This is a genomic window from Streptomyces maremycinicus, from assembly GCF_001184025.1.
GTDB classification, from domain to species: Bacteria; Actinomycetota; Actinomycetes; order Streptomycetales; family Streptomycetaceae; genus Streptomyces; species Streptomyces maremycinicus.
The window spans coordinates 282,289-339,578 of sequence record NZ_BBYG01000014.1; the positions used below are offsets into that span (position 1 = coordinate 282,289).

At 73.5% G+C, this 57,290-nt stretch carries 48 protein-coding genes and 2 pseudogenes (3 of these 50 cut by a window edge); 33 read left to right on the forward strand and 17 right to left on the reverse strand.

Annotated elements, in window-relative coordinates; all coding sequences use genetic code 11:
* On the forward strand, positions 1–31 hold the final stretch of the coding sequence (locus AOQ37_RS19505) for a DUF742 domain-containing protein (protein ID WP_062645841.1). 335 nt of this gene lie to the left of the window's left edge; the window shows 31 of its 366 coding nt (coding positions 336–366); its start codon lies beyond the left edge, outside the window; it ends in the stop codon at positions 29–31.
* Positions 1–626, forward strand: partial view of a GTP-binding protein gene (locus AOQ37_RS19510; RefSeq protein ID WP_062645842.1) — the 3' portion only. It extends 1 nt beyond the left edge of the window; 626 of the gene's 627 nt are visible here — the last part of the coding sequence; the start codon is cut by the window's left edge — 2 of its three bases fall inside, at positions 1–2; its stop codon occupies positions 624–626. Before AOQ37_RS19505 ends, AOQ37_RS19510 begins: the two co-directional genes overlap by 32 nt.
* Positions 623–1,867 carry a cytochrome P450 family protein gene (locus AOQ37_RS19515; protein ID WP_062645843.1) on the forward strand — a complete coding sequence of 415 codons (1,245 nt, stop codon included), beginning with the start codon at positions 623–625 and terminating at the stop codon, positions 1,865–1,867. Before AOQ37_RS19510 ends, AOQ37_RS19515 begins: the two co-directional genes overlap by 4 nt.
* Complete coding sequence (locus AOQ37_RS19520; protein WP_062645844.1) at positions 1,864–3,087, forward strand: cytochrome P450 family protein; 1,224 nt, start codon at positions 1,864–1,866, stop codon at positions 3,085–3,087. Before AOQ37_RS19515 ends, AOQ37_RS19520 begins: the two co-directional genes overlap by 4 nt.
* Positions 3,088–3,208: 121 nt before the next feature.
* Here AOQ37_RS19520 and AOQ37_RS19525 read toward each other — a convergent pair whose 3' ends face one another.
* From AOQ37_RS19525 to AOQ37_RS19535, 3 genes and pseudogenes are all read right to left on the reverse strand, one after another.
* Positions 3,209–4,744: a helix-turn-helix domain-containing protein gene (locus AOQ37_RS19525; protein WP_062645845.1), complete on the reverse strand. Its 1,536-nt coding sequence runs from the start codon at positions 4,742–4,744 to the stop codon at positions 3,209–3,211.
* Positions 4,745–4,871: 127 nt separating this feature from the next.
* Positions 4,872–6,379 (reverse strand): annotated as a pseudogene (locus AOQ37_RS19530) (MFS transporter).
* 379 nt (positions 6,380–6,758) lie between these two features.
* Complete coding sequence (locus AOQ37_RS19535; RefSeq protein ID WP_062645846.1) at positions 6,759–7,232, reverse strand: MarR family winged helix-turn-helix transcriptional regulator; 474 nt, start codon at positions 7,230–7,232, stop codon at positions 6,759–6,761.
* Between the two features lie 261 nt (positions 7,233–7,493).
* Between AOQ37_RS19535 and AOQ37_RS19540 the strand changes: the two genes are divergently transcribed.
* From AOQ37_RS19540 to AOQ37_RS19550, 3 genes are all read left to right on the forward strand, one after another.
* Positions 7,494–8,114: an L-threonylcarbamoyladenylate synthase gene (locus AOQ37_RS19540; RefSeq protein ID WP_062645847.1), complete on the forward strand. Its 621-nt coding sequence runs from the start codon at positions 7,494–7,496 to the stop codon at positions 8,112–8,114.
* Positions 8,115–8,266: 152 nt separating this feature from the next.
* A complete protein-coding gene (locus tag AOQ37_RS19545; protein ID WP_062645848.1) occupies positions 8,267–9,022 on the forward strand; it encodes a dienelactone hydrolase family protein in 756 nt (251 codons plus the stop codon).
* A gap of 151 nt (positions 9,023–9,173) precedes the next feature.
* The gene (locus tag AOQ37_RS19550; RefSeq protein WP_062645849.1) at positions 9,174–10,412 is read left to right on the forward strand and encodes a glycoside hydrolase family 64 protein; all 1,239 of its coding nucleotides are present in this window, start codon (positions 9,174–9,176) and stop codon (positions 10,410–10,412) included.
* A 116-nt stretch (positions 10,413–10,528) separates the two neighbouring features.
* Here AOQ37_RS19550 and AOQ37_RS19555 read toward each other — a convergent pair whose 3' ends face one another.
* Positions 10,529–12,934 carry a M4 family metallopeptidase gene (locus AOQ37_RS19555; protein WP_062645850.1) on the reverse strand — a complete coding sequence of 802 codons (2,406 nt, stop codon included), beginning with the start codon at positions 12,932–12,934 and terminating at the stop codon, positions 10,529–10,531.
* Between the two features lie 370 nt (positions 12,935–13,304).
* Between AOQ37_RS19555 and AOQ37_RS19560 the strand changes: the two genes are divergently transcribed.
* The 5 genes from AOQ37_RS19560 (at position 13,305) to AOQ37_RS19580 (ending at position 18,244) form a co-directional block, all read left to right on the forward strand.
* Positions 13,305–14,159: a class I SAM-dependent methyltransferase gene (locus AOQ37_RS19560; protein WP_062645851.1), complete on the forward strand. Its 855-nt coding sequence runs from the start codon at positions 13,305–13,307 to the stop codon at positions 14,157–14,159.
* Positions 14,160–14,377: 218 nt separating this feature from the next.
* Positions 14,378–14,782, forward strand: coding sequence for a putative type II toxin-antitoxin system PemK/MazF family toxin (locus tag AOQ37_RS19565; RefSeq protein ID WP_062645852.1), 405 nt, complete (start codon positions 14,378–14,380; stop codon positions 14,780–14,782).
* A gap of 364 nt (positions 14,783–15,146) precedes the next feature.
* Entirely contained in the window at positions 15,147–16,376 is a 1,230-nt protein-coding gene (locus AOQ37_RS19570) for an NAD(P)/FAD-dependent oxidoreductase (protein ID WP_062645853.1), read from the forward strand.
* Positions 16,377–16,393: 17 nt separating this feature from the next.
* Positions 16,394–17,290 carry an RNA polymerase sigma-70 factor gene (locus AOQ37_RS19575; protein ID WP_062645854.1) on the forward strand — a complete coding sequence of 299 codons (897 nt, stop codon included), beginning with the start codon at positions 16,394–16,396 and terminating at the stop codon, positions 17,288–17,290.
* Positions 17,291–17,416: 126 nt separating this feature from the next.
* Positions 17,417–18,244 carry an MHYT domain-containing protein gene (locus tag AOQ37_RS19580; protein ID WP_062645855.1) on the forward strand — a complete coding sequence of 276 codons (828 nt, stop codon included), beginning with the start codon at positions 17,417–17,419 and terminating at the stop codon, positions 18,242–18,244.
* Here AOQ37_RS19580 and AOQ37_RS19585 read toward each other — a convergent pair.
* Genes AOQ37_RS19585 through AOQ37_RS42145 form a run of 3 tightly spaced genes read right to left on the reverse strand, consistent with a single transcriptional unit; the run spans position 18,204 to position 20,882 of the window.
* The gene (locus AOQ37_RS19585) at positions 18,204–19,604 is read right to left on the reverse strand and encodes an NtaA/DmoA family FMN-dependent monooxygenase (RefSeq protein WP_062645856.1); all 1,401 of its coding nucleotides are present in this window, start codon (positions 19,602–19,604) and stop codon (positions 18,204–18,206) included. The two genes, AOQ37_RS19580 and AOQ37_RS19585, sit on opposite strands and share 41 nt — an antisense overlap.
* Positions 19,601–20,710, reverse strand: coding sequence for an LLM class flavin-dependent oxidoreductase (locus AOQ37_RS19590; protein ID WP_062645857.1), 1,110 nt, complete (start codon positions 20,708–20,710; stop codon positions 19,601–19,603). The genes AOQ37_RS19585 and AOQ37_RS19590 overlap by 4 nt, the downstream gene beginning before the upstream one ends.
* Before the next feature lie 55 nt (positions 20,711–20,765).
* On the reverse strand, positions 20,766–20,882 hold the full coding sequence (locus tag AOQ37_RS42145; RefSeq protein WP_374701517.1) for a putative leader peptide: 117 nt from the start codon (positions 20,880–20,882) through the stop codon (positions 20,766–20,768).
* 138 nt (positions 20,883–21,020) lie between these two features.
* On the opposite strand from AOQ37_RS42145, the gene AOQ37_RS19595 reads away from it, so the two are divergent.
* Positions 21,021–22,526 carry a metallophosphoesterase family protein gene (locus tag AOQ37_RS19595; RefSeq protein WP_062645858.1) on the forward strand — a complete coding sequence of 502 codons (1,506 nt, stop codon included), beginning with the start codon at positions 21,021–21,023 and terminating at the stop codon, positions 22,524–22,526.
* Between the two features lie 74 nt (positions 22,527–22,600).
* Positions 22,601–23,635: an LLM class flavin-dependent oxidoreductase gene (locus AOQ37_RS19600; RefSeq protein WP_062646070.1), complete on the forward strand. Its 1,035-nt coding sequence runs from the start codon at positions 22,601–22,603 to the stop codon at positions 23,633–23,635.
* A 6-nt stretch (positions 23,636–23,641) separates the two neighbouring features.
* Here AOQ37_RS19600 and AOQ37_RS19605 read toward each other — a convergent pair whose 3' ends face one another.
* Positions 23,642–24,637: a TauD/TfdA dioxygenase family protein gene (locus AOQ37_RS19605; protein ID WP_062645859.1), complete on the reverse strand. Its 996-nt coding sequence runs from the start codon at positions 24,635–24,637 to the stop codon at positions 23,642–23,644.
* A gap of 203 nt (positions 24,638–24,840) precedes the next feature.
* Here AOQ37_RS19605 and AOQ37_RS19610 point away from each other — a divergent pair, with 203 nt between their 5' ends.
* The gene (locus tag AOQ37_RS19610; RefSeq protein ID WP_062645860.1) at positions 24,841–25,671 is read left to right on the forward strand and encodes an aldo/keto reductase; all 831 of its coding nucleotides are present in this window, start codon (positions 24,841–24,843) and stop codon (positions 25,669–25,671) included.
* Between the two features lie 17 nt (positions 25,672–25,688).
* Here the strand turns inward: AOQ37_RS19610 and AOQ37_RS19615 are convergent, their stop codons facing one another.
* From AOQ37_RS19615 to AOQ37_RS19625, 3 genes are all read right to left on the reverse strand, one after another.
* Positions 25,689–28,031 carry an ATP-binding SpoIIE family protein phosphatase gene (locus AOQ37_RS19615; protein WP_062645861.1) on the reverse strand — a complete coding sequence of 781 codons (2,343 nt, stop codon included), beginning with the start codon at positions 28,029–28,031 and terminating at the stop codon, positions 25,689–25,691.
* A gap of 100 nt (positions 28,032–28,131) precedes the next feature.
* Entirely contained in the window at positions 28,132–28,599 is a 468-nt protein-coding gene (locus AOQ37_RS19620; protein WP_062645862.1) for a peroxiredoxin, read from the reverse strand.
* A complete protein-coding gene (locus tag AOQ37_RS19625; RefSeq protein WP_062645863.1) occupies positions 28,596–28,994 on the reverse strand; it encodes a DoxX family protein in 399 nt (132 codons plus the stop codon). The genes AOQ37_RS19620 and AOQ37_RS19625 overlap by 4 nt, the downstream gene beginning before the upstream one ends.
* A 151-nt stretch (positions 28,995–29,145) precedes the next feature.
* Between AOQ37_RS19625 and AOQ37_RS41830 the strand changes: the two genes are divergently transcribed.
* Positions 29,146–29,418 (forward strand): DUF7336 domain-containing protein, encoded by a 273-nt coding sequence (locus tag AOQ37_RS41830; RefSeq protein WP_062645864.1) that lies wholly within the window; start codon positions 29,146–29,148, stop codon positions 29,416–29,418.
* A gap of 464 nt (positions 29,419–29,882) precedes the next feature.
* Here AOQ37_RS41830 and AOQ37_RS41835 read toward each other — a convergent pair whose 3' ends face one another.
* The 3 genes from AOQ37_RS41835 to AOQ37_RS19645 all read right to left on the reverse strand — a co-directional run bounded on the left by AOQ37_RS41835 (position 29,883) and on the right by AOQ37_RS19645 (position 32,721).
* On the reverse strand, positions 29,883–30,398 hold the full coding sequence (locus AOQ37_RS41835; RefSeq protein ID WP_062645865.1) for a MarR family winged helix-turn-helix transcriptional regulator: 516 nt from the start codon (positions 30,396–30,398) through the stop codon (positions 29,883–29,885).
* A 224-nt stretch (positions 30,399–30,622) separates the two neighbouring features.
* Positions 30,623–31,594, reverse strand: a complete 972-nt coding sequence (locus tag AOQ37_RS19640) for a FecCD family ABC transporter permease (RefSeq protein ID WP_078890289.1) — start codon at positions 31,592–31,594, stop codon at positions 30,623–30,625.
* 101 nt (positions 31,595–31,695) lie between these two features.
* Complete coding sequence (locus AOQ37_RS19645; protein WP_062645866.1) at positions 31,696–32,721, reverse strand: FecCD family ABC transporter permease; 1,026 nt, start codon at positions 32,719–32,721, stop codon at positions 31,696–31,698.
* Positions 32,722–32,863: 142 nt separating this feature from the next.
* On the opposite strand from AOQ37_RS19645, the gene fes (AOQ37_RS19650) reads away from it, so the two are divergent.
* The 8 genes and pseudogenes from fes (AOQ37_RS19650) (at position 32,864) to AOQ37_RS19680 (ending at position 43,657) form a co-directional block, all read left to right on the forward strand.
* Positions 32,864–34,207, forward strand: a complete 1,344-nt coding sequence (gene fes, locus AOQ37_RS19650) for an enterochelin esterase (protein WP_062645867.1) — start codon at positions 32,864–32,866, stop codon at positions 34,205–34,207.
* 59 nt (positions 34,208–34,266) lie between these two features.
* Positions 34,267–35,244, forward strand: coding sequence for an ABC transporter substrate-binding protein (locus AOQ37_RS19655; RefSeq protein WP_062645868.1), 978 nt, complete (start codon positions 34,267–34,269; stop codon positions 35,242–35,244).
* The gene (locus tag AOQ37_RS19660) at positions 35,241–36,023 is read left to right on the forward strand and encodes a 2,3-dihydro-2,3-dihydroxybenzoate dehydrogenase (protein WP_062645869.1); all 783 of its coding nucleotides are present in this window, start codon (positions 35,241–35,243) and stop codon (positions 36,021–36,023) included. Before AOQ37_RS19655 ends, AOQ37_RS19660 begins: the two co-directional genes overlap by 4 nt.
* A 34-nt stretch (positions 36,024–36,057) precedes the next feature.
* A complete protein-coding gene (locus AOQ37_RS19665; protein WP_062645870.1) occupies positions 36,058–37,254 on the forward strand; it encodes an isochorismate synthase in 1,197 nt (398 codons plus the stop codon).
* Positions 37,251–38,879: a (2,3-dihydroxybenzoyl)adenylate synthase gene (locus tag AOQ37_RS19670; protein WP_062645871.1), complete on the forward strand. Its 1,629-nt coding sequence runs from the start codon at positions 37,251–37,253 to the stop codon at positions 38,877–38,879. The genes AOQ37_RS19665 and AOQ37_RS19670 overlap by 4 nt, the downstream gene beginning before the upstream one ends.
* A gap of 15 nt (positions 38,880–38,894) precedes the next feature.
* A pseudogene (locus AOQ37_RS19675) lies at positions 38,895–39,524 on the forward strand (isochorismatase family protein); the annotation flags it as partial.
* Between the two features lie 66 nt (positions 39,525–39,590).
* Entirely contained in the window at positions 39,591–39,761 is a 171-nt protein-coding gene (locus tag AOQ37_RS41415; protein WP_234436963.1) for a phosphopantetheine-binding protein, read from the forward strand.
* Positions 39,758–43,657: a non-ribosomal peptide synthetase gene (locus tag AOQ37_RS19680; protein WP_062646072.1), complete on the forward strand. Its 3,900-nt coding sequence runs from the start codon at positions 39,758–39,760 to the stop codon at positions 43,655–43,657. The genes AOQ37_RS41415 and AOQ37_RS19680 overlap by 4 nt, the downstream gene beginning before the upstream one ends.
* Here the strand turns inward: AOQ37_RS19680 and fes (AOQ37_RS19685) are convergent.
* Positions 43,590–44,918, reverse strand: a complete 1,329-nt coding sequence (gene fes, locus AOQ37_RS19685) for an enterochelin esterase (RefSeq protein WP_062645873.1) — start codon at positions 44,916–44,918, stop codon at positions 43,590–43,592. The genes AOQ37_RS19680 and fes (AOQ37_RS19685) overlap by 68 nt on opposite strands.
* Before the next feature lie 96 nt (positions 44,919–45,014).
* Between fes (AOQ37_RS19685) and AOQ37_RS19690 the strand changes: the two genes are divergently transcribed.
* The 3 genes from AOQ37_RS19690 to AOQ37_RS19700 all read left to right on the forward strand — a co-directional run bounded on the left by AOQ37_RS19690 (position 45,015) and on the right by AOQ37_RS19700 (position 49,422).
* Positions 45,015–46,775, forward strand: a complete 1,761-nt coding sequence (locus AOQ37_RS19690; RefSeq protein WP_062645874.1) for a hypothetical protein — start codon at positions 45,015–45,017, stop codon at positions 46,773–46,775.
* A 179-nt stretch (positions 46,776–46,954) separates the two neighbouring features.
* A complete protein-coding gene (locus AOQ37_RS19695; RefSeq protein WP_062645875.1) occupies positions 46,955–48,004 on the forward strand; it encodes a YncE family protein in 1,050 nt (349 codons plus the stop codon).
* A 377-nt stretch (positions 48,005–48,381) separates the two neighbouring features.
* Positions 48,382–49,422 (forward strand): zinc-dependent alcohol dehydrogenase, encoded by a 1,041-nt coding sequence (locus AOQ37_RS19700; protein ID WP_062645876.1) that lies wholly within the window; start codon positions 48,382–48,384, stop codon positions 49,420–49,422.
* A gap of 293 nt (positions 49,423–49,715) precedes the next feature.
* Here the strand turns inward: AOQ37_RS19700 and AOQ37_RS19705 are convergent, their stop codons facing one another.
* Positions 49,716–50,387 carry a DUF4232 domain-containing protein gene (locus AOQ37_RS19705; RefSeq protein ID WP_062645877.1) on the reverse strand — a complete coding sequence of 224 codons (672 nt, stop codon included), beginning with the start codon at positions 50,385–50,387 and terminating at the stop codon, positions 49,716–49,718.
* Between the two features lie 251 nt (positions 50,388–50,638).
* Between AOQ37_RS19705 and AOQ37_RS19710 the strand changes: the two genes are divergently transcribed.
* Positions 50,639–52,945, forward strand: a complete 2,307-nt coding sequence (locus AOQ37_RS19710; protein WP_078890270.1) for an ATP-binding protein — start codon at positions 50,639–50,641, stop codon at positions 52,943–52,945.
* 228 nt (positions 52,946–53,173) lie between these two features.
* Here AOQ37_RS19710 and AOQ37_RS19715 read toward each other — a convergent pair whose 3' ends face one another.
* The gene (locus AOQ37_RS19715) at positions 53,174–53,530 is read right to left on the reverse strand and encodes a DUF6415 family natural product biosynthesis protein (RefSeq protein WP_159401360.1); all 357 of its coding nucleotides are present in this window, start codon (positions 53,528–53,530) and stop codon (positions 53,174–53,176) included.
* A gap of 365 nt (positions 53,531–53,895) precedes the next feature.
* On the opposite strand from AOQ37_RS19715, the gene AOQ37_RS19725 reads away from it, so the two are divergent.
* The 5 genes from AOQ37_RS19725 to hemC form a co-directional block, all read left to right on the forward strand.
* Positions 53,896–54,876 carry an ATP-dependent DNA ligase gene (locus tag AOQ37_RS19725; RefSeq protein ID WP_062645880.1) on the forward strand — a complete coding sequence of 327 codons (981 nt, stop codon included), beginning with the start codon at positions 53,896–53,898 and terminating at the stop codon, positions 54,874–54,876.
* A 154-nt stretch (positions 54,877–55,030) separates the two neighbouring features.
* Positions 55,031–55,807, forward strand: coding sequence for an NPP1 family protein (locus AOQ37_RS19730; protein WP_062645881.1), 777 nt, complete (start codon positions 55,031–55,033; stop codon positions 55,805–55,807).
* A gap of 80 nt (positions 55,808–55,887) precedes the next feature.
* Entirely contained in the window at positions 55,888–56,082 is a 195-nt protein-coding gene (locus AOQ37_RS19735; protein ID WP_062645882.1) for a hypothetical protein, read from the forward strand.
* The gene (locus AOQ37_RS19740) at positions 56,079–56,546 is read left to right on the forward strand and encodes a GNAT family N-acetyltransferase (protein WP_062645883.1); all 468 of its coding nucleotides are present in this window, start codon (positions 56,079–56,081) and stop codon (positions 56,544–56,546) included. Before AOQ37_RS19735 ends, AOQ37_RS19740 begins: the two co-directional genes overlap by 4 nt.
* 136 nt (positions 56,547–56,682) lie before the next feature.
* Positions 56,683–57,290, forward strand: partial view of a hydroxymethylbilane synthase gene (gene hemC, locus AOQ37_RS19745; RefSeq protein ID WP_062645884.1) — the 5' portion only. 328 nt of this gene lie beyond the right edge of the window; 608 of the gene's 936 nt are visible here — the first part of the coding sequence; its start codon is at positions 56,683–56,685; its stop codon lies off the right edge, out of view.

Sequence of the window (57,290 nt, forward strand, 5' to 3'; positions counted from 1 at the left end):
TGGCCTCCGCGCCCTCAAACACCACCCCTAGCGCCGGCGCGCCCGGCGCCGTCCACCAGCCCGACACCGCCCGCGACCTGGTGAAGATCCTGGTCGCGGGGCCGTTCGGAGTGGGCAAGACGACCCTGATCGACTCGGTGTCCGAGATCCGGCCGCTGCACACCGAGGAACACCTCTCCGAGGCGTCCGCCGAGGTCGACGACCTGGCCGGGGTGCGGGAGAAGTCGACGACGACCGTCGCCATCGACTTCGGCCGGATCAGCCTGCCCGGCGATGTCGTGCTGTACCTGTTCGGCACGCCCGGACAGGAGCGCTTCCGCGCGCTGTGGGACGACATCGCCTACGGGGCGCTGGGCGCGCTCGTCCTCGTCGACAGCCGCCGCCTCGACGCGTCGTTCGACGTGCTGGGGCTGGTGGAGGAGAGCGGACTGCCGTACGCGGTGGCCCTCAACACCTTTCCCGACGCGCCACGCCACCACGGCGCGGAACGGCTGCGGCAGGCGCTGGACCTGGAGCCCGGGACGCCGATGGTGACCTGCGACGCGCGGGACCCCGACTCCTCGATCGACGCGCTGCTCGCGCTCGTCGACCATCTGATCGGACGTGACCCCGTGGAGGCACGGTGACCATCCATCCCCCGGAGCGACGCGACTTCGCGCGCTCCGCGCCCGTGCGGCTGTGGGACGAGAGCTTCGCGGCCGACCCGCTCCGCCACTACCAGGCACTGCGCGATCAGGGGCCGGTCGGCTGGGGCGAGTTGGCGCCCGGAGTACCGGCGTACGTGATCACCGACCGGCGCGCCGCGCTGGACGTGCTGCACGACCAGGAGACCTTCTCGCACGACCCGCGCGCGTGGGAGTCGACCGTCCCCGACGACTCTCCGGTGCTCGGCATGATGCGGTGGCGGCCCAACGCCCTGTTCGCCGACGGGGCCGCGCACGTCCGCTACCGCACCACCCTCATCGACGTGTTCGACCTGGTGGAGCCGCACGACCTGCGGGGTCGGGTGCACCGGGCGGTGCGGCTGCTGGTGGGCCGGATCGGGCCGAGGGGCGAGGCCGACCTGGTCGGGGATTTCGCCGAGCCGCTGATGGCGCTGGTCTTCAACGACCTGTTCGGCCTGCCCGAGAGCCAGGGCGACCGGCTGCACTCGGGCGTGGGCAAGATGATGGAGGGCGGCGACCGCGCGACCGTGGGCGAGGCGGAGTACGCCCAGTACGTCCTGGACCTCATCGCCGCCAAGACCGAGCGGCGCGGCGACGACCTGCCGAGCCGGCTCCTCGACCACCCGGCCGGGCTGACCCGGGAGGAGGTCACCTGGCAGGTGTTCCTCACCCTCGGCGCCGGTTACGGGCCCACCGCGAACCTGCTGTCCAACACGCTGTCGCGGATCCTCGGCAACCCGCTCTACTACTCGACCCTCACCGACGGCGCCCGGCCCGTCATGGACGCGGTCGTCGAGGTGCTGCACCACGAGACGCCGCTCGCGAACTACGGCATCTACTACGTCCGCCGGCCCGTGGCCTTCCACGGTGTGTGGCTGCGCGACGCGGTTCCGGTGGTGGTGTCGTACGGGGCGCTCGGGATCCTCGCCGAGCGCGACGCCGGCGGGAGCCGGCTCCCGAACGACGCCTCGCATCTGTCGTGGGGAGCGGGAGCGCACGCCTGTCCGGTGAAGCAGCACACGCTGCTGCTGGTCACCGAGGCGATCGAACGGCTCACCCAGTGGCTGCCCGACCTCGATCCCGTGGTGCCCCGCGACCGGCTGACCTGGCGGCCCGGCCCGTTCCACCGCTCGCTGACCGCGCTGCCCGTCCGCTTCAGCCCCCGCTCCCCCGCCGCCGAACCCTCAGGAGTCCGTTCGTGACCGTGACCGACCGCATCGTCCTCGACCCGTTCGGCACCGATGTGCACGCCGAGAGCGCCCGGCTGCGCGCCCTCGGGCCGCTGGTGCCCGTGGAGCTGCCCGGCGGCATTCCGGCCTGGGCGCCCACCGGGTACGACACCCTGAAGGCGCTGATCCTGGACCCCCGGGTCAGCAAGGATCCCCGGCGGCACTGGCGGCAGTGGGCGGAGATCGGCGAACACCCCTCCTGGGGCTGGATCCTGGGCTGGGTGGGCGTGATCAACATGCTCTCCACCTACGGCACCGACCACGCCCGGCTGCGCAAGCTGGTGGCGCCGAGCTTCACCCACCGGCGCACCGAGGCGCTGCGCACCCGGGTGGAGGCGATCACCACCGAGCTGCTGGACGCGCTGGAGAAGGGCGACGACACGGCCGACCTGAAGGCGACGTTCGCGCATCCGCTGCCGATGCAGATCGTCTGTGAACTGTTCGGGGTGCCGGACGAGTTGCGCGAGGCCCAGGTCCGGCTGGTCGCGGCCATCATGGACACCACCGACCCGACGCCGGAGCACGCCGCGTACGTCCAGGAGCAGATCGGCACGGTGCTGGGCGGCCTGATCGCGTACAAGCGCGAGCACCCGGGCGACGACATGACGACCGAGCTGATCCGCGTGCGCGACGAGGAGGGCGACCGGCTCGGCGACGAGGAGCTGCTGTACACGCTGCTGCTGGTCATCGGCGCCGGTTTCGAGACGACGGTGAACCTCATAGGGAACGCGGCGGTGGCGCTGCTGCGGCGGCCCGAGCAGCTGGCGGCGGTCCGCCGGGGCGACATCGGCTGGGAGGCGGTCGTCGAGGAGACGCTGCGCCTGTACCCGCCGATCGCCACGCTGCCGCTGCGGTTCGCCGTCGAGGACATCGCGGTGGGAGAGGTGACGATCCCGGCCGGGGACGCCGTCATCACGACGTACGCTGCGGCGAACGTGGACCCGGCGCACTACGGGGCGGACGCGGACGTGTTCGACGCGGCCCGGGCGGCGGACGACCATCTGGCCTTCGGGATCGGGGTGCACCGGTGCATCGGGGCGCCGCTGGCCCGGATGGAGGCGCTGACGGCGCTGCCCGCGTTGTTCGACAGGTTCCCCGGTCTGCGGCTGGACTCCGGGGCCCCGGAGCTGCGGCAGGTGCCCTCGTTCATCGCGAGCGGCTGGCAGGAGATCCCGATCCGGCTGCGGGACTGAGGACGGAGCGCGGGGGTGCGACCGGTCCCCCGTTCCGGTCGTACCCCCGCCGCTCCTCGAAAGTACGTGCCCGGCGAGCGGCTGGGAATCGTGTCGATGCCCGCTCCGGCCGACGGAGGGCTCACCTGTGCACAGGTGCGTCCGGATGGCCCGATTCCGTCCGCTGGGCCGGTTCGTGCAGGTCGGGCTGGTCCAGGTCGCCCGCCGCCACATGGGCCAGGACGACCTCGTACAGGTCGCTGCCGGCCGCGAGAAGCTGGCGTTCGAGGACGGGTTCGGCGCTGCGCACGTGTTCGCGGACGGTCTGCGCGTGCACACCGAGCAGGTGGGCGGCGCGTTCGGCGTTGCCGCCGGCCACTATCCAGGCGCGCAGCGTGCCGCGCAGGTCCCGGCCGTCGGAGTCGAGGCGGGCCAGCAGTTCCCGCGCCCAGACGCGCAGGGCGGGGCCGCCGAGCAGCTCGCCGAGCCGGGCGGGGGCCTCCGCGCTTGCCGTCCGGTTCCCGGCGATGGCCACCTGGGTGTGGAGCGCGAGGTGGACGGCGGCCCGGACGGTGAGGTCGGAGAAGTCGGCGCGCAGCAGGTTCTCGACGCGCTCCATGCGGGCGCGGACGGTGTTGCGGCTGACGCCGAGGACCTTCGCCGCGTTGACGGCGGTGAACTCCAGGCCGAGCCGGGTGGTGGCGAGGAGTTCGGCGCGGGTGTGGTGCGGGAGGGTGTCGAGGGGGCGCAGCAGCCGGGTCGTCCAGGTACGCAGGACCTCGGGGTCCATCAGGCGTTCGGGGTGGGTGCGTTCGGCGTAGAGGGCGGTCTTGTCGGGCCGGAAGCGGGCCACGGCGAGGGCGCTGACGGCCTGTCCGTAGGCGGTGGCGGTGCGGGCGAGGCTCTGGCGGGCGCTGCCGCCGAGGAAGGCTCCGGCGTAGCGGTCGCACAGGGCACGCAGCGCCCGGCCCGCGCTGTCGTCCGGTACGACGACGATGACGTGGCCGTCCATGGCGGGGCAGCGCACGACGAGGGCCTCGTCGTGGGTCGCCGCCACACAGGCCGCGGCGAGCCGGTCGCGTTCCTCGGGGCTGGTCTCGACCACGTAGACGCAGGCGGTGTCGGTGTCGAGCAGTCCTGGCCACAGGCCCGCGGCGACGCGGCGGGCGGCGACGGTGTCCTCGACCATGAGCAGCTGGAGGATGGCCAGCCGCAGGTCGGCGGTGGCTCGGGCCAGCCGGTGTCCGGTCGCGGCCGTCTCCTGGGCGCGCAGCAGGAGTCCGAGGACACCCACGGTGTGCGTGACGATGGCGGCGGCGCGCCGGTCGAAGGGGCTGGTCCGGGTCACGGCGAGCACGCCCGACGTGGCGGGCCGCGGGAGTTCGACCCTGATCAGACGGACGAACCTGCCCTCGCCCTCCCAGGCGGCGGAGGCCAGCCGGCCGCCGGTGACGGCGGCGACCAGGGTCTCGTCCAGCGGGGTGAGCGGTCCGGCGAGCGAGGCGCCCGTGTCGTCGCGCAGGGAGACGTCCGCGTCGAGCGTGTCCGCCAGCCAGTCGAGGACTCTGTCGAGGTCGCCGCCGGTGGGGCGCAGATGTCCGAGGAGTTCCCGCGCCCACGCCGGACCGGCGTCGTCCGCCGCGTCGGTGTGGGGATTCCCTTCGTCCCGGCCGGCCATGTCGGCGCTCTCCTCGTCCCTCACGGCCCGTGCGGGCCGAACCAGTCATATCGGTCGGGGACGTTACCTCACGCGGACCGGAACGTCCGCCCGCGGAACGGGGGCACCGCGGGCGCGGCCGTGGCGGTCAGCCGGAGGCGGACTTCCTGATGCCGACGGCGGCCAGGACGGCTCCCGCGACACACAGCAGGCCGGTGACGACCGAGGCGGCGTGCAGGCCGTTCATGAAGGCCTGTCCGCTGCCCTCGACGACGGCCGCCTGCAGGTGTGCGGGCATGGCGTCCGAGACGGGCGCGACGCCCATCGCGACGGCGTCCGTGGCCTCCTTCAGCCCGTCGGCCGCGGCGGCGGGGACTCCGGCGCCGGTGAGTTCGCCGCCGAGGGTGGAGCCGACCCGGGCGCTGATCACGGAGACCAGGACCGAGGTGCCGAGGGCGCCGCCGATCTGGAGCGTGGTGGCCTGGAGTCCGCCGGCCACCCCGCCGTCCTGTACGGGGGCGTTGCCGACGATGGCGTCGGAGGAGGCCGCCATCACCATGCCGACGCCGAGGCCGAGTGCGACGAACGGCGGCCACATCGTGGCGTAGGAGGAGTCCGTGGACCAGGTGAGCAGGCCGAAGCAGGCGGCGGCCTGGAGGGCCATGCCGAGCGGCATGGTGAGCCGGGCGCCGAACCGGCCGGTGAGCGCGGCGCCGAGCGGCGAGGCGACCAGCGAGGCGAGGCTCAGCGGGAGGGTGCGGACACCCGCCTCTACGGGTGTGCAGCCGCGCACGTTCTGGAGGTACAGCATGACGAAGAAGACCGCGCCGAGCAGCACGAAGAAGTTGAGCGCGGTGATGACCGTGCCGACCGTGAGCGCGGAGCTGCGGAAGAGCCGCATCGGCAGCAGCGGGTGCGCGACACGGGTCTCGTACCAGCCGAAGAGGACCAGCAGGAGGACTCCGGCCAGGATCGCGCCCCAGGTGCCGGCGGACGTCCAGCCCCAGGTCTCGCCCTTGACGACACCGAAGACGACGCTGAGCAGGCCGAGGGCGAGGAGGACCACGCCGGGGACGTCGAAGCGGTGGTGCCCGGTGGGGTTCCTGGACTGCGGGAGGACGACGGCGCTGAAGGCGAACGCGACGACGCCGATGGGCAGGTTGATGTAGAACACCGACTCCCAGCTGACGTTCTCCACCAGCAGGCCGCCGACGATCGGGCCCAGCGCCGTGGACACGGCGGAGACCATGGCCCAGATGCCCACGGCCATGCCGAACTTCCTGGGCGGGAACACCGCGCGCAGCAGGCCCAGGGTGTTGGGCATCAGCAGACCGCCGAAGACTCCCTGGACGGCGCGGAAGGCGATGACGCCCCCGACGGAGCCGGACAGGCCGATGGCGACCGAGGAGAGCGCGAAGCCGGCCACGCCCACCAGGTAGAACGTACGCCGGCCGAAGCGGTCGCCCAGCTTGCCGCCCAGGATGAGGGTGGCGGCGAGGGCGAGCAGATAGGAGTTGGTCACCCACTGGAGCTGGGCGGTTGAGGCGTTCAGGTCGCGGCCGATGGCGGGGTTGGCGATGGCGACGACGGACCCGTCGGCACCATGAACAGCCCGAAGGCGACCGCGCAGAGCGTGAGCCAGGGGTTGGAGCGCAGACGGCCGGGGGCCGGGGACGCGGCCGGCGCGGCGGTGCGCGCGGGCGCGCCGGAGTGATCCACGGAGGTGGACGGCATGGAGGAGCCTTGTCTGTGTACGGGGTGCTGTGACCGAGGAGACGGAGGAGGTGGCGGGAACGGCGAAGACGGCAGAACGGAGGAGGTGGCGGACACGGAGGTATCGGCGGGCGCCCCGGACGCCCCGGGCGCACACGAGGCTCCCCGGGCGGAGAGCCGTCGGGGAGCGCGGAGCCCGGGAGAGCCGAGCCGGGGAGTACAGGGTCCGGGAGAGCCGAGCCAGGGAGTGCGGAGCCGGAGAGCGCCGGACCGGGGGGAGACGGGCCGGGAGGAGACGGGCCGGCGAGGGCGCCGGAGCCGGTCAGTGGGCCGCGGTGTGCAGGTGGCGCGTCAGTGAGCCGAGCGCGTCCAGCGCAGCGCCGAGCGCGCCCATCTCACCCTCGGTGAGAGAGGCCAGCGCCTCGGCGAGGAAGGCCGTCTCCAGGTCGCCGACCTCGGTCAGCCGCCGGCGCGAGGTGGCCGTCAGGTGGAGGTGGGCGACCCGCTTGTCGGCGCCGTCCTGCCGGCGCTCCAGCAGTCCGAGCCCGGTGAGCTGCGAGACCAGGGCGCTGACGTTGTTGGGCTTCATCAGCAGGGCCTCGGCGGCCTCGCGCACGGTGGCGCCCTCGCGCTGCGCGACGAACTTCAGCAGCAGGAGCTGCCCCTCGGGGGGCTTGGGATGCGGGTAGGTGGCCGCGACCCGGCGGTCCAGGGCCCGGTGCAGCGCGGGGAGCCGGGCCGCGAGCTCGGAGGCCACGCGGTCGATGCTCCCGGAGGATGCGCTGGTGTCGGACATGACAGGGAGAATAGGTATCGCGTCATACCTATGTCAAGCGAGGTAACCCGGCGGCTCCGCGCCCCTGTACTCCCGTCGGCTGCGTCGCTTCCCGGCGCCGACCCGGCTCGACCACCTCACGCGGCGCGCGGATGCGGCAGGGCCGGGAGTCCGACCCCGGGTCGGCACCGGGGCTGCGCGCCGACAGCCGGACCTCCCCCGGGCGAGCCGCACGGCGGTCCTGCGGGGCGGCCACCCCGCGGCACGGCATAAGCTCGGCCAATGGCGAAGTACTACGACGTGCACCCCGAGAACCCCCAGCCCCGCACCATCTCCCAGGTCGCGGCCGCCATCCGGGCGGACGCGCTGATCGCGTACCCGACGGATTCCTGCTACGCGCTGGGCTGCCGGCTGGGCAGCAAGAACGGCATCGACCGGATCCGGGCCATCCGCGACCTGGACGACCGGCACCACTTCACCCTCGTGTGCCAGGACTTCGCGCAGCTCGGTCAGTTCGTACGGGTGGACAAGGACGTGTTCCGCGCGATCAAGGCCTCGACCCCGGGCAGCTACACCTTCATCCTCCCGGCGACCAAGGAGGTGCCGCGCATGCTCCAGCACCCGAAGAAGAAGACGGTGGGCGTGCGCATCCCGGACCACGGGGTCACCCAGGCCCTGCTCGCAGAACTCGGTGAACCGCTGCTGTCCAGCACCCTGTTGCTGCCCGGCGAGGACGAGCCGATGACCCAGGGCTGGGAGATCAAGGACCGGCTCGACCACGTGGTGGACGGCGTGCTGGACTCCGGCGACTGCGGCACCGAGCCGACCACGGTCATCGACTTCTCCGAGGGCGAGGCGCAGATCGTGCGGCACGGGGCGGGTGACACCTCCCGGTTCGAGTAGCGCCCACCGCACCCCGGCAGCCCTCACCGGGGGTCCCGGCGGGCAGGTCGATGGCGCATGCAACGATGGTCGCTGCCCGGCCCCGCCGGGCCGGACGCTCGCTCGCCCGCCCGCCCGCCCGCCGTAGTACACCGCGCAGAGAGGCACCCCGCATGACCTCCGTACAGGGAACAGCCGTGGACATCCCCACCGAGGACGGCGTGGCCGACGCCTACCTCGCGCATCCCGGTGACGGAACCCCCCGGCCGGGCGTGCTGCTCTACCAGGACGCCTTCGGGCTGCGTCCGCACCTGCGGGCGATGGCCGACCGGCTCGCCGAGGCCGGCTACACGGTGCTGGTCCCGAACGTGTTCTACCGGCACGGACGCGCCCCGGTCGTACCGATGCCGGAGTTCATCGACCCCGCGGCCCGGCCGGAGATCTTCGAGGCCCTGGGCCCGCTCATCCGGTCCCTGACCTCCGAGTCGGCCGTGCGGGACGCCGGGGCCTATCTGCGGTGGCTGGAGGAGAGCCCGCTCGTCGCGGACGGTCCGGTGGCGCTGACCGGGTACTGCATGGGCGCCCGGCTCGTCCTGTGGACCGCCGGCGGGTATCCGGACCGGGTCGCGGCGGCGGCCGGCTTCCACGGCGGGCGGCTCGCGACCGACGCACCGGACAGCCCCCACCTGGCGGCCGAACACATCACGGCGGAGGTGTACTTCGGCCACGCCGACAACGACCACTCCCTGCCGCCCGAGCAGATCGAGCGCTTCGAGCGGGCCCTCACGGCGGCGGGCGTCCGGCACACCTGCGAGGTCTACGCCGGCGCCGAGCACGGTTACACACAAGCCGACACCGCCTCGTACGACGAGAAGGGCTCCGAGCGGCACTGGGCCGCGCTGCTGGAGCTGCTGAAGCGCACCTTCTGACCACCGGTACCGGCGAAGGGGGCGGGTCCCCGGCACGATTCGTGCCGGGGACCCGCCCCCTTCGCCGCCTCGGCCGCTTCTTCTGCTCCCGGTTCTGCCGAGATTGTTGACATGGGCACAACCTCGATGCGACTTTGAGAGCGCTCTCAACATGGTACGGACCAACCCCACAGGCCTACCCGCACGGAGGTGGAGAGTGCTCTCGAAGATCACACTCACACTCAGAATCGCCGGAGCCGCCGCTCTCGCCGGCGCGCTGCTCTCGTTCGGCCCCCCGGCCGCCCAGGCGGCCGTCCCCGACACCATCCCGCTGAAGATCACCAACAACTCGGGGCGTGGCGAAGCCCTGTACGTCTACAACCTCGGCACCCAGCTGTCGACGGGCCGGCAGGGCTGGGCGGACGCCAACGGCACCTTCCACGCCTGGCCCGCCGGCGGCAACCCGCCCACCCCGGCGCCCGACGCCTCGATCCCTGGCCCGGCCGCCGGACAGTCCGCGACCATCCGCATCCCCAAGTTCTCCGGCCGGGTCTACTTCTCCTACGGACAGAAGCTCGACTTCCGGCTGACCACCGGCGGGCTGGTGCAGCCGGCGGTCCAGAACCCGACCGACCCGAACCGGAACATCCTGTTCAACTGGTCGGAGTACACACTGAACGACTCCGGGCTGTGGCTGAACAGCACGCAGGTCGACATGTTCTCCGCGCCGTACGCGGTCGGCGTGCAGCGTGCCGACGGGACCACCGCCAGCACCGGACACCTCAAGTCGGGCGGTTACACCGGCTTCTTCAACGCGCTGCGCGGACAGCCCGGCGGCTGGGCGAACCTGATCCAGACCCGGTCGGACGGCACCGTGCTGCGCGCTCTGGCACCGCTGTACGGGGTGGAGACGGGCGCACTCCCGGCCAACGTCATGGACGACTACGTCAACCGGGTCTGGCAGAAGTACGCGACGAGCACCCTGACCGTCACCCCGTTCGCCGACCAGCCGGGCACCAAGTACTACGGGCGGGTCTCCGGCGGGGTCATGAACTTCACCAACACCTCGGGCGCGGTCGTGACCAGCTTCCAGAAGCCTGACGCGGCCAGCATCTTCGGCTGCCACAGACTGCTGGACGCGCCGAACGACGCCGTGCGCGGACCGATCTCGCGCACGCTGTGCGCGGGCTTCAACCGCTCCACGCTCCTGGTCAACCCCAACCAGCCGGACACCACGGCGGCCAACTTCTACCAGGACGCGGTGACCAACCACTACGCCCGCAAGATCCACGCGCAGATGGCGGACGGCAAGGCGTACGCGTTCGCCTTCGACGACGTCGGGCAGCAGGAGTCCCTCGTCCACGACGGCTCGCCGCGTCAGGCGTATCTGACGCTCGATCCCCTGAGCTGAACCCGACCGGACACGTACGACGACGTCCCGCACACGGAGGGAGCCCGTGTGCGGGACGTCGTCGGTCCGAGCGGATCAGCCAGGGTGATCCGCAGGTGGTGATCAGACCGTCGTGATCAGCCGGTCGTGACGGCGGTGTCGTCCACGACGAAGCTGGTCTGGAGCGAGGAGTCCTCGACGCCCGAGAACTTCAGCGCCACGGTGGAGCCCGCGAAGGAGCCGAGGCTGAAGGACTTCTGGACGTACCCGGTGGCCTTGTTGAGGTTGGAGTAGGTGGCCAGGGTGGTGGATCCGGCGGTGACCGTCAGCTTGTCGTACGCGGTGCTGGTGCTGGTCTCGGCCGAGTCGACGTGCAGGTAGAACGTGAACGTGGTTTTGGTGCAGCCGCTCGGGATCGTCACCGACTGGGTCAGCGTGTCGGTGTGGGTCGATCCGTAGCCGTCGAGCCAGGCCTTGTAGGAGCCGGTGCGGGCCGCCTGGCTGCTGGAGTTGGTGATCACTCCGCTGCTCGCCGTCCAGGTGGTGTTGCCCGACTCGAAGCCCGCGTTGCCCAGCAGTTGCGTGGAGGTGCAGGACCCGCCGCCGCCTGAGGTGCTGACCGTCCAGGTGAAGGCCGCCGTACCGGTCGCGCCGGTGCTGTCGGTGACCGTGACGGTGGTGCTGGAGGAGCCGGCCGTGGTCGGCGTGCCGGAGATCAGACCCGTCGAGCTGTTGATCGACAGGCCGGCCGGCAGACCGGTCGCGGCGTAGGTCAGGGAGCCGCTGTTGCTGCTGCTGGCGGAGATCTGGAGGCTCACCGCGGTGCCGACGGTGGCGGACTGGCTGCCCGGGTTGGTCACCGTGACGCCCGTCGTCGGGACCGTGATGTGGCTGCCGACGTTGATGCCGGCGAAGGCGTTGCCGACGCCGGCGTACTGGGTGGAGCCGGAGCCGTACAGCGCCGTGGCCGCGTTGAGGGCGGCGGTGCGGGCGCCGGCGTAGTTGGTGCTGGACGTCATGTACGTCGTCAGCGCCTTGTACCAGATCTGGAGGGCGGCGGCCCGGCCGATGCCCGCGACGGCGACGCCGTCGGAGGTCGGGCTGTTGTAGGTGACGCCGTTGATGGTCTTGCTGCCGCTGCCCTCGGAGAGCAGGTAGAACATGTGGTTCGCCGGGCCCGAGGAGTAGTGGACGTCCAGGTTGCCGACGCCGGAGTACCAACTGTCGGCGGAGCCGCCGTCCTTGTCGGGCTCGTCCATGTAGCGCAGCGGGGTGCCGTCGCCGTTGATGTCGATCTTCTCGCCGATGAGGTAGTCGCCGACGTCGGACGAGTTGTTCGCGTAGAACTCCACACCGGTGCCGAAGATGTCGGAGGTGGCCTCGTTCAGACCGCCCGACTCACCCGTGTAGTTGAGGTTCGCGGTGTTGGAGGTGACGCCGTGGCTCATCTCGTGGCCCGCGACGTCCAGCGAGGTCAGCGCGTGGGTGCTGCTGGTGCCGTCGCCGTAGGTCATGCAGAAGCAGTCGTCGTCCCAGAAGGCGTTGACGTACGCCGTGCTGTAGTGGACGCGGGAGTAGGCGGCGACACCGTCGTTCTTGATGCCGCTGCGGCCGAAGGTGTTCTTGTAGAAGTCCCACGTCACCTGGGCGCCGTAGTGGGCGTCGACGCCGGCGGTCTGGGTGTTGGAGCCGGAGCCCGTCCCCCACGTGTCGTCGGCGTCCGTCATCAGGGTGCCGGTGCCGGACGTCGCGTTGTTGAGGCTGTAGGTCTTGTGCGTGCCGCGCGTGGTGTCGTTCAGTTGGTACGTCGAGCCGGACAGCGTGGTGCCGATGGTGACGGTGCCGCTGTACTGGCTGTTGCCGGTGCCGGTCTGGACGCCCTCGAACCGGGAGAGTTCCGCGCCCGTGGCGGCGTCGGTGACGACGTGCAGCTTGCTCGGCGTGCCGTCGTCCTGGAGGCCGCTCACCACGGTCTCCCAGGCGAGCTTGGGCGTGCCCTCGCCCGCCCAGATCACCTTGCGCGCGCTCTGGGCGGCGGGGTTCCGGGCGTCGAGCGCCTTGGCGGCCGTCAGGGCCTTGGACTCGGCGGCCGCCTTGCCGTACGTGGCGGTCGTGGACCTGACCGAGACGGTGCGGCGGTTGTTGTTGAAGGTGGTGCTCACCGTGCCCGCGGCCAGTGAGGCCGGGGGCGTGTGCACGACGAGGTCGCCGCCGAGGACGGGCAGACCGGCGAAGGTGCGCTCGTAACGCGTGTGCAGGGTGCCGTCGTTGTCCTTCACGACGTCCTTGACGAGCAGCTTCTCCTGGGCGCCGAGACCGAGCGACTCGGCCGTGTCCGTCGTCCTCGCCTCGGCGCTCCTGATCAGGGTGGTGCGCTGGGCGGGCGTGAGGTCGGCGGGCAGGCCACCGGTGCGCACGGGGCTGGGGTGGGGGGCTGCGGGCAGCGCGGTGGCCGGGACCGTCTGGACACCGAGGGCCACGAGTGCGGCGGTGGAGAGCAGGGCCGCTCCGACCGTGGTCCGCTTGCGGGGGTTGGGTCTCACTCGTACTCCTACTGCGGCGGCCGCGGGGTACGGCCGGTGACAGACCGGGCAGACGGGTGTGCTGTCCGGGACGAGCTGACTTGTGCGGGACCGTGAACAAGGGAAGTCGACTTGCCGCTGGAGTGCGGCAGTTGGGTGGGAGAATGTCAGGCTTGACAGTGGCATGTCAGCCAAGTCCGGGCGCTTCGAGGGTTATCCCTCGGTGCCGCGCGGGTGCGGCGCCACCACCCCCCGGCCTCACTGTGAGGGACCTGTGCGTTCACTGTCCGGCGGCCCGAGGGGGAGGTCGGAACGGCGGGTACGCCGCCGGGGCCGTGGGATCATCGGCAACCGGACAAAGGGGTATCTCTGCGGAGGCGGTGGGCGGACGGTGGTGGCCGGATGGGAATGGGACGAGACGTTGTTCGCGGGTACCGCCGCCCACTACCGGCGCGGCCGGCTCCCCTATGCCCCCGGGCTGGCGGACGCGCTGGCCGGGATCCTGGGGCTCGACGGGCACGGGCGCCTCGTCGACGTCGGCTGCGGGCCGGGGATCCTCGCCCTGGCTCTGGCCCCGCTGTTCCGTGAGGTCGTCGGCGTGGACCCGGACGCCGAGATGATCGCCGAGGCGCGGCGCGAGGCCGGTGCGCGAGGAGTGACCGGCAAGGCGCGGTGGGTGCGGATCCGGGCCGAGGAACTGCCCGCGGGTCTGGGGCGGTTCACCGTCGCCACCTTCGGCCAGTCCTTCCACTGGATGGACCGCGAGCGGGTGGCGGCGATCACCTGGGACATGCTCGAGACCGGCGGGGCCCTGGTGCACATCTCCGACCTGAAGACCGGGACGCTCACCGCCGAGGGCCTGCCCCTTCCGGCCGTGCCCGGGGCGGCGATCGAGGAACTGGTCAAACGCTGGCTCGGGCCGGTCCGGCGGGCGGGCCGCGGCGTGCTGCCGCGGGGCACGCCCGACGGTGAGGCCGCGGTACTCGCCCGGGCCGGATTCTCCGGTCCGCGACGCCATGTCGTGCCCGGCGGCCAAGTCATCGAGCGCACGGTCGACGACGTCGTCGCGGGGGTGTTCTCGATGTCGTTCTCGGCCCCCCGTCTGTTCGGCACGCGCCGCGCCGACTTCGAGGCGGACCTGCGCCGGCTGCTGCGGGACGCCTCCGCGTCGGGCCGCTTCTCCGCACGCCTGCCGAGCACCGAGGTCTTCGTCTGGGGGAAGGACACCCGGTACGACGGCCCGTAGATCGTGAGCTTCAAGCTGGAGCGGCTTGCCGCCGGTGGCGGCCGGGCCGGGACCGGGCCTGGTGGCGGCGCTGCCGGACGGACCGGCCAGGCCGGTGGACAGGATCAAAGACGCGTTGGACGACGAGCGTGATGAACAGTCGTCGGATCTCGCGACAAGTGAGCGGTATCAGCTAGGGTCGCGCGGCGTCTGTCTGCCTTCCTGTGTCCGGAGGTCCTGTGCAACGTGGCGAAGTCTGGTGGGTCCGGTTCGACGAGCGGAGGTTGGTCGTACTGCTGTCGGGAGACGACGCGTCCGGGATCCGGGTGATGCAGGTCGTCGCTCCGGCGGGCGTCGACATGAGCGGTCTGGGCATCGAAGTGACGGTCGGCGCCGCCGACGGGCTGCCGTTCGAAGGCGTGCTGCGGCTCGCGTTCCCGCGTCCGGGCTTCACCCCGTGCACGTGGCTGACCACTGTGTCACGGGACGACCTGATGGAGCGGGCGGGCGTCCTGTCCTCGGCCAAGCTCGGCGAGATCGACGACGCCCTCCGACTCGCCGGACAAGCGCGGGAGGGGACCCCGGCGACGACCGCGAAGCTCAGCGCGATGAGGGACGCGCTCCGTCTCGGTGAACTCGGGTAGAGGGAGAAGGAGCCGACGGCGTGGGCGGTCCCGGCCGGATGGTCGACGCTGTCCTGCTGTCGCCTCGGCGCCCCTCACCATCGAGATCACGATCTACGGCTGGAGCAGTCGCCACCGTGACCGGGCTCAGGACCCGACGGATCGGCGCGCCGTCACCGGCGGGACGGGCGTCCGGACGGCCTCGCCGTGTTGACGACGGACGTACAGGTGGCATCGGCGGCCTTGTCGTCGTGGACGAAGCCGACCAAGTGCGGTGACAGCGGCCCCCCTTCGAGGTGATCCGGCTCACACCCTGTCACAGGGACGGAAGACGCGGTGTCTTGAGGCCGGACCACCGAACAGGGATGAGCCTGGAGGAGACACCATGACCGGGAACTCCGAAGTCGTCGTGATCGGCGGCGGCTACGCCGGCGTGATGGCGGCCAACCGCCTGACCCAGCGCGACGACGTGACCGTGACGCTGATCAACCCCCGCCGGACCTTCGTCCACCGCGTCCGCCTGCACCAACTGGTCGGCGGCTCCGACGACGCCGTCGTCGACTACCGGAAGGTGCTGGCCGACGGTGTCCGGCTGACGGTCGACTCCGTGACCAGGATCGACGCCGCCGGACGGCAGGTGACGCTCGCGTCGGGCGGCACGCTCGGCTACGACTACCTGATCTACGCCGTGGGCAGCGGCAGTGCCGGCCGGAACGTCCCCGGCGTGGCCGATCACGCCTACCCCGTCGCCACCCTGGAGGAGGCCGAGCGGCTGCGGCAGGTCCTGGCCGCCGCGCCCGTGTCGGCACCGGTGACGGTGGTCGGCGCCGGTCCGGCCGGCATCGAGACCGCCGCCGAGCTGGCGGAGACGGGCCGCACCGTCACCCTGGTCTGCGGCGGCGTGCTCAACCCGTATCTGCACCCGCGGGGACGCCGTGCGGTCGCCGGGCGGCTGGCGGCGCTCGGGGTGACCGTGCTCGACGGCCCCGACACCCTGGTGACCGAGGTGACCCGCGACACCGTACGGCTCGCCGACGGCCGTGAGCTGCCGAGCGAGGTGACCGTCTGGACCGCCGGGTTCGGTGTGCCGGACCTGGCCGCGCGCAGCGGGCTGAGCACCGACGCCCTGGGCCGCCTGCGCACCGACGAGACCCTGACCAGCGTGGACGACCCGCGCATCGTCGCGGCCGGGGACTCCGCGGCACCGTCGGACCTACCGCTGCGGATGAGCTGCCAGGCCGCGATGCCCCTGGGCGCACGCGCCGCCGACACGGTGCTCAGCCGGATCGCCGGCGAGCGGCCCGCGCCCCTCAAGCAGGGTTTCGGCGCCCAGTGCATCAGCCTGGGCCGACGCGCCGGCATCTTCCAGTTCGCCGACACGTCCGACGTCGCGGTGGGGCTCCACATCCCCGGCCGCCCCGGCGCGAAGGTCAAGGAACTCGTGTGCCGGGGCATCATCAGGCACCTCGCGGAAGAAGCCCACACGCCCGGTGGCTACAAGCTGCACCGCGCCCCGGGAACCGCCAGGAGCCGGCAACTGCGGCGCGCCGAGCGGAACCAGGCGCCGACCGTCAAGGCACATCTGAACGCGCGCGGCGAACAGGGCCGACCGTGAGGGAGACGGTTGCGGACATGCGCGAGGACGCCGCCGATCCGGCGACGGACACGTTCGTCGCCCACCGCAACCTCCTCTTCACGGTCGCCTACGAGATGCTCGGCTCGGCGGCGGACGCCGAGGACGTCCTCCAGGAGACCTGGCTGCGCTGGGTCGACGTCGACCTCGACCGGGTCCGCGACCGGCGCGCCTACCTCGTGCGGATCACGACCCGCCAGGCCCTCAACCGGCTGCGCACCCTCACGCGCCGCAAGGAGGCCTACATCGGCCCCTGGCTGCCGGAGCCGCTGCTCACCGCCTCGGACGTGGCCCAGGACGTCGAACTCGCCGAGAGCGTGTCGATGGCGCTGATGCTCGTCCTGGAGACCCTGTCACCCACCGAACGCGCCGTCTTCGTCCTGCGCGAGGCCTTCGACGTCGGCTACGACGAGATCGCGGCCGCCGTCGACAAGAGCCCCGCCGCCGTCCGCCAGATCGCCCACCGCGCCCGCAAGCACGTCGACGCCCGCCGCCCCCGGCGGGCGGTCTCCCCCGACGAGACCCGGGCGGCCGTGGAATCGTTCCGGCGCGCGTTCGAGACCGGGGACCTTCAGGGATTTCTCGACGTGCTCGCCCCCGAGGTCGTCTACGTGGGGGACGGCGGCGGCGTCAAACACGCCGCGCCGCGGCCGGTGATCGGCGCCGACAAGGTGGCCCGCCTCGTCATCGGCGGCACCGGAAGGACCGCGAGCACGTTCACTCTCGGTCCCACCGTGGTCAACGGCAATCCGGCGCTCGTCGTACACCTGGACGGCGTGTTCGACGGCGTCATGGCGATCCGCGTCGAGGACGCCCTCATCACCGGCCTCTACTACGTCCGCAATCCGGAGAAACTGACCCGCTTCGCAGCCGAGACCCCGCTCACCCTGCGGTGACCGCGGGGCAGCCGACGACCGCGGCGTACCCGCGGCCCCCGACTCTCAGGAAACGCTTGCTTTCACCACTGCCTTACCCGTAGACACGTTCTCCACGAACAGTCGTCACTCTGGGGGGAGTTGATGATGGAAGGCACGATAGACGGCTTCCGGTACGGGGTGGTGACCCCGGTGGCGGCTTTTGTGATGGCCTGTCTGGGAGGGGCTCTGGGGCTGCGCTGCATCGTGCGGACGCTGCTCGACGGCGGCTCGTGGAAACCGGGCTGGCTCGCGCTGGGCGCCGCCTCGATCGGCTGCGGTATCTGGACGATGCACTTCATCGCCATGATCGGGTTTCAGGTGGAGGAGACACGGATCGGCTACCACGTCGGTCTGACCGTGCTCAGCCTCGCGGTGGCGGTCGCGGTGGTCGGCGTGGGGGTGTTCATCGTGGGCTACCGGGGCGCCGGCCGGGGGGCGCTGTCGCTCGCCGGGGTCGTCACGGGCATCGGAGTGGCCGCCATGCACTATCTGGGCATGGCGGCCCTCCAGCTCAACGGCGACATCGAGTACGCCCCCAGCACGGTGGCCCTCTCGGTGCTGATCGCCGTGGTGGCCGCGACCGCCGCCCTGTGGGCGGCCGTCACGATCCGCGGGTTCCTGACGAGCCTGGGCGCCAGCCTGGTGATGGGCGTCGCCGTGTCCGGGATGCACTACACGGCGATGGCCGCGGTCAGCGTCCATGTGCACGGTTCGAGCTCGTCGTGGGCCGGGGACAGCCCCACCTCACTGCTGCTGCCGATGCTGATCGGACCGGTGGTCTTCCTCCTGCTGGCCGGGGTGGTGGTGATGTTCGATCCGCTGCTGGTGCTCGGCGACGGCGAGTGGAACCGGGGCGCCGGATCGGGGCGGACCGGCCCGGCGGAGGAGCCGGTCAACCCGCCCGCCGTCCGTCGGTCGTGGAGCGGCGGGTGAGCGGCTCCCGCAGGCCGAGATGCTCACGCAGCGTGCGGCCCGCGTACGCGGTGGGGTAGACACCGCGTTCCTGGAGTTCGGGGACGAGCAGGTCGACGATGTCGTCGAGCCCGTCCGGAATGAGGTACGGCGTGACGTTGAAGCCGTCGACGGCGCCGTGCCGCACCCAGTGGGCGAACCTGTCGGCGAGCCCGGCGGGGGTGCCGACGTGCCCGCGCTGCGGGCCGAGGGCGATGACGGCCTCGCGCAGCGACCAGCCGTTGGTCTCCGCCTTCTCGCGCCACTCGGCGACCACCGCGCGGGGGTCGGCGACGCGCCGGGCGCCGAAGGAGCCGTCGTTCTCGGCGACGACCGGGTCCTCCTTGGGCAGCGGGCCGTCGGCGTCCCGGTCCGAGAGGTCGATGCCCCACAGCAGACCGGCGACCCCCAACGCCGTTGCGGGGGTGACCTGTTGGAGGCGGATCCAACGCTTCTTCTCCAGCGCCTCCGCCTCCGTCGCACCGATGATGATCTCCGTGCCGGGGAGGATGCGCAGATCGTCCGCGGGTCGGCCGGCGGCGAGCAGCCGCCGCCGGAGGTCCTCGGCGAACGCCAGGGCGTCGTCGAAGTCGTTGCCGTGCGCGGAGAACACGACGTCGGCGTTGCGGGCGGCGAAGTCACGTCCCTCGCCGGAGTCCCCGGCCTGGAAGATCACGGGGTGACCCTGCGCGCTGCGCGGCAGCGTGGGCGCGAGGTCGACGTCGAACTGCGTTCCCCGGTGCCTGACCCGGCCCACGGCTTCCGGTGCCGCCCAGCCGGGGGCGTCCGCGGCGCCGGCGACGGCCCCGTCGGCCCAGCCGTCCCACAGGGCGCGGGCCACGGTGAGGAACTCCTCGGCGCGCCGGTAGCGGTCGGCGTGGTCGAGGTAGCCGCCGCGCCGGAAGTTGGCCCCGGTCCAGGCGTTGTCGGTGGTGACCACGTTCCACCCGGCGCGGCCCTCGGAGAGCAGGTCGAGGCCGGAGAGCCGGCGGGCCAGGTCGGCGGGTTCGTTGAAGGTGGTGTTGGAGGTGCTCACCAGGCCGATCCGCTCGGTGACGGCGGCCAGCGCGGCGAGTTGGGTGATGGCGTCGGGCCGTCCGGCGACATCGAGTTCGTGGATCAGGCCGTCGACCTCGCGCAGCCGCAGCCCCTCCCCCAGGAAGAACGCGTCGAACAGGCCGCGTTCGGCTGTCCGGGCGACCTTCCGGAAGCTCGCGGGGTCGATCTGGGAGCCGCTGGCCGGGTCGGACCAGATGGTCCAGTGGTTGACGCCCTGGAAGAAGACGCCGAAGTGCAGGCGGGCGTCGGGCCGCGGGACGTCGAGGGGGTCGGTGCGGGTCATCGGGTCTCCTGAAGGGCCTCGAGGTCCGGGCCGGCGGCGTAGCGGTTGGCGGGGCGGTCCAGGCCCAGGTGGGTGCGCAGGGACGCGCCCGGCAGGGGGCGTACGGCGATGCGCCGCTCGAAGAGGTGGGGCAGGACGAGCCGGGACAGCTCCGGCAGATCCTCGTCCAGTACGAGCGGGTGCAGGCGCACGCCGTCCACGACGCCCCGCAACCGCCCGAGCAGGACGGCGAGTCCGGAGGCCGAGCCGATGTGGCGCAGCCGTCCCCGGTCGGCCCAGGGCGCGTGCTGTTCGAGGTCGGCGACACGTTCCTCGGCGGTGGCGTGGGCCGTGTCGAGGGCGATCTCGATCTCGGCGAAGACACGGGGTGCGCCGACGTCCGCGGCGGCCGCGGCGACCTCGGTGAGGTCGCGGCCCTCGACGAGGGCGACGTCGAGCTGCCGGGCGGGGACGCGGTCGGGCCGGCCGAGGACGACGAGCTGTCCCTGGGGCGGGCGCGGCACGATGGCCGGGCCCTTCACCGTGTAGGTGTCGCCGGTGAAGTCCACGTAATGCAGCCGGTCGCGGTCGAGGTAGCGGCTGGTGGCGACGGAGCGGACCACCGCGTCGTCCTCCCAGGAGTCCCACAGGGCGCGGACGACCTCGACTCCGTCGCGGGACTCCCGGGCACGGGCGGCCTCGCCGTCGACCTGCGGACGGCCCCAGACCCGGGCCGCCTCGGGACGTTCCTCCTCGCCCACCACCCAGCCGCCGCGGCCTACCGAGATGTGGTCGAGGGACGCCAACTGGCTGGAGACGTGGAAGGGTTCGGCGTAGGTGACCGGTACGACGGGTGCGATACCGATGACGCCGGTCGACGCGGCGACGAACGCGGCCCGCTCCACCGCCCCGATGCGGCCGACGATGTCGGGGGCGCCACCGGGCGGCAGCGCGCCGTCCTCCAGGGTGATCAGGGTGAACCCGGAGTTCTCCGCGGCGGCGGCGACGCGGGCCACCCGGCGCGGGGTGAGCAGATGGTCGGGCGAGTGGGCGGCGCGGCGCCAGGCCGCGGGGTGGGCGCCGTCACCGTCGAGTTCGACGGCGAGCCGCAGGGCGGGACCGGACAACGGGAGTTCCTTCCGGGGGCACGACGAGTCGGCCGGCCCGGCGGGCCGGCGGGGGTCAGCGACGTGCGGAAGGACAGACGGCGGAGGCGGTACGGCAGTAGTCGACGTGACGTCGGGTGATCAGGGGCGTGCCCGTGCCGACACCGTGCGGTGTCGTGCCGGGTGCGCGCATCGGGGCCTCCGCCCTGGGTGACAGATCGCTTCAACCTACGTGGTCGGCCCCGGAAGATGTCAAGGGCATTAGATGCCGGTGCATGAACCCGTGCGGGTGGACTCCTGCCGCACTGTGGATCATTGCTACGGTGCACCGGTGTCTGACTCCTCACGCGATACCGCCGAAGGCGCCGGCTGGGTCGGCGCCGACCGAGGCGCGTACCGACAGCTCATGCCGGACCGGACCGAGAAGATCTCGTGGCTCGATCCCAGGATGCTGTGGGCCGCCCGCAACGGCGTGCTGGCGTCGTGGTTCGGGGACCCGACGGGCCGTACCCGCGGGCGCCTGGTGGCGCAGCGGGCGGCGGCCGGCGCGCCCGCCGACAAGGTGATCCGGCGCACGGACCCGGACAGCTTCTCCTTCATGGTCATCGGTGACACGGGTGAGGGCGACGATCCCCAGTACGCCGTCGTGCCGGGCTTCCTGAGGGCGAGTCAGGGCACGTCCTTCGCCGTGCTCGCCAGTGACGTCATCTATCCGGTCGGCAGCGCCGACGACTACGGCACCAAGTTCTTCCGCCCCTACCGGGACTACCCGGCGCCGATCTACGCGATACCGGGGAACCACGACTGGTACGAGGACCTGGGCGCGTTCATGCGGGTCTTCTGCGGCGAGGCGCCACCCCTGCCCGCCGAGCCCGCGCCACGCCCCCTCAGCCGCGCCCGGCTGCGTTCCCTGCTGTGGCACCGGCCGCGTCCGCAGGACGGGCAACGCCTCGCGGAAGCACGCGCGTTGAGGTCGGCGGCGGGTCAACAGGCGGTGCAGCCGGGTCCCTACTGGGCGATCGACGCCGGACCGGTGCGGATCATCGGTATCGACACCGGGCTGCTGGGCACGCTGGACGCCGAACAGGGCGCCTGGCTGCGGACGGTGTCCCAGGGTCCGCGCCCGAAGATCCTCATCACCGGCTCGCCCCTCTACGTCGACGGCGAGCACCACCCGTGCCCCATCGAAGGGGGCGGCACCGTGGACGACATCGTCAGCGCCCCCGAGCACCACTACGTGGCGGCGATCGGCGGTGACATCCACAACTACCAGCGCTACCCGGTGCGTCTGGCGGACGGGCGGACCCTCCAGTACGTGGTCTCGGGCGGCGGGGGCGCCTTCATGCACGCCACGCACACCATCCCCCGGGTGTCGGTGGCCGGCGTCACCGAGCGGGACTTCCGCTGCTATCCGCTGCGCGGTGACTCCCTCGCCTTCTACAGCCGGCTCTACGGGCGCCGCCTGCGGCTGCGCCGCTTCTTCGCCCTCACCGAGGCCGAGGCCCAGGCGGTGGTCGCCGAACGGCTGGGCATCCCGCCGACCCGCTCCCCGGGCCCGGAGGTGAGGGTGACGCGGCGGATCCGCCTGCTGGCCGGTCTGCTGGGCACGGGGAGCCGGCCCGAGCACCGCAAGCGGTTCCGGCTCCCGGTGCGCAAGATCTACACCCAGCTCTTCTCGCCGAGCTCGGTGACGTACAGCCCGCCGTTCTTCAAGTGCTTCCTGCGGCTGGACGTCACCCCGGAGTCGGTCCGGCTGCGCTGCTTCGCGGCCACCGGGAACCGCGCCCAGGAGCTGAACCCGCCGGTCGAGGACGAGGTCACGATCCCGCTGGTCTGACGCCGCGCCTGCGACAATCCACGGAGAACACCTGTACGGCCGTACCGTGCCGTCGAACCATGGAGGAGCCCCCCGTGCCTTCGACCTCACGCCCCCTGCGCAAGCTGGGTTTCCTCACCATCGGGCTGTTCGACGCGGACGATCCGGGCCGGGGCCACGAGACCACGCTGGAGATCATCGAGCTGGGTGAGCGGCTCGGCTTCGACAGCGCCTGGGTGCGCCACCGGCACCTCCAGTACGGCATCTCCTCCCCCGTCGCCGTCCTGGCGGCCGCCTCGCAGCGCACCCGCCGCATCGAGCTCGGCACCGCGGTGATCCCGCTGGGCTGGGAGAACCCGCTGCGCCTCGCGGAGGACCTGGCCACCGTCGACATCCTCGCCGGCGGCCGGCTCAACCCGGGGGTGAGCGTCGGCCCGCCGATGCACTACGAGCAGGTCAAGGAGGCGCTGTACCCCGATACGTCCGAGGCGGAGGACTTCGGGTACGAGCGGGTGCGGCGGCTGCTGGACCTGGTGCGCGGCAAGCCCGCCACCGACTTCAGCGGGGTCGAGGGCTTCGAGGTGTTCTCGGACCGGGTGCAGCCGCATTCCCCCGGTCTGGGCCGCCGTCTGTGGTACGGCGGGGGCAGCCCGGGTTCGGCCCGGTGGGCCGGGGAACACGGCATGAACTTCCTCACCAGCAGCGTCGTCAAGGCCGAAGGCCCGGACGACACCAGGGACTTCGCCGAGATCCAGCTTTCACACGTCCAGGCCTTCCGGGCCGCCCATCCCGACGGCGAGGCGGCCCGTGTGTCGCAGGGGCTCGTGGTCATCCCCACCGACTCCGCCTCCCCCGAACAACGCGCGAGATACGAGGAGTTCGCGGCGAAGCGGCTCCCCCGTACGGCCTCGCCGCAGGGCCCGGCCCGGCTGCTGTTCGCCCCCGACCTGGTGGGCACCTCCGACGAGATCGCCGAACGCCTGCACGCCCATGCCGCGTTCCGCGAGATCGACGAGGTCGCCTTCGCCCTGCCGTTCACCTTCGGGCACGAGGACTACGTGCAGATCCTCACCGACATGGCGACGAAGCTGGGTCCGGCGCTGGGATGGCGGCCCGGCGCCGGAGCGTGAGGACCCTCACCAGCGGCCCGGCTCGGTTCCCGTCACCGGCGCGGACGGCCTGCCGTCCGCGCCGACGGGGATGTCGCCGGTGAGCATCACCCGGTGCATCGTGCGCGGGAAGCCCAGATGGGCGTTGTCGCTCGGCGCGAGGTGGATGGTGGCGCGGTTGTCCCAGAACGCCACGCTGCCCGGTTCCCAGCGGAAGCGGACCGTGTACTCGGGCCGGGTCGCCTCCTCGAGGAGCATGTCCAGGATCGCCCGGCTCTCGGCGCGGGACAGGTCGGTGATCTGCTCGACGTAGTAGCCGTTGACGTACAGCACGCGCTCCCCCGTCTCGGGGTGGACGCGTACCAGGGGGTGCACCGAGGCGACCTGGTGATCGAGGAGATGGCGGACGTACGCGTCGTCGCCGGGGCGGGGCTGGTAGCCGACGCCGAGCCGGTGCTCGGCGCGCAGCCCCGCCACGAACTCCCGCACCGGCGCGGAGAGTCCGGCGTACGCGGCGGCCAGGTTGGACCAGGTCGTGTCACCGCCGTAGGGCGGTACGGTCTCGGCGCGCAGGATGGTCGCGGCCGGCGGGTCGACGCGGGCGCCGTGGTCGCAGTGCCAGCCGCGCAGCAGGGTGTGCCGGCGGCGCCGGAGCCACTCCTCGTGCTCCATGCCGAACCTGCCGCCCAGTTCGAGGCGGTCCGCGGTGGTCTCGATCTCCGGGAAGTCCGCCGGGGAGGCGCTGCCGCGCCCGCGCAGGACGACGGGTTCGCCGAACCGCCGCGCGAACGCCACGTGTCCCGCGTGGTCGAGGCGCTGCCCGCGGAAGAACACCACCTTCCAGCGCAGCAGCGCCGCCCTGATCACGGCGACCCGGGCGTCGTCGAGCCCCGCGGCCAGGTCGACGCCCCCGATCTCGGCGCCGATGTGTCCGGCGACCGGCCTCACCTCCACGCCGACCGCCTGCGCGGCCTCCTCGGCCGTCGGGTCGTCGAAGGGGGTGGCCCGGCTGTCCGTCGTCATGCGTGCTCCGCTCGTCTTCACTCGTCGTCCGTCACTGTTCCGGGAAGATCGTGACAGTGAATCGTCGGCCTGGCGACAGGGCGTTCGGACACCCGTACGGGAGAGGCGCGCCCGCCCCGGGCGGCCTCCGGTTGATCGATCCCGGCCTCATCGGTGAGGCTGGTGGGACGGCACGCACGGCACAGTCGAGGAAAGGTCCCCTGGTGAGCAGCATCCCGGAGTACACGCTCAACGACGGTACGAAGCTCCCGGCCCTGGGTCTGGGCACCTGGCCGATGGACGACGCGGAGGCGGAGCGGTCGGTGGCCGAGGCGCTCCGTCTGGGTTACCGGCTCGTCGACACGGCGACGAACTATCGCAACGAGACCGGGGTCGGGCGGGGCGTGGCCCGGGGCGGGGTGCCGCGCGAGGAGATCGTGGTGGCCACCAAGCTGCCCGGCCGCCACCACGGCTACGAGGAGACCCTCGCCTCCTTCGAGGAGTCCCGGGAGCGGCTCGGGCTCGAGTACGTGGACCTGTACCTGATCCACTGGCCGCTTCCCCGGGTCGACCGGTTCGTCGATTCCTGGCGGGCGATGATCAAGCTCCGGGAGGAGGGCCTGGTCCGTTCCATCGGTGTCTCCAACTTCACCGCCGGGCACATCGAGCGGCTGGAGAAGGAGACCGGGGTGCTGCCGTCCGTCAACCAGATCGAGCTGCATCCGCTCTTCCCGCAGGACGAGTTGCGGGCCTTCCACGAGGCCCGGGGAATCCGCACGGAGAGCTGGAGCCCGCTGGGCCGCGGTTCGGCGCTCCTGGAGGACCCGGCCGTCGTGGCGGTCGCCGAGTCGCTGGGCGTGACGCCGGGCCAGGTCGTGCTGCGCTGGCACCTCCAGCTCGGCGCGGTCCCCATCCCCAAGTCGTCCAGTCCCGAGCGGCAGCGGGCCAACCTCGACGTCTTCGGCTTCGAGCTCGGCCCGGAGCAAGTGGCGGCGATCACGCGGCGTCCGCACCGGCGACTGGGCGGCGACCCCGAGGTGCACGAGGAGTTCTGAGGCCCGGCGCGCGGCGGTCACCCGGGCTCCAGTGACTGCTCCGCCCAGATCGTCTTGCCCCGGTCCGTCTGCCGGCTGCCCCAGCGCTGGGTGAGCTGTGCGACGAGCAGCAGACCGCGCCCGCCCTCGTCGAAGGCGTGGGCGCGGCGCAGGTGGGGGGAGGTGGAACTGCCGTCGGAGACCTCGCAGATGAGGGTGCGGTCGCGGATCAGACGGAGCCGGATGGGGGCCGCGCCGTAGCGGATCGCGTTGGTGACGAGTTCGCTGACGACGAGTTCGGTGACGAAGGCGGCCTCCTCCAGGCCCCACGCGGTCAGTTGCTCGGTCGCCGCCTGGCGGGTGGCGGCGACCTGGGCGGGATCGCGCTCGACGTCCCAGGTGGCGACCTGGTCCGCGCCGAGCGCCCGGGTGCGGGCGAGCAACAGGGCGACGTCGTCACTGGGTTCATCGGGCAGGACCGCCTTGAGCACGGTGTCGCAGAGGGCGTCGAGCGAGGCGGCGGGTGCGGTCAGCGCGCTGCACAGCTCGCCGGTGGCACGGTCGACGTCCCGGTCGCGGTCCTCGATCAGGCCGTCGGTGTAGAGGGCGACGACCGCGCCCTCGGGCAGCTCCAGTTCGACCGCCTCGAAGGGCAGTCCGCCGACTCCGAGCGGGGGCCCGGGAGTCATCCGGACCAGCTGCGCGGTCCCGTCGGGCAGGACGAGGGCGGGGGCCGGGTGCCCGGCGGCGGCGAGGGTGAGGCAGCGGCTGACCGGGTCGTAGACGGCGTAGAGGCAGGTGGCGCCGAGTTCCGCGACGTCCTCGCCGGCGTCGTCGTACGCGGCGAGGTGGGTGACGAGGTCGTCGAGGTGCGTGAGGAGTTCGTCGGGCGGCAGGTCCACGTCGGCGAGCGTGCGCACGGCCATGCAGAGCCGGCCCATGGTCGCCGTCGACGGGATGCCGTGGCCGACGACGTCGCCGACGACGAGGGCGACCCGGCAGCCGGAGAGCGGGATGACGTCGAACCAGTCGCCGCCGATGCCGGCCGTGGAGCCGCTGGGCAGATAGCGGTGGGCGACCTCGACGGCCGCCTGTCCGGGCAGGCCCCGGGGCAGCAGGCTGTGCTGGAGGGCGAGGGCGGTGGTGCGTTCGCGGGCGAAACGGCGGGCGTTGTCGATACAGACGGCGGCCCGGCTGGCCAGTTCCTCGGCGAACACGGCGTCGTCGGCCTCGTAGTCGTCGGCATGGGCGATACGGACGCCCACCAGGACGCCGAGGACGGTGCCGCGGGCCCGCAGGGGCACCGAGATCACCGAGTGGACGCCGGTCCGGTGACGGCGTCCCTCGGGGGCGCGCGCGTTGCGTTCGGCGAGCCACCGCACGAAATCGGGCTCCCCCGCCTGGAGGCGGACGGCGCGCCCCTCCCGCAGGGCGCGCGCGGGCGGGCTGAAGGGCGGATGGACGTCGTTCTCACCGAGGCGGACCGCCGCCTCGGGGGTGCCCTCGTGGGCGGAACCGTGGGCGACCCGGCGCAGCACGACCTCGCCCTCCGGGACGGGCGGCGGCTCGTCGGCGCCGAGGACCCAGTCCAGCAGGTCGACGCTGACGAAGTCGGCGAACCCGGGAACGAGGAGATCGACCACCTCCTCGGTGGTGCGCACCATGTCGAGGGTGGTGCCGATCGAGGCGGCGGCCTCGTTCAGCAGGGCCAGCCGTTGGCGGGCCAGGTACTGCTCGGTGCTGTCGAAGGCGGCCAGGGCGACACCGACGACCTCGCCCGACGGCTCGCGCACGGGCCACATCTCGGTGGTCCACGCGTGCTCCCGGTTGAGGGAGGGAGCGCCGGTCCAGCTCTCGTAGCGGATCGGCCGGCCGGTCTCGGCGACCTGGCGCAGGTGCCAGTCGAAGCCCCGGCTGTGCTCGGCCTCCTGGACGGTGTCCGGGAAGTGGCGGCCGAGCAGGTCGTCCTCGGAGACGCCCATGACCTTGCAGGCGACCTCGTTCAGCCGCAGATAGTGCTGGTGGGGGTCGAAGACGGACATCGACATGGACGCCTGCTGGAAGGCCCGCCCCGCGAGGGTCGGTTCCGGTGCGGAGGGCCGTTCGGCGGTGAGGGTCCAGCCGGTGTGCTCCGCGCCGGGGCCCAGTACCGGGCAGGCGGTGACGGTCAGGGTGACGGACCGGCCGTCACGGTGGCGTACGACGACCGGCCGGGTCCACGCCGACGCCGGGAGCGGCGGGAGCTCCTCGGCGAGCAGATCGGTCACCGCCCGCCCCGCGGCCTCCGCGGCCGTGTGGCCCGTCAGCAGCCGCGCACCTTCGCTCCAGCCCGTCACGATGCCGTGAGCATCGATGACCGCCGCAGCGACGACATGCTCCATGTCGTCCAGAATGGTCCCATTGTTCCGGCGCATCAACCGCGACGGCCCGACCGGGGACGCACGGCGCTCCCCGGCCGCCCGGGCCTCCGGCTCCCGTCGCTCAGGCGCGGTGGGCGCGCAGCGCGTCGAGAGCGCGGTCCGCGTGGGTGTTCATCCGCAGCTCGCTGCGCACGACCTCCAGGACGGTGCGGTCCTTCCCGATGACGAAGGTGACCCGCTTGGTGGGGGCGAGGGAGAAGCCGCGCTTCACACCGAAGCGTTCCCGCACCGCCCCGTCGGCGTCGGACAGCAGCGGCATGCCGAGCGAGTGCCGCCCGGCGAACTCCTGCTGGCGCTCGACGGTGTCCCCGCTGATCCCGACGGGCCGGGCGCCCACTGCGGCGAACTCGGCCGCCAGGTCACGGAAGTGGCAGGCCTCGGCCGTGCAGCCGGCGGTGAGGGCGGCGGGGTAGAAGAAGAGGACCACCGGCCCGTCGGCGAGCAGGTCCGTCAGGCTGCGCACCGTGCCGGTCTCGTCCGGCAGCGCGAAGTCCTCGACGAGGTCGCCGGTCTCCGGAGCCTTGGTCATGACCGCCCCTCCGTGATCTTCGCGGCGCCCGCACCGTCTGCGACGCTGCGGGCCCACATCACCAGGGGCACCTGGAACGGCAGCCGGGCCACGGCGGCGGCCTTGAGCGGGGCGGGGCGGTGCCGCCAGTCCCAGGCCATCTTGACGTTGGCGGGGAAGACGCCGACGAAGAGCCCGGCCGCGGCCAGCGCGGCCGTCCTGCGGGTCCGCGGCACGGCCACGCCCGCCGCCAGGGCCAGCTCGGCGACGCCGCTGGCGTACGTCCAGGCCCTGGGCGATCCCGGCAGCGAGCGCGGGATGATCGCGTCGAACGGGCGCGGGACGGCGAAGTGGGCTACGCCCATGCCGGCCAGCAGGCCCGCCAGGAGCAGGGGTGAGCGTTCGGACCGGGACACGGTTCCTCCTCTGATGACCTGGCGCCCGACATTACTGGAGGGTAAGCGGGGATCCGGCGGCGGGGTCGCGAGGCGGGACCGGGGGTCGGGGCCCCCGCCAACTCGGCCGGGACGCGGCGGGGTTGCGGACTGCCGGCGATAGGCTGCCGCGATGACCGTCTATCTGCTGTGGCACATCGGGCACCGCAACGAAGCCGGTGCGGGCGGGGCGCCCCTGCACCGGGACGGGGACTCCGTGCGCGTCGACGAGGAGGACGGCGACGACGTCAAGCTGCTCGGCGTGTACTCCACACCCGAGAAGGCGGCGGAACGCAGGCGCCGGGCCCGGCTGCTGCCGGGCTTCGCCGACGAGCCGGACTGTTTCGTCATCGACGAGCACACCCTCGACGAGGACGAGTGGACCGACGGTTTCGTACGGCTCTAGGACGACACCCGGGCCCGTCCGGGGTTGGAACGGGTCCCCGTCGCGTCCGGGGCCGGGAGGGGTCCCCGTGGTGTCCGGGGGCCGGGAGGGGTCCCGGCGTGTCCGGGGCCGGGAGGGGTCCCGGCGTGTCCGGGGCCGGGAGGGGTCCCGGCGCATCCGGGGTGTGGCCGGACGCCCGGCGATGCACGCCGGTGCGGAACAGACGGTCGTGTGTGCGTTCGCCGGTGCCGGTGGCCACGCCCATGGCGGCGAGGGTCCGGTTCGGCCGGAACGGCGCTGCTCCCCTGCCCGTACCGCCGACGGTCGCCCGGTTCCTGCCCGCGGGCTGCGCGAGCCGGTCCCCGGAGGGGCGTCGTCGGCCGTGGCCGACCTTGGCCGACTTCCGCGCCCGAGGCTCACGCGGGGAGACCGGTCGGCCGCTCGACGGCGCGCCGTCGGCCGTGGTGCGCTTCCGCGCCCGAGGCTCAGGCGCGGGGGGCGGTTGACTGTTCGGTGTCCTCCTCCACGGCGTACGCGAGGAAGTCGTCGACCATCCGGTGGAAGAGCGTGGCGAGCTGCCCCAGCTCCTCCGGGGACCAGTCGGCCAGCGCCAGCTGCATCCCCCGGGCACCCGCGTCCCGGACCCGGTCGACGGCGGCCCGCCCGGCCTCGGTGAGCTGGATCCGCTGGGCCCGGCCGTCGTCGGGGTCGGGAACCCGGGTGACGTACCCCGACTTCTGGAGCTGCTGCACGGTGCGGGTCACGTGGGAGGCCTCCACGCCCAAACGCTGCGCCAGCTCCCCCGGCCGCAGCGGCTCGGAGTCGGCGACCTGCCGCAGCAGCGCCACGGCGGCGCGGTCCAACGGGACTCCGGCCAGCGTCATCAGCCGGTCGTGCCGACGGGCGCGGGTGCTCAGGTAGGTGATGCGCGTGAGCGCGCGCTCGATCTCGACCACTTGCGGAGTCGCGGCGGGGGGCAGCGGGAGCGGTTCGGTGGACATGGGTCCCACTTTACCATCTCATTGCGTAACTCAAGTAAGTTACCGAGCGTGAGCGCGACCCCCACGACGGACGGAGGACGTGCGAGGGAACGCCGTACGGACGACGCGCCGAGGGGACCGCCGTACGGACGACGCGTCGAGGAGAACACCGCACGGAAGACACCTCTCACGGCACCGGGCTCGCACGCGGCCGGCCGTCCCTGCCCGGCGGTCCCCCCCCCGGCTCATATCCGGCCCGCGCCGCGCTCCCCCCTGAGCAGCCATGCCAGGTACGCGCCGCCCGCCACGCCCGTCACCACGCCGACCGGCAGCAGCGCCGAGCCGGTGAGGCGCTGGGTGGCCAGGTCGGCCGCGGACACCAGCAGGGCGCCGGTCCACGCGGCCGGCAGGAGGTTGGGCCCCGGCGCGCGCGTGACCCGGCGCGCGAGCTGCGGAGCGGCCATCGCCACGAACGGGACAGGACCGGCCGCGGCGACCGCCATCGCGGTGAGACCCGTACCGGCGCACAGCAGGACGAGGCGGCTGCGTTCCGGGGGCACCCCGAGCGCGGCCGCGGTGTCGTCGCCCATCTCCAGGAGGGTCAGCCGCCGGGCGTACACCAGCACGAGCGGGACGAGCGCGACCAGGCCGAGCGCGGCGATACGGACGTCGGTCCAGTCCCGGGCGTTGAGCGAGCCGATCATCCAGCCCGCCGCCTGCGCGGCCTTGCCGATGTCGGCGCGCAGGTACAGGAAGCTGGTCACGGAGCCCAGCACGGCGGAAGCGCCGATGCCGACGAGGACGAGCCGGTAGCCGTGGACCCCCCGCCGCCAGGCGAGGAGATAGACGGCCGCCGCGGTGGCGAGGCCGCCGCAGACCGCGCCGAGCGCGGTCTGCGGTCCGCCCGCGTCGAAGAGGATGATCGCGACGAGCGCGCCGGCCGAGGCACCGTTGCCGAAGCCCATCACGTCCGGGCTGCCGAGCGGGTTGCGGGTGAGCGACTGGAACACCGCTCCCGCCAGGCCCGTGCCGAAGCCGACCAGGATCGCCACCAGGGCGCGGGGCAGCCGCAGGTCCGTCACGATGAACCCGGCGCCGGGCGGACCGCCGCCCGCCAGGGTGTCGAGCACCTCGGCGGGAGTGAGCCCGTAACCGCCCGTCCCGAGGGCGAGCACCAGGGTGCACGCGGCGAGCAGGGCGAGCACGGTGCAGGTCATGAGCGTGCGGCCGGCGCAGCGCAGGGACCAGCGGCCGGCCCGCAGCACGCCCGCGGTCCGCCGGTCCGGCCCGCCGTGCGTCCCGCGGTCTTCGAGCAGGCTCACAGCTGGGCCGCCGTCCGTCGCCGGACCAGGTGGATGAAGAGCAGGCCGCCGAGGAAGGCGGTGACCGTGCCGACCTCGATCTCCGAGGGCGCCGCGACGATCCGGCCGAGCACGTCGGAGCCGAGGAGCAGGACGGGCGCGTAGAGCGCGCAGTACGGCAGGAGCCATCGGGGGTCCGGGCCGCAGAAGGCGCGGGCCGCGTGCGGAATCATCAGCCCGACGAAGCCGATCGGGCCACAGAGGGCGGTGGCGCCGCCGCACAGCAGGGTGACGGCGACGACGGACAGCACCCGCGTGCGGCGCACCCGCGTGCCGAGGGCGCGGGCGTGGTCGTCGCCGAGGGCGAGGGCGCCCAGCGGGCGGGCCAGGGAGAGCGCGAGGGCGGCTCCGGCCACGAGCAGCGGGAGCACGGTGAGCAGGAGGCCGGCATCGCGTTTGGCGAGGGTGCCGACGGCCCAGTACCGCATCTCGTCCAGGGTGCCCAGATCCCACTGCTGGAGTCCGTTGACGTACCCGAACAGGGCCGCGTTGACGGCGGTTCCGGCGAGGGCCAGGCGGACCGGCGTCGCGTACCGGCCGCCGCCGAGGGCCTGGACGAGGGTGGCGGCCAGGGCGGCACCGGCGAGCGCGAACCACAGATAGCCGGTGAACGAGGTGATGCCCAGGACGCTGATGGCGGTGACGACGGCGGCCGCGGCGCCCGCGTTGACGCCGAGGAGGCCGGGGTCGGCGAGGGGGTTGCGGGTCAGGGTCTGGAGGAGACCGCCGCCCAGACCCAGCGCCGCCCCGACGGCCACGCCGATGAGCGTGCGCGGCAGCCGTAGGTCCCGCACGATCGCGTCGCTCTCGGTGCCGGTGGGGGCGAACAGGCCGGACCACACCTGGTGGAGCGGTATCTGACGGGTGCCCACGGCCAGCGAGAGGGCGGCGGCCGCGAGCAGCAGCGCCAGACCCAGCAGCAGTCCCGCGGCGCGGGCGGGGGGCCGTTTTCTTCCGGCCCGGGGATGCGATCCATCGAACATGTGCTTAGCTTAGGCTAACCTAACAACGGCTGTTGACGATTTCGTCGACCAAGTGCCGCCGTATGCCCAACCGCCGCCACAGGCATGCCTGTTGGCGTGCCCTGGGACGAAGACGAGGGGGAAAGATGACCGGAGGAACCGGATGATCGCGGGCACGTCACCAAGCGTGCGGTCCGCCGACGCGCCCGGGAGCACCGACGACGCCGTACGGCCGCTGAGCATCACCGGCCCCCGGATCGCGCGACTCCTGGAGGACCTCGGCCGCCTGGACCCCGCCGACGCCGCAGGCCGCACGACGCTCACGGCCGTCTTCTGGAGCGAGGCCGAACGGCTCGGCACCCCGCTCGTGGAGGAGCTCGACGGGTGGCCCGGGCACCGGGCGGTGACGTTTGTGTGGCGCGGGCACCGGGCCACCCGTCAGGTGCTGCTGCACGCCAACCGCGTCATCGACCGTGACCGGCTCACCGACGGTCTGCTGGAACACGTGCCCGGCACCGACGTCTGGCATCTCGGGCTGCGGCTGCGGGCCGACCACCGGGGGTCCTACCGGATGGCCGCCGACGTCTCGGTCAAGGAACCGCCCACGGATCCGGGCCGGTTGCACCAGCGGCTGCGGTCACTGTCCGTGCACGCCGCCGCGGACCCGCTCAACCCGCGCCGGATGCCCACCCGTTGGAACGGCGCGGAGGCTTCGGTCTTCGCCCTGCCCGACGCGCCGCCCCGGCCCTGGGCCGAAGGGCCGGGCGGCGGGCCGCGGGGACGGGTGGAACGGCACCCGGTCGGCTCCTCGGCCCTCGGCGGCGACCGGGACACCTGGGTGTACCTGCCGCCGGGACACGACGGCGGGGACCGCACTCCGCTGCCCGTCCTGGTGCTGTGCGACGGCGACATGTGGTTCGGCCGGCTCGGCCTCGGTCACACCCTGGACGCGCTGGTGGCCGACGGGACGCTGCCCCCGCTCGCCGTACTCGCCCCGGACGCCGTGGACCGGGACACCCGCTGGCGCGAACTGGGCGCGCGCGAACCGTTCGTGAGCTTCCTCGCGGACGAACTGCTCCCCTGGGCGGCGGACCGCCTGCCCCTGACCACCGACCCGGCGCGGACCGTCGTCGCGGGCCAGAGCCTCGGCGCGGTCACCGCGCTGCATGCCGCGTACCGGCGCCCGGAGCGTTTCGGCAACGTGCTGGCCCAGTCCACCTCACTGTGGTGGCGGCCCGGTCTGCCGCCGCCCCGGGGTCCCAGACCACCGGTGTTCGGCGTGCCCTGGCTGGTCTCGCGGTACGCGGCCTCGGGCCCGCGGTCGGTCGCCGTCCACCTGGACGTGGGCCTGCACGAGGGCGCGATGGTCGACCACAGCCGCGCCCTGCACCGGGCGCTGGCCCGGGCGGGCCACCGGGTCTCCTACGCCGAGTACAACGGCGGCCACGACTACGCCTGCTGGCACGGCGCGCTGGCCGACGGCCTGGTCCGGCTGCTCGGCACCTGAACTCCCCTCACACCTCACACCTCACGCCTCACGCCTCCGTCATTCAAGGAGCTCATCCGATGTCCTGTGCACGTACCTCCCGCCGGGCGGTGCTGTCGTCCGCCGCCGCCGTCGCGACGGGAGCCCTCCTGCTGTCCGGATGCGGCGCCGGCGGGAAGGACGCGGGCGCCGACGGCACGACGACGGGCACCCGCGCCGTCACCGACGCGACCGGCCGCGAGGTCGACGTGCCGACCGCGCCCGCCAAGGTCGTGACGCTCAGCGAACCCACCCTGGACGCGGCCCTCGCCCTGGGCGTCTCGCCCGTCGGCGCCACCGCCGGACGCGGGCAGCAGGGCGTCTCCACCTATCTGGCCGACCGGGCGGGCACGACGCAGGTGGTCGCCACCGTCGCCGAGGCCGACCTGGAGAAGGTGGCCGCGCTGCGCCCCGACCTGATCCTCCTCGACGGGACGACGGCCGTGAAGAGCGAGGTCGCCAAGCTCCAGGCCATCGCGCCGACCGTGGTCACCGCCAAGCTGAACGAGGACTGGAAGAAGGCGTTCACCGCGACCGCCGACGCCCTGAACAAAAGGGCCGAGGCCGAGCGGATCCTCACCGGCTTCGAGACCGACGTGGCGGCGGCGAAGGCCAAGCTCGGCACGAACGCGGGCGCGGTCGTCAGCGTGGTGCGCTGGCAGAACGGGGCGCCCTCGGTGGTCGGCAAGGGCGTGGGACACGTGGGTTCCACGCTGACCTCCCTGGGGCTGACCCGCCCCGCGGACCAGCAGGGCGCGAGCGCCGGGCACAGCGAGCCGGTCAGCCTGGAGAAACTGTCCACCGTCGACGGGGACTGGCTGTTCTTCGGCACCCTCGGGGACCGGGCGGACGGCGCGAAGGCGTACGCCGAGGCGAAGAAGGTGCCCAACTTCGGCCGGCTGAAGGCCGAGCGGGCCGGGCATGTCGTGGTCGTCCAGGGCTCGGCGTGGAACAGCGCGGGCGGCCCGCTGGCGGCCGCCGTCGTCCTGGCCGATCTCACCGAGGCGCTCGCCCCGTGAGCGGCGGACTCGCCGGCCGGCTCGCCCTGGTGACGGGCGCCGGCCGGGGCATCGGGGCCGCCGTGGCCACCGCCCTCGTCGAGGAGGGCGCCCAGGTCCTGGCCACCGACCTGGACCCGGCCGGGCCCCGGTCGCTCGCCGCGGAACACCCGGGCCGGGTGACCGCCCGCGCGCTGGACGTCACCGACGCGGCGGCGGTGGAGACCCTGGTCGAGGAGGCGGAGAACGAGCTGGGTCCGCTGGACATCGCCGTCAACGTGGCCGGGATCCTGCGGAGTTCGGCGGTCGTGGACCTGGCCGACGAGGACTGGGCGGCGATCTTCGCGGTCAACGCCGGGGGTGTCCTCCACGTCTCGCGCGCGGCCGCCCGCCGGATGACCGCGCGCGGCAGGGGCTCCATCGTCACCGTCGCCTCCAACGCGGCCGGCGTCCCGCGCGCGGGCCTGGCCGCCTACGCCGCCTCCAAGGCCGCCGCCGTCATGTTCACCAAGTGCCTGGGGCTGGAGGTCGCCGCGCGCGGCGTGCGCTGCAACACGGTCTCCCCCGGCTCCACCCTCACCGACATGCAGCGCGCCCTGTGGAACGGCGACGACGCCGAGGCGGCGGCCCGGCGCGTCGTCGAGGGCGACCTCGCCACCCACCGCACCGGCATCCCGCTGGGCCGCATCGCCGCACCGGCCGACGTCGCCGACGCCGTCGTGTTCCTGGTCTCCGACCGCGCCCGGCACATCACCATGCACGACCTGTACGTGGACGGCGGCGCCACCCTCCGGGCCTGATCCCCACCCGCACGTCCCCCACTGGAGACACCACATGTCTGCCTCACTGCGTGACCATCCCGCCCCCTCCCTCCTCTCCCCCGGCGCGGCCACCGCCCTCCTGGAGGCCTACCGGCCCGCCACGGACCGGTTCCTCGCCTCGCCCCGGCACACCCTGCTGGGCCGCGGCAGCGCCGCCGGGATACCCCACGGCACGAGCCCGCTGGCGCACCGCGTCCGGGACGTCCTCGACGCGCTGCGCCGGCCCGACGCCCCACCGCCCGTCGTCATGGGCTCGCTCCCCTTCGCCCCCGACGCCCCGGCCGCGCTCGCGGTGCCGGACATGGTGCACTGGGCGCCGCCGCTGCGGGAGGACCCGCTGGTCGCGCTGCCCGTGCCGCCCGACGAGCACCGGCCCGACTGGCGGGTGCGGGAGGTGCCCTCGCCCGAGCGCTACGGCGAGGCGGTCGCCTCGGCCGTGGCGCGGATGCGGGCCGGGGAGTTCGACAAGGTCGTCCTCGCCCGCACCCTGGAGCTGACCTCCGCACGGGAGCCGGACCTGCCGGCCATGCTGCGCCGGCTCGCCCGACGCGACCCGGACGGCTACTCCTTCGCCGTGCCGAGCGGCCCCGGGCGCACCCTCGTCGGCGCCAGCCCCGAACTCCTCGTCTCCCGCCGGGGCGGCCTGCTGACCGCCAACCCCCTCGCGGGGAGCGCGCCCCGCAGCACCGACCTCGCCGAGGACGTGCGCCGGGCTGCGGCGCTGCTGGAGTCCCCGAAGGATTTGCACGAGCACGCCGTCGTCGTGACCGCCGTGCGGGAGGCGCTCGCGCCGTTCTGCACCCGACTGGAGGTGCCGGACCGGCCCACCCTGGTGCGCACCGCCGCGTTGTGGCACCTGTCGACGACGGTCACCGGCGAACTCGGCGACCCCGAGGTCACCGCGCTGGACCTGGCGTCGGCGCTGCACCCCACGCCCGCCGTGTGCGGTACGCCGACCGAGGTGGCCCGTGCGGTGATCGGCGCCTGCGAGCCGTTCGACCGGGGCCCGTACACCGGCATGGTGGGGTGGCAGGACGCCGACGGCGACGGCGAGTGGGTCGTGACGATCCGCTGTGCCGAGGCCGAGGGCCGCACGCTGCGCCTCTTCGCGGGCGCCGGTGTCGTCGCCGCGTCCACGCCGGAGGCCGAGACGGCGGAGACCGCCGCCAAGTTCCGCACGTTCCTGCACGCCGTGGGGGCCGGGCTGTGACGGTCACCCCGGGCGTCGACGCCCCCACCTGGCCCGAGGAGTTCGCGGCACACTACCGGGCGGCGGGCCACTGGCGCGGCGAGACCTTCGGCGGTGTGCTGCGCGCCCGGGCCGCCGCGCACCCCGACCGCGTGGCCCTCGTCGACCCCGCCCCGCAGCGCCGCACCTGGACGTACCGGGAGCTCGACGAGCGCGCCGACCGGTTGGCCGCGGGGTTCGCGGCGCGCGGGATCGGCCGCGGTGACCGGGTCGTCGTCCAGCTGCCGAACGTCGGCGAGTTCGTCGAGGTGGTGTTCGCGCTGTTCCGGATCGGCGCGCTGCCGGTGTACGCGCTGCCCGCGCACCGGTACACGGAGGTCTCCTTCTTCTGCTCCTTCACCGAGGCCGTGGCGTACGTCGTGCCCGACACCCACGCCGGCTTCGACCACCGCGAACTCGCCTCCCGGGTGCGGGAGGCGGCCCCGACGCTGCGGCACGTGTTCGTGGCCGGGGAGCCGGGTGAGCACACCCCGCTCTCCGAGGTCCCGTGCGCGGCCGACGGGCGGACGGCCGGGCCCCGGCCGCACGAGCTGGCGTTCCTTCAGCTGTCCGGCGGTACGACGGGCGTGCCGAAGCTGATCCCCCGCACCCACGACGACTACCTGTACTCGCTCCGGGGATCGAACGAGATCTGCGGCGTGGACGCGGACACCCGCTTCCTCGTCGTGCTGCCCGCGGCCCACAACTTCCCCATGAGCTCGCCCGGTTGGCTGGGCGCGCTGTACGCCGGGGGGACGGCGGTGCTGTGTCCGAAGCCCGATCCGGCGACCGCGTTCCCACTGATCGAACGGGAGCGGATCACCATGACCGGGCTGGTGCCGCCGCTGGCGCTGGTGTGGACGGAGGCCGCCGCCTCCACCGGGCACGATCTGTCCGGCCTGGAGCTGGTGCTGGTGGGCGGCGCGAAGTACAGCGCCGAGGCGGCCCGCCGCCTCGAACCCGCGCTGGGCTGCCGGCTGATGCAGGTCTTCGGGATGGCCGAGGGACTCGTCAACTACACACGGCTCGACGACGATCAGGAGACCGTCGTCACCACCCAGGGCCGGCCGATCTCCCCCGACGACGAGATCCGGATCGTCGACGAGGCCGGCCACGACGTCCCCGAGGGCGGGTCCGGGCAGCTGCTGACGCGGGGCCCGTACACGATCCGCGGGTACTGGAAGGCCCCCGAGCACAACGCGCGGGCGTTCACCGAGGACGGGTTCTACCGCACGGGCGACATCGTGCGCCGCACACCGAGCGGTCATCTCGTCGTCGAGGGGCGGGCGAAGGACCAGATCAACCGGGGCGGCGAGAAGATCGCGCCCGAGGAGATCGAGAACATCGTCCTGGCTCATCCGTCGGTGCACGACGTGTCGGTGGTCTCCGTCCCCGACCCGTACCTGGGTGAGCGTTCCCTCGCCTACGTGATCCTGCGCGCGGGCGCCGAACCGCTGCGCCCGGCCGCCGTGAAGCGGTTCGTGCGGGAGCGCGGTGTCGCCGCCCACAAGGTCCCCGATCTCGTCGAGTTCGTCGATGCCTTTCCGCACACGGGTGTCGGCAAGGTCAACAAGAAGCAGCTGCGGTCGTCCGCCGAGCAGCACTGAAAGGCCCCTGTTCCCATGGCACTTCCCGCCATCGCCCCCTACCCGCTGCCGTCCGCCGACGAGTTGCCCGCGAACCGGGTGAACTGGACGGTCGACCCCGCCCGCGCCGTCCTGCTCGTGCACGATCTCCAGCAGCATTTCCTCTCCGCGTTCCCGGCCGGCGCACAGCCGCTGACCGGCCTGCTCGCCCACACCGCCCGGCTCACGCAGGCCGCCCGCGGGCTCGGTGTGCCGGTCGTCTACTCGGTGCAGCGCGGCGGCCAGAGCCCGCAGGAGCGCGGCCTCCAGCTCGACTTCTGGGGACCGGGCGTGGCGGACGACCCGGTGGCGCTCGCCGTGCCCGCCGCGGTGGCGCCGCAGCCGGGCGACACCGTGCTCACGAAATGGAAGTACAGCGCGTTCGTGCGCACCGAACTGGCGGAGCTGCTGCGCTCGACCGGCCGCGACCAGCTGGTCGTCACCGGTGTGTACGCGCACATCGGGGTGCTGATGAGCGCCTGCGACGCGTGGATGCGGGACATCCGGGCGTTCGTGGTCGCGGACGCCGTCGCCGACTTCTCCCGTGCGGACCATGACATGGCCCTGCGCTGGGCGGCGGGCCGCTGCGCGTTCGTCACCACCACCGACGCGCTGCTCGGGGAGCTCGCGGCGGCGCCCCTGACCCTGGAGCGGATCCGCGCCGACGTCGCCGACGTGCTCGGCGAGGACCCGGTGGACGTCCCGGTCGACGAGAACCTCCTCGACCTCGGAATGGACTCGGTCCGGATCATGACCCTGCTGGAACGCTGGCGTCGCGAGCACGCCGTCACCGCGGACTTCGCGGACCTGGCCGAGCGGCCGGCCGTCGAGGCGTGGGCCGCGCTGCTGGGGGCGACCGCGTGAGCGCCGCCCCGCCCCGCGGCGCGGACCTGCCGGAAGAGGTGCTGCCGCTCACCGCGGCCCAGTCGGGCATGTGGTTCGCGCAGGCCCTGGACCCGCTGAGCCCCGCCCAGAACACCGCCGAGTGCCTGCGCCTGGACGGACCCGTCGATCCCGCGTTGTTCGCCGCCGCGTTGCGGCGGGTCGCCGAGGAGGCGGAGTCGCTGCGGGTACGGATCGAGGACACGCCCGACGGGCCGCGCCAACGTGTCGTGGACGCCGGGGAGCAGCCGCTCACGGTGCTCGACGTGCGCGACGAGGCGGAGGCCGAGGCGTGGATGCGCGCGGACCTCGCCGCGCACCACGACCTCGCGGCCGGTCCGCCGTTCCGGCACGCGCTGTTCCGCGTGACCGGCGGCGAGGAGCGCTGGCTGTGGTACCAGCGCGTCCACCACCTGGTCATGGACGGCTTCGGCTACTCCCTGCTGGTACGCCGTACCGCCGAGGTGTACTCGGCGCTGGCGCGCGGCGAGGAGCCGCCCGGCCGTTCCTTCGGCCGGCTCGCCGACCTGGTCGCGGACGACATCGCCTACCGGTCCTCGGCGGCCTTCGCGGCGGACCGCGCGTACTGGACGCGGGCGTTCGGGGACCGCCCCCAGCCGCCCCGGCTCTCGGGGCGCGCGGCGCTGCCGTCCCGGACGTTCCGCCGCCGGACGGCGTACCTGTCCCCCGAGGTCACCGACACGCTCCGCACTCTGGCGGCCCGGCTCCGGGCGACCTGGCCGGACGTGCTCGTCGCCGCACAGGCGCTGTACACCTCACGGGCGACCGACCGGTCCGACGTGGTGCTGGGCCTGCCGCTGATGGGCCGGACGGGCTCGGTGGCCCTGCGGGTGCCCGCCATGGTGATGAACGTCGTGCCGCTGCGGTTGACCGTCACCCCCGAGGCGACCTTCGCCGACCTGGTGCGGCAGGTCGTGCTCGGCATCCGCGAGGCGCGCCGCCACCAGCGCTACCGCTACGAGGACATCCGCCGCGATCTGGGGCTGCTCGGTGAGAACCGGGGCCTGGTGGGCCCGCTCGTCAATGTGATGCCCTTCGACTACGGCGTGGACTTCGCGGGTACGCCGGCCCGGGCCCGCAACCTGTCCGCGGGACCGGTCGACGATCTGACCGTCAACGTCAACGACCGCGCCGACGGACACGGCCTGCGCATCGACCACGACGGCAACCCGGCCCTGTACGAGGACGCCGTACTCGCCGCCCATCAGGTCCGGTTCCTGGGGCTGCTGGAGCGGCTGGCCACGGGCGACCCGCACCTTCCGCTCGCCGCCCACGCCATCGTCACCCCGGCCGAACGGGACCTGGTCGTCGAGGAGTTCAACCGCACGGACCGTCCGGTCCCCGCCACCACCCTGATCGGCCCCATCGAGGCGCAGGCCGCCCGCACCCCGGACGCGACCGCGCTCGTGTACGGCACCGAGTCGCTGACGTACGCCGAACTCGACGCCCGGGCGAACCGGTTGGCGCACCACCTCCAGGCGCTCGGCGCCGGGCCGGGGACGACGGTCGCGGTGTCGGTACCCCGGTCGACGGAACTGATCGTCGCCCTGCTGGCCGTGCTGAAGGCGGGCGCCGCCTATCTGCCGCTGGATCCGGACTACCCGGCGCCCCGGCTGGCGTACATGCTCGAGGACGCCTCCCCCGTCTGCGCCGTCACCGACCGCGCCGGCCGGCTGCCCGAAGGGCCGACACCGGTCGTGTCCCTGGCCGGGCTGGACCTGTCCGCCCGGTCGGCCGTCACCCCCGCGAGGGCCCTCACCCCCGCCCACCCCGCGTACGTCATCTACACGTCCGGCTCCACGGGACGCCCCAAGGGCGTGGTCGTGTCGCACCGGGCGATCGACAACCGGCTGCGCTGGATGCAGCACGCCTACCCCCTGGACGCCGGTGACCGGGTCCTCCAGAAGACGCCCTCGTCGTTCGACGTGTCCGTGTGGGAGTTCTTCTGGCCGCTCAGGACGGGTGCCACGCTGGTCGTGGCCGAGCCAGGCGGGCACCGGGACCCCGCCTACCTGGCCCGGCTGATCCGCGAACAGGCCGTCACCACCTGCCACTTCGTGCCCTCGATGCTCCAGGTGTTCCTGGCCGAGCCGGGCGCGGCCGACTGCCGTGCGGTGCTGCGCAGGGTGTTCGCCAGCGGCGAGACGCTCCCCCGCGAGACGGCGAACGCCTTCGGGCGCGTGCTGCCGGAAGCCGGGCTGCACAACCTCTACGGGCCGACGGAGGCCGCCGTCGACGTCAGCTACCACGCCTGCGCGCCACAGGGCGCGGGTCCGGTGCCGATCGGGCGGCCGGTGTGGAACACCAGGCTGTACGTCCTGGACGCCGCTCGGCAGCCATGCCCGCCCGGCGTGCAGGGTGAACTGTTCCTGGCCGGAAGGCAGTTGGCGGACGGCTACCTCGGCCGGGCCGAGCTGACCGCGGCCCGGTTCGTCGACGACCCGTTCGGGCCGCCCGGCGGACGGATGTACCGCACGGGCGACCTCGCCCGCTGGAGCGCCGACGGCGAGGTGGAGTACCTCGGGCGCACCGACCACCAGGTCAAGCTGCGCGGGCAGCGCGTCGAACTCGGTGAGGTGGAGGCCGCGTTGGCGGCCCGGCCCGGCGTCGACGGTTCCTGTGCGGTGGTCGTCGAGGACCGGCTCGTCGGCTACGTCACCGGCGACGCCGACGCCGTGGCGGTACGGGCGGCGCTGGCGCGGGAGCTGCCGGAGCACCTGGTCCCGGCCGTCGTGGTGGTCCTGGAGTCGTTCCCGCTGAGCCCCAACGGCAAGCTGGACCGGCGTGAACTCCCCGCCCCGGTCTTCTCGGGCGGGGCGGCGGGCGCGGGACGGCTTCCGGCGAGCGGTTACGAGGAGGTCCTCACCCGGCTGTTCGCGGAGGTGCTCGGCGTCGGACAGGTCGGCCCCGACGACGCGTTCTTCGACCTGGGCGGCACGTCGCTGCTCGCGGTGCGGCTGGTGGCGCGGATCCGGGAGGAGTGCGCGGCCGAGCTGACCATCGGTTCGCTCTTCGAGGCCCCGACCCCGGCCGCGCTCGCCGGCCGCATCGAGGCGGCGGGGCCGGCCGCACGGGACGCGCTGGACGTCGTCCTGCCGCTGCGGGCGCGGGGCGCGCGGGCGCCGCTGTTCGCGATCCATCCCGCGGGCGGGCTGTCCTGGTGCTACGCGGGGCTCGCCGCGCGCCTCGGACCCGATCAGCCGGTGTACGGCGTCCAGGCACGCGGCCTGTCCGGCGAAGAGCCGCTGCCGTCCACACTGCTGGAGGAGGCCGCCGACTACGCCGGCCGGATCCGGGAGGTCCGGCCGCACGGGCCGTACCGGCTGCTGGGCTGGTCGGTGGGCGGGGTCCTCGCGCACGCCGTGGCCGTCCTGCTCCAGGAGTCCGGCGCGGAGGTCGAACTGCTGGCGCTGCTCGACGCGTTCCCGGCCGAGCAGTGGCGGGAGCGGCCGGCGCCCGAAGAGGGCGACGCCCTCACCGCCGTCCTGCGGATGGCGGGCTTCGACCGCACCGGCGAGCGGACCCGCGAGGACGTGCTGGCCACCCTGCGCCGGGCCGGCAGCCCGCTGGCGGGACTGGCCGACGACACGCTCGCGCGGATCGTCGACATCGTGCCGAACCACGCCCGCATGATGCGCGAGCACCGGCACCGGGTCTTCCGGGGCGACCTGCTGTTCTTCACGGCCGCCGCCCCGCGCGCCGAGGACTGGCTGACCCGGGAGGCGTGGCGGCCGCATGTGAGCGGCGCGATCGTCGACCACGAGCTGGACTGCACCCACCCCCAGTTGCTCACCGGCCGCCATCTGGACGAGGTGGCCGTCCGTCTCGCCGCCCGTCTCGAGGAGTTGGACGCATGAGCTCCACCAGCCCGTCGGTCAGTTCCGTGCGCCAGCAGAGGTAGTCGTGACCACCGTTGAACTCGCGATAGGAGGAGTCGTGGCAACCGAGGGCCACAAGAGCGTCCCGCAGTCGGCGGGCCGCGGGCAGCGCCACCCACTCCTGCTCGCCGAAGGAGAGCCACAGGCGCACCGGCGGCCGGGGGCCGTCGGCGAGGGTGCGGGTGAGCCACTCCGGCTCCGGGCCGACGGGCCACCAGAACGAGCCGGACTGCACCAGGGCGTTGCCGAAGCGGTGCGGCGCGGCGAGAGCCGCGTAGGCGGCGGTGAGCCCGCCGAGGCTTTGGCCGGCGATGACCGTGCGCGCCGGATCGTCGGTCAGGGGGGCCGACCTGGCGGCCCGGGGCAGGAGTTCGTCCGTGAGGAAACCGAGATACTCGGGGCGGCAGGCGAGTTCGCGCCAGCGGGTGGGCTCGTCCACCGCGTCCGGCAGGACGGCGGCCGTCGGCGGGATCCGTCCTTCGGCGATGAGCGCGTCCAGGAGCCGGGCCACACCGAGCCGCGGCTGCCAGTGCTCCCCGTCGAGCAGCACCAGCAGCGGAAGCCGCTGGTGCCCGACCTCCGTGCCCGGGGGCCGGTACAGCCAGTACCGGCGGGTACCGCCCAGCAGTTCGCTCGGCACGCTGTGCTCGGTGACGGTCCCCCGGGGGACGTCCGGCCCCGGCTCCCACTCCACCGCCCGGGGCGCGGCCGGGAGTTCGGCGTACGGCACCGGGGTACCGTCCCAACGGTGCGGCAGCGACCGGGAGTTGAACGGGTCGGGTCGACGGCGGGTACGCAGCCACTGCCAGTGGGCCGGGCTGCCCGGCGGCCCCGGGGCGGGGCCGCCGCCCTCGTCGCCCTCGTCGGCGTAGAGGTCGTAGGTGCCGCGCCAGTCGTGGCGCAGCCGGAGCGTCCAGTGCCACACATCGGTGCCGGGGACACGCTCCATCAGGTTGTCCTCGGGCGCGCGGGGATCGCCGAGCTTGTTCGGCAGGACCTGGACGGCCCGGGTGGCCGGTGTGCCGCGCCACAGCCAGGTGACGGCGCGGTGGTCGTCGCTGCCCTCCGGGTCGGGGCCGACGAGCGGCGTACCGCGCCGGCGGACCCCGGCCCAGAACTCCTCGACACCGTCCGGGCCGGGCAGCGCACACACCGGTCGGGCCAGGCGCGGAACCGGGTGCGGTCGCGGCAGCCGGGGCGGACGGTGCGGGGTGCCCTCGGGCGGCGCGGACCAGGACATACCAACAGACTCCCTCATTCGATAAGGCAAGCCTAACTTCCCTTTCTCTCCGCTTGCCGTGCGGCACATCTCTCTCATCTGCCAGGAGCATTTCTCATGATTTCGCACAGAATCGGCGGCCGGGTGCTCGCGCTCACCGCCGGAACCGCGCTCGGGCTCGGCACGCTCGCCGTGGCCCTGCCCGTCGCCGACGGCCCGGCCGCTTCCGTCGCGCTCGCCGCCGACGCGGTCACGCCCTCCGTCACGCTCGGCACGGACACCGTCCGGGCGGGCGGCGAAGTGCCCTTCACCGTCGCCGGGTTCCCGGCGGGAGGCACGCTCAGCGTCAAGTTCGACGACGCGACCCTGCTGAAGCAGTTCACGATCGGCGACGACGGAACCGTCACGGGGGCGGTGACCGTTCCGGCGGACGCGAGCGCCGGCGCCGGGCACTGGCTGCGGTTCCTCGCCCCGCAGACGAGTGTCCGGAGCGCCGGCCTCACCGTGACCACGGCTTCCGCCTCCCCCTCCCCCTCACCGTCGCCCTCGTCCGGCCCGGCCGCCGACCCCGCGGTGACCCTCACCGGCGGCGCGTCGGTCACCGCGGGCGGCAAGGTGGCGTTCCGCCTGTCCGGGTTCGCCGAGGGCCAGACGGTCACGGTGAAGCTCGACGACACCGCGATCCTCACCCGGTTCGGCGAGGCGGTCGCCGCGGACGGCACCTTCTCCGGTGCGGTGACGATCCCCGCGTCCACCTCGGCCGGGGCCCACTGGCTGCGTTTCCTGGCCCCGGACCCGGCGACCAGTCTCAGGGCCGACGTCGAGGTGAAGGCGGCCGCCAGCGGCGGTGGCAGCGGCGGCTCGAGCTCCGGCGGCAGCGGTTCCGGCGGTGGCTCGGGGGCGAGCGGCGGGACGGGTTCCGCGGGTGGGTCGGGTTCCACCGGCGGGTCGACCTCCACCGGCGGCTCGGGCAGCTCCGGTGGCGGATCCGGGTCGTCCGGATCGTCCTCCCCGTCGGCCTCCCTCACCGCGGGAACACGCGTCGCCGCCGGAGGCAAGGTCTCCTTCCGGGTGACCGGCTTCCCCGCCGGACAGCAGCTGACCGTCAAGCTCGACGACGCGGAGATCATCGGTCAGTGGCAGGGCGGCATCGGCTCGGACGGCACGTTCTCCGGCACGGTCACCGTCCCCTCGGACACCCCGGCCGGCGCGCACTGGCTCCGATTCCTCGCCCCGAACCCGGCGACCAGCCTGAAGGCGTCCTTCACGGTGACGTCCTCCTCAGGGTCCGCCACCGCGTCCGGCACCGGCCAGGACGGTGCGGCAGGCGCGTCGGCGACCCCCGTCCCGGCCGCGTCCGGTGGACCGGCCTCCGCCACCAACTCGGCGGGCGCGAAGGCCGGGATCACCGCCGACCAGGTGCAGGCGGGCGGCACGCTGCACTTCACGGTGACGAGATTCCCGGCCGGCCAGACCGTCACCCTCAAGCTCGACGACGAGGACATCCTCGGCCAGTGGAAGGCCGACGCACAGGGTTCGTACGAGGGTGACGTCACCGTCCCCGCGGACACCCCCACCGGCGCGCACTGGCTGCGTTTCCTCGCCCCGAATCCGCCGACCTCGCTGAAGGTCGCGTTCACCGTGACCGGCGCGGCCGGGACGGGTTCCACGTCCTCCTCGGCGACCACCGCGCCCGGCGCGCCCGACACGCCGCAGGAGCAGACCTTCGCGGCGGCGGCCTCGGCGCGGACTCCGGTCTCCTACGCCACCATCGCCTGGTCCGCGGCCGCCGCGGCGGCCGGCGGCGCCGCCGGGGCCGCGGCCACCACGCTGTTCGTCGTGCGCCGCCGCCCCGCAGCGGCCGGCACCGGCGACTGACGGACGCTCAGGCCGCGCAGAGCACCCAGACCCTCAGGCACTAAGGGCACTCAGGGCACTCGGGGTCCTCCGGCACTCGGACCCCCACAGGCCCGCACAAGCTCCGGCACGTTCCGTGCCGGTCGGGGCGCAACCCCGGATCTCTCATCTCACGCTGTACACGAAGGAGCACATCCATCATGACCACCCGTACCAGCCGTCGTCGCACCCCGGTCTCGGCCGCGATCGCCGTGACCCTCGCCGTCGGCAGCACCCTGACGCTCGCGGGGACCGCGTCGGCCCACCCGACGGCGTTCTCCGCGACGACCCTGCCGCTGGCGGCCGGGCAGTACCAGTCGGCGTACTCCGAGCGCAACGACGCGCTCTGGGTGACCACCGCCGTGGGCCGCGCGGCCACCAGCACCACCCTGCTGAAGGTCGACCCCGAGACCCTCACGGTCGAGCAGACCATCCTGCCCCCGGTCCTCGACGCCACCACCGGCGCCCGTGAGGCCGTGTACGGCGTGGCCGTCGACGACGAGCACAACACCGTCTGGGTGACCAACACCCGCAGCAACACCGTCGCCGTCTACAGCCAGCGGACCGGCGCGCACCTGGCCACGCTGCCGGACGTCGGGCACGCCCGCGAGATCGTCGTGGACGAGAAGCACGACACGGTGTGGGCCTCCGCGTTCAGCGCGGGCACGCTCGTCGCGTACGACTCCAGGACGCTCACGGAGAAGAAGCGCGTCACGGTCGAGGGCTCCGGCCCGGCCGGTCTCGCGGTCGACGAGAAGACGGGCACGGTGTACGCCACGGACCTCTCCAACGACCGGATCATCGAGGTGAACCGCGCCTCCGACACCCCGCGCCTCATCCCGACCGGCGACGGCCCGATCTCCATCTCGCTGTCGAAGAACGGCCGTACGGCCTACACCGCCGACCAGACGGCGGGCGGTGTCTCGGTCGTCGACCTGCGCACCGGCACCGTGACCAGGTCCGTCGCCACCGGCGCGGGCACCCTGTCGGTCGCCACCGACGACCGCTCGGGCGATGTCGTGGTGGTCAACCGCACCGCCGCCACCGCGACGGTGGTCGACCCGCGCAAGGGCGTCGTCGAGAAGACCGTCGCCACCGGCGCCAACCCCAACCACGTGGAGGTCGCCGACGGCGTCGCCTACGTGGTCGACAAGTCGGGCGCGGGCGCGAACGGCGAGGACCAGGTGACCGTGATCCGCCTCGGCCACTAGGCACGGCCGGGCCCCGGCAGGTTCGCACGCCTGCCGGGGCCCTCGGGCAGCGACCCGCGTCGGGGCCGGGACGCCCGGGACGCGCAGGTGGGCGGCCCGGGCCGCGCCGAGCGTGATCGGTGGCCGCCGGCCTGGATCGCCTGGATCGCCTGGCGGGACTCCGACCCGCACCCCGCTCGCCCGGGCGCCCACCGCGCCGCTTGCTTGACTCAAGTAATCCAAATATGCTTGCCTAACTCAAGCAATCCGGAGACCGCCTCGAGTGGAGTCGGCCCGCGTCCGCCCCTCTCCGCCCCGACCGGGCAGAGCTCCCGGACGGCTCCGGGCCCGCGACACCCGACTCCGGAAACGGGTTCCTCCAGCGAGAAAGGCCCCCCATGAGCACGATGAGGTCCGTCCGGACCGGTGCGGTCGGCAAGATCGAGGTCGTCGACGCCGAGCGGCCGGTGCCCGGCCCCAGGGACGCGCTCGTACGGATCCGCGCCTGCGGCATCTGCGGCACCGACGTCACCTTCCTGCGCATGGGCGGCATGCCCGCCCGGGCCCACCTGGGCGGCGAACTGATCCCCGTACCGCTGGGCCACGAGCCGGCCGGCGAGGTCGTGGAGGTCGGTGCCGAGGTGGCAGGCCTCGAGGCGGGCGACCGCGTGGTCGTCGACCCGCAGGCCGCGCCCACCGGCATCATCGGCTGCGGCGGCAGGTTCGGCGGGATGAGCGAGTACCTGCTGATCGAGAACGCCGAGGTCGGAAAGAGCGTCGCCGTCTTCCCCGACACCGTGCCGTTCGACGTGGCGGCGCTCAACGAGCCGCTCGCCGTGTCCCGGCACGCCGTCAACCGCTCCGGGGCGGGACCGGGCGACAAGGTCGTCGTGTTCGGCGCCGGGCCGATCGGTCTGGGCGCGGCGATCTGGCTGAAGCTGCGCGGTGTGGAGCACGTGGTGGTCGTCGACGTCATCCCCTCCCGGCTGGAGAAGGCACTGGCCGTCGGAGCGGACGCCGTCATCGATTCGGCCGAGGAGGACGTCGTCGCGCGGCTGACCGCTCTGCACGGGCAGAGCGCCAACGCCCTCGGCCAGCCCCGGCCGGGCACCGACGTGTTCATCGACGCGGCCGGCGCCCCGGCCGTCTTCGACACCGTGGTGCGGTCGGCGAAGTGGCACGCGAAGCTGGTCATGGTGGCCGTGCAGAAGAAGGGCGAGATCGACCTCGGCGGCATGCTCCGCAGCGAACTCACCCTCATCGCCTCCCAGGGCTACCCGACCGAGATCTTCGAGGTGACCCCTGAACTGGTCGAGCACCAGGAGCGGTTCGCCCGACTGATCAGCCACCGCGTGCCGTTCGCCGAGGCCGAACGCGCCTTCGAACTCGCCCTGACGCCGGGCGCGGCGGAGAAGATCGTGGTGACGCTGGACGACTGAGCGCCCCACCGGATGTGCCGCGCGACGGGCCGTCGTCGACCGACCGGAGCCGTCGTCGACCGACCGGAGCAGTCGTCGACCCGACCGGAGCAGTCTGTCGACCGACCGGGCCCGCCGCGGCCGGTCGTCCGGGCCCCCGCGCCGCTTCGGGGGCACGGCCGCCCGGCGGACCGGCGGTACGGCTGACGAGCCCGGTGGGCGCGCCGAAGGTCATCGCCGTCGAACTCCCGTGCCCTTGAGGAGCACGCCGACCCGCCGGGCTCCTCACCCGGTGCCCGGCGGTCGACTCGGACTCAGAAGTCGTCGGCGCCGTTACGGAGTTCGGGGGTCCAGTAGCCGGTGAGTGCCTTCGCCGGGTCGACGGCGATGCCGTCGCTGCCGGGGGCGGTGACGGCGATGACCGTGGAGTCGCCCTCCAGCACGAGGGAGAACGCCGACACGGGCTCGTTGTCCTCGTCGACCCCGCCGTCCGACACCTTCACCAGGGCGTAGGCAGGGGCGCCCGCCGCGAGCACGACCGGGGTGGCCGGCTTGCTCTTGGCGACGGACGGGACGTCCTCCTTGTGGCTCTCCAGGAACTGGAGGTGCGGCGCGCCCGCCAGTCGGCAGGACCGGCCGGAGGTGTTCTTCGCGGTGAGCACGAGGTGGGTGAAGGGCGGACCGTCCTGGGTGGCGGCGGTGACGGTGACGTCCTTGGCCGTGCACTGCGGGGTACCGGTGCTCGCCTGCTCGTCGGTCGAACCCGTGGAGCCGCCGGTGGCGTCGGAGTCCATCGAGTTCTCCGAGGCGGTCGAGCCCGCCCCCTCGGCGGTCGCCGCGGAGGTCGCCGAAGACGTCGTCGAAGAGGGCGCGGTGGCACCCGACGCGTTGTCGGAGTCGCCCTGGCAGGCGGTGAGGGAGAGGGCGAGAGCCGTGCCCACGACGGCGAACAGCGCGGTGCGGTGACGGTGGTGACGGATGTTCATGATGGGTTCCCCCGTGAAGATGCGAAGCCGCGGGCTCGTGCCGTCGGCTGTGTTCGTCCTGGTGACGCGGTCCGGCGCGGTGCGGTCCGGTGCGGTCCGGTGTTCCGTCGCCCGCGGGCGTCCCGCGCCTGACCTCAATCAATCACCGATGATCTTGAGAGCCCAGGCGGTTCCACCGGCAGAACTGCGGTCCGTCATACTTCTGCCGATGCTCGCGTTTCGGACGGGCGAAGTGATCGGGGACGTCGACGGTGCACGGTGGCACGCCTTCCACGCAGGACTTCGGACGGCGGCTGCGCCTCCTGCGTGCACGGGCCGAGCTGAGCCAGGAGTCCCTGGCGCACGAGGCCGGAGTGAGCGTCCGGGCCCTGGCCGACATGGAGCGCGGGCGCACCAGGGGGCCGCAGCGCCGAACGGTCCAGGCACTGGCCGAGGCCCTCGGGCTGGACGAGGACGAGACGGCGGGCCTGGAGAAGGCCGCCGCCAAGGGACGCCCGCGTCCTCGGGCGGGCACCGACCCGCACCCGCCCGTCGCGCTGGCACTGCCGCGTGACATCGACGACTTCACCGCCCGCGACGCGGCGCTCGCCCGGCTGCTGGAACTGGCGCGGGACACCGGTCAGGACCGGCCGCGGGTGGCCGTGGTCACCGGACAACCCGGCCTCGGCAAGACCGCGTTCGCGGTGCACGCCGCGCACCGTCTCACCCCGGACTTCCCCGACGGGCAGTTCGCGCTGGACCTGCATGGCATGGACGAGCGGCCCACCACCGCCCGGGACGCGCTGGCCCGGCTGCTCGGCGCCCTGGGGGTGGCCGACTCCGCGATACCGGCGGACCTCGACGACCGGGCGGGGCTGTGGCGTTCCCTGTCCGCCGGTCGACGGCTGCTCCTGCTGCTGGACAACGCCGCCGACGAGACCCAGGTCGGCCCGCTGCTGCCGGGCACCGGCCCCTCGCTGGCCCTCGTCACCAGCCGCCAGGCCCTGGCGGGTCTGACGTCCGTGCACCGCTGCGATCTGGCGCTGCTGCGGCGCGAGGAGGCGGTGGAACTGCTGACCCGCGTCGTCGGCGTCGACCGGGTGCGGGCCGAGGCGCAGGCCGCGCGCGACCTCGCCGAGCTGTGCGGGCATCTGCCGCTGGCCGTGCGGATCGTCGGCCAGCGGCTCCTCAGCCGGCCGCACGAACGGCTGGACAAGCTCGTCACCCGTCTCGCCTCCGAGGCGCGGCGGTTGGACGGCCTCCAGGCCGGAAACCTGCGGGTGCGGGCCGCCTTCGCGCTCTCGTACCGGCAACTGCGCGCGGACACACGGACGTTCCTGCGCCGCGCCGCCCTGGCGAGCGGCCCGCACTTCAGCCCGGAGACCGGCGCCCTCCTGGCCGGTCTGTCCTGGGAGGAGGCGGTCGCCTGCGCCGAGGAACTGACCGACGCCGGGCTGCTCCAGAGCGATCCCGCCGCCGAGCGCTACCGGTTCCACGACCTGCTCCGGCTCTACGCGGCCGAGCAGGTCACGGCCGAGGACGGCCCCGTGGTCCGCGACGCCGCCCTCGACCGGACCGCGCGCTGGATGCTCGCCCGGGCCACCGCCGCCGCGCTGCACTTCGACGCCGACCACGATCCGACCGCGCCGTCCGGCGATCCGGACCCGGACAGCGCGCCCACCGGGCGGGAGGAGGCACGGGCCTGGCTGGCGGCCGAGCGGGCCCAGTGGCTCGCCGCGCTGCGCCGGGCGCACGACACCGGAGGACACCGCGAGGTCCTCGACACGGCGGAGGCCATGCACTGGTTCTCCGACCTCTACCAGCACTGGGAGCAGTGGGTCGAGGTGTTCCGGCGTTCCTCCGACGCCGCCCGGGCGCTCGGCAGCCGGCGGGAGGAGGCGGTCCACCTCAACTACCTGGCCTGGGCCCACAATCTCTGCGTCCACGAGCCCCGGGCCGCCCTGGTCTGCGCCGACGCCGCGCTCGCGGCCGCCCTCGACTGTGAGGACGGACTCCAGCACGGCTGGGCACTCGCCTACGGCGCGGGGGCACTGCACCGGCTGGGCCGGATGGAGGAGGCGCACGCACGGCTGCGCGAGGCGGCCCGTCGGCTCGCCTCGCAGACCTCCCCGCAGGCCAGGCTGGCCGAGCTGTCCGTCCTCAACACCCTCGGCACGCTGCTGCGTCAGACCGGCCGGGCGGCAGAGGCCCTCGACGCCCACCGCCGCAGCGAGCGGATCTGCCGGGCGGGTGTACCCGGGCGGAAGGCGGAACTGATCGCGTTCTACCACGCTGTCGCCCGCCAGCAGATCGGCAACGACCTCGCGGCTCTGGACCGCCCGCAGGAGGCCGAGCCGCCGCTCCGGCAGGCCCTCGACTTCTTCGACGGGGCCCGGATGCCCGCCTGGGCCGAGCAGGCCCGGCTCGACCTGGGGCGAGTGCTGGGTGCGCTGGGACATCCGGAGGCCCGGGAGACGTTGCTCACCGCCCGTGACGCTCTGGTCGAGCTGAGGAGCCCGCGCCATGCGGAGGCCGCCACCGCGCTGGAAGCGCTCGATCTCGCCGCGTCCGAGGGGTGAGTCGCAGCGGGAGGCGGCAGGCTCGCCCGACGGCACCGGTGAGCCGCTCCGTCCCGGGCCCGTACCGGCGACGAGCGGCACGTCCGGGCGGCCGTCCGTCGTGCCGCCCGGGAACGGCCGGCTCGACAACTGCCCGCCCATGATCCGGTCGGCTCAACAACTGCCCGCTCAGGAACGGCCCACCCGGCGACTGCCCGCTCGGGAAGCGTCCGCTCAGGAGCCGTCCGCTCAGGAACGGTCGTGGTCCAGGATGTCGTGGTGGTCGCACAGGGCCGTCAGGGCGCGGGCCAGCCGACGGGCGAGGTCGGCCCCTTCATCCGGTGCCTGCCGGTCGGACACCTGCGGCAGACGCCTCGCCTCCCGCGCGCAGGCGAGTGCCGCACCGGCGGCTTGCTCGCCGCCCGGGAGCCGACGACCGGCCAGGCTCTCGACCTCGGGGATCATCACCGCGAGCTGACCGCGCAGTTGGGCGAGCAGGAGGTCCAGCTCATCGGCGCGCGGCGGCTCACCGAGGCCGAGGGCACGCCGTGCGGTCTCGCGCATCGTCACGACGTCTGCGGGGTCCTGCTCTCCACGAGCAGGCATGGGTGTGGCACCTTGCGTCATGCCCGCCCTTCGGGCCGAGGGCCGCGCGCGGATGCACCTCACCACGAGAAGTTTCCGGGACGTCGGCAGGCGGGGCCTCGAGGGACGGGACGTCGGGCATGACGGGACCTCGGCGGACGGGACGTCGCAGGCGTCGGGTCAGCAGGCGGGAAGTCAGCGGGCGGGACATCGGCAGGAGGGCACCACCCTGGCCGGGGCCGCGTCCGGCCGGTCGTGGCGGCCCGCCGGCCCGGCACCCGGCGCGTGACCCGGCGGCCACCGAGCGCACCGGCGGCACAGCGCCGTTCAGGCGAAACCGGGGCCTGTTCCGCGTGCGTCGGCCCGGCCGCGTCCACAACTCACCCATGCCCCTCCCTCTCATCGCACCGATGCTGGCCACCCCGGGCCGGCTGCCGCCCACCGCCCAGGACGCGCGCTGGGCCTACGAGACCAAGCAGGACGGGCAGCGGGCCCTGGTGTACCTCGCCGGAGACGGGAGCCTCACCCTGCGCGCCCGCTCGGGGGAGGACATCACCGGCGCCTATCCCGAGCTGCGGCCGCTGGCCGGGGCGCTGGGCACCGCGCCGGCCGTGCTGGACGGCGAGATCCTCGCCCTGGACTCCCGGGGACGGGCCGACTTCCAGTTGCTCCAGTCCCGGATGGGGCTGGCCGGGGCGCCGGTCAAGGCCGCGCGCCTGGCGGCGACGGTACCCGTGCACCTCGTGCTGTTCGACGTGCTGCACCTCGGGGGCCGGTCCCTCCTCCCGCTGTCGTACACCCGGCGCAGGGCCCGGCTGGAGGCGCTGGAGCTGGAGGGGCCGTTCTGGTCCACGCCGGGTGCCCTGGTCGGACACGGGCGGGAGGCCCTGGAGGCGACCCGCGCGCACGGTCTGGAGGGGCTGGTCTGCAAGCGTCTGGACTCGGTGTACGAGCCGGGGGTGCGGTCCCGCGCCTGGATCAAGATCCGCAACATGCGGGTCGCGGACGTCCTGGTCGGGGGCTGGCTGCCGGGCAAGGGACGGCTGACCGGGCTGCCCGGCGCCGTCCTGGTGGGGCAGCGGGCCGCGACCGGACTGCGGTACGTCGGCGGGGTGGGCACCGGCTGGAGCGAGGCCGAGCGGGTCGAACTCGCCGCCCTGCTGCGGGCCGCGGCGACCTACGAGTGCCCCTTCGACACCGTGCCCCAGGCACCGGGCGCGCGGTGGGTGGTGCCCCGGCTGGTCGGGGAGGTCCGGTACAGCACGCGGACCCGGGCGGGGCTGCTGCGTCAGCCGTCCTGGCTCCGACTGCGGCCGGATCTGACACCCGAGGAGTCGGCGGCGGATCTGCCGGACATTTCCGCCTGACCCCGTCCCGGCAGCCAACTATTGGGCTGCGCTTCACCACTGATACGCCTGCGACCTCTTGGCGTGGGAGGGAAAACCCGGGAAGCTGAGCTGCTTTTCAACTCCCTCTCCCCACACAGCCGTTCGGCTGCGCCCGAACCCCGAGGAGGACGCAGTGTCGTCATCGAAGTCCAAGGTCCACCGCCGGAGGTGGCTCACCGGGTTCGCCGGTGCCGCCGCGCTCGTCATCGCCTTCCCCACCGCGGCCTTCGCGGCCCCGCCGACCGCCCTGCCGTCGAACGCCGAAGCCGCCGAACTGACGTATCAGCCCGCGTTCGACTACGACACGGACGGCTGCTACTCGACCCCGGCCATCGGCCCCGACGGCACGATCAACGGCGGACTGAACCCGACCGGCGCCCTCAACGGCAGCTGCCGGGACGCCTCCGACCTGGACAACACCAACAGCTACTCGCGCTACAAGTGCAACAACGGCTGGTGCGCGTACCTGTACGGCCTCTACTTCGAGAAGGACCAGGCCCTGGCGGGCAGCAGCATCGGCGGGCACCGGCACGACTGGGAACACGTCGTGATCTGGGTGCAGAACGGCCAGGTCCAGTACGTCTCGACGTCCAACCACGGCTCGTTCACGGTGACCGCGGCCTCCGGCGTCCGCTTCGACGGCTCGCACGCCAAGATCGTCTACCACAAGGACGGCATCAGCACGCACTGCTTCCGGCTGGCGAACTCCAACGACGAGCCCCCGGAGAACCACAAGGGCACCTGGCAGTACCCGCCGCTGGTCGGATGGAACGGCTACCCGGCGGGTCTGCGGGACAAGTTGAGCGCGTACAACTTCGGCAGCGCCAACTTCGGTCTGAAGGACGCCAGCTTCGTCAGTCACCTCTCCTCGGCGAAGCCGTCCGGGATCGCCTTCGACCCCGCCGCGTGATCCCCGGCCGCCGTCCGCGGGCCGGGGTGCGCGGCCCCCGACCGTGGACGGCGGCGCACGCACACCCCCATGATGTCCGGATGGATCTTCACGACGAACTGCCGCCGACCGTGCCGACGAAGGGATCGCTCGCCCTCGCCGAGGATCGTCCCGCCCGCACCGCACGGCCGTCGGGCACCCGGCAGGTCGCCGGACACCCGGTCACGCCGTACGCCTTCGCGGGGCCCGAGCGGACCGCGCGGGGCACGGACACGGCCGAGGGGGACGTCAGGTGAGCGCCGCCGCACGGGTCCGGCACGCCGAGCGGTCCGATCTGGCGCGGGTCGCCGAACTCGCCGCCCAGCACGCGGAGTACGAACGTGCCGCCCCGCCCGTGCCCGACCTGGCGAAACGGCTCGCCGGGCTGCTCTTCGACGCCCCGGCGCCCCGGCTGTACTGCCTGGTCGCCGCACTGCCCGACGGCGAGGTCGTCGGCTACGCGACCTGCGCGCCCGAACTCTCCACCTGGGAGGGCCGTGAGTACCTCCACATGGACTGTCTGTTCCTCACCCCCGGCCATCGCGGACTGGGCCTGGGCGCCCTGCTGATGGGGGCCGTGGCGGCGCAGGCCCGGAGTCTGGGCATGAGCGAGGTGCAGTGGCAGACGCCCGCCTGGAACGAGGGGGCGATCCGCTTCTACGCCCGGCTCGGCGCCCTCGGCACCGACAAACGGCGTTTCGTCCTCGACGTCACGTCCTGACAGCGCGAAACAGCGCGAACGCGGCCGCCCGCACGCGTCCGTACGCCCGCGACCCCGCCGCCGACGGGCCGGCGGCCCGTGGCCGAAAGCCACCAGCGGCACGGGACACGGCCTCCGAGGGTCTATCGTGTCCCGCATGTCCGTTCCGGAATTGATCCGTGTCGTCTCCCGTGACTCGCCCATGGCGCTGGCCCAAGTAGAGCGCGTACGCGCGGAGTTGGCCGCCCTGCACCCCGGTGTCCGTACCGAGGTCGTCCCCGTGAAGACGACCGGCGACAAGTGGATGGGCGACCTGTCACAGGTCGAGGGCAAGGGCGCCTTCACCAAGGAGGTCGACGCGGCGTTGCTGGCCGGCGTCGCGGACCTCGCGGTGCACTGCGTCAAGGACGTGCCGGCGGACCGGCCGCTGCCCGCGGGCACGGTGTTCGCCGCGTTCCTCGAACGGGACGACATCCGGGACGCCCTGGTGCACCCGGGTGGCCGCACCCTGGACGAGCTCCCGGCCGGGACGCGCATCGGCACCTCCTCGGTGCGCCGGGTCGCCCAGCTCGCCGCCACCCATCCGCACCTGGAGTGCGTGCCGTTCCGGGGCAACGCCAACCGGCGGCTGGAGAAGCTGGCGGCCGGCGAGGCGGACGCGCTGCTGCTCGCCGTGTCCGGGCTCGAGCGCATCGAGCGGCAGGACGTCATCACCGAGGTGCTGTCGCCGGAGACGATGATGCCGCCGATCGGCGCGGGCATCCT

Coding starts and splice junctions, on each gene's coding strand:
- AOQ37_RS19525 (WP_062645845.1), bottom strand. CDS start 4,744: ATGGCCGGCCGGGACGAAGGGAATCCCCACACCGACGCGGCGGACGAC.
- AOQ37_RS19535 (WP_062645846.1), bottom strand. CDS start 7,232: ATGTCCGACACCAGCGCATCCTCCGGGAGCATCGACCGCGTGGCCTCC.
- AOQ37_RS19540 (WP_062645847.1), top strand. CDS start 7,494: ATGGCGAAGTACTACGACGTGCACCCCGAGAACCCCCAGCCCCGCACC.
- AOQ37_RS19545 (WP_062645848.1), top strand. CDS start 8,267: ATGACCTCCGTACAGGGAACAGCCGTGGACATCCCCACCGAGGACGGC.
- AOQ37_RS19550 (WP_062645849.1), top strand. CDS start 9,174: ATGGTACGGACCAACCCCACAGGCCTACCCGCACGGAGGTGGAGAGTG.
- AOQ37_RS19570 (WP_062645853.1), top strand. CDS start 15,147: ATGACCGGGAACTCCGAAGTCGTCGTGATCGGCGGCGGCTACGCCGGC.
- AOQ37_RS19575 (WP_062645854.1), top strand. CDS start 16,394: ATGCGCGAGGACGCCGCCGATCCGGCGACGGACACGTTCGTCGCCCAC.
- AOQ37_RS19580 (WP_062645855.1), top strand. CDS start 17,417: ATGGAAGGCACGATAGACGGCTTCCGGTACGGGGTGGTGACCCCGGTG.
- AOQ37_RS19585 (WP_062645856.1), bottom strand. CDS start 19,604: ATGACCCGCACCGACCCCCTCGACGTCCCGCGGCCCGACGCCCGCCTG.
- AOQ37_RS42145 (WP_374701517.1), bottom strand. CDS start 20,882: ATGCGCGCACCCGGCACGACACCGCACGGTGTCGGCACGGGCACGCCC.
- AOQ37_RS19605 (WP_062645859.1), bottom strand. CDS start 24,637: ATGACGACGGACAGCCGGGCCACCCCCTTCGACGACCCGACGGCCGAG.
- AOQ37_RS19615 (WP_062645861.1), bottom strand. CDS start 28,031: ATGGAGCATGTCGTCGCTGCGGCGGTCATCGATGCTCACGGCATCGTG.
- AOQ37_RS19620 (WP_062645862.1), bottom strand. CDS start 28,599: ATGACCAAGGCTCCGGAGACCGGCGACCTCGTCGAGGACTTCGCGCTG.
- AOQ37_RS41830 (WP_062645864.1), top strand. CDS start 29,146: ATGACCGTCTATCTGCTGTGGCACATCGGGCACCGCAACGAAGCCGGT.
- AOQ37_RS41835 (WP_062645865.1), bottom strand. CDS start 30,398: ATGTCCACCGAACCGCTCCCGCTGCCCCCCGCCGCGACTCCGCAAGTG.
- AOQ37_RS19640 (WP_078890289.1), bottom strand. CDS start 31,594: ATGACCTGCACCGTGCTCGCCCTGCTCGCCGCGTGCACCCTGGTGCTC.
- AOQ37_RS19645 (WP_062645866.1), bottom strand. CDS start 32,721: ATGTTCGATGGATCGCATCCCCGGGCCGGAAGAAAACGGCCCCCCGCC.
- fes (WP_062645867.1), top strand. CDS start 32,864: ATGATCGCGGGCACGTCACCAAGCGTGCGGTCCGCCGACGCGCCCGGG.
- AOQ37_RS19655 (WP_062645868.1), top strand. CDS start 34,267: ATGTCCTGTGCACGTACCTCCCGCCGGGCGGTGCTGTCGTCCGCCGCC.
- AOQ37_RS19665 (WP_062645870.1), top strand. CDS start 36,058: ATGTCTGCCTCACTGCGTGACCATCCCGCCCCCTCCCTCCTCTCCCCC.
- fes (WP_062645873.1), bottom strand. CDS start 44,918: ATGTCCTGGTCCGCGCCGCCCGAGGGCACCCCGCACCGTCCGCCCCGG.
- AOQ37_RS19690 (WP_062645874.1), top strand. CDS start 45,015: ATGATTTCGCACAGAATCGGCGGCCGGGTGCTCGCGCTCACCGCCGGA.
- AOQ37_RS19695 (WP_062645875.1), top strand. CDS start 46,955: ATGACCACCCGTACCAGCCGTCGTCGCACCCCGGTCTCGGCCGCGATC.
- AOQ37_RS19700 (WP_062645876.1), top strand. CDS start 48,382: ATGAGCACGATGAGGTCCGTCCGGACCGGTGCGGTCGGCAAGATCGAG.
- AOQ37_RS19705 (WP_062645877.1), bottom strand. CDS start 50,387: ATGAACATCCGTCACCACCGTCACCGCACCGCGCTGTTCGCCGTCGTG.
- AOQ37_RS19715 (WP_159401360.1), bottom strand. CDS start 53,530: ATGCCTGCTCGTGGAGAGCAGGACCCCGCAGACGTCGTGACGATGCGC.
- AOQ37_RS19725 (WP_062645880.1), top strand. CDS start 53,896: ATGCCCCTCCCTCTCATCGCACCGATGCTGGCCACCCCGGGCCGGCTG.
- AOQ37_RS19735 (WP_062645882.1), top strand. CDS start 55,888: ATGGATCTTCACGACGAACTGCCGCCGACCGTGCCGACGAAGGGATCG.